Source organism: Candidatus Phycosocius spiralis (assembly GCF_030158815.1).
GTDB lineage: Bacteria > Pseudomonadota > Alphaproteobacteria > Caulobacterales > Aquidulcibacteraceae > Aquidulcibacter > Aquidulcibacter spiralis.
In genome coordinates this window covers 57672-115342 of record NZ_BPFZ01000008.1, presented here as the reverse complement: position 1 = coordinate 115342, position 57671 = coordinate 57672, and the positions used below count along the sequence as shown (strand labels likewise).

General features: G+C 52.7%; 52 protein-coding genes, 1 tRNA gene, 3 pseudogenes and 1 riboswitch (2 of these 57 cut by a window edge). Of the genes and pseudogenes, 33 read left to right on the top strand and 23 right to left on the bottom strand.

Features of this window, described 5'->3' with window-relative positions; translation table 11 throughout:
• On the bottom strand, positions 1-2370 hold part of the coding region annotated (locus tag PsB1_RS07655; protein WP_284360211.1) for an RHS repeat domain-containing protein (this coding region is incomplete at its 3' end). Its footprint begins 6431 nt before the window's first position; 2370 of 8801 annotated nt are visible.
• A gap of 160 nt (positions 2371-2530) precedes the next feature.
• Here PsB1_RS07655 and PsB1_RS07650 point away from each other — a divergent pair.
• From PsB1_RS07650 to PsB1_RS07620, 7 genes and pseudogenes are all read left to right on the top strand, one after another.
• Positions 2531-2759 (top strand): annotated as a pseudogene (locus PsB1_RS07650) (integrase core domain-containing protein); the annotation flags it as partial.
• A gap of 152 nt (positions 2760-2911) precedes the next feature.
• A pseudogene (locus PsB1_RS07645) lies at positions 2912-3039 on the top strand (integrase core domain-containing protein); the annotation flags it as partial.
• Positions 3040-3204: 165 nt separating this feature from the next.
• Positions 3205-3417: pseudogene (locus PsB1_RS07640) on the top strand (divergent PAP2 family protein); the annotation flags it as partial.
• Positions 3418-3561: 144 nt separating this feature from the next.
• Entirely contained in the window at positions 3562-4356 is a 795-nt protein-coding gene (locus PsB1_RS07635) for an RluA family pseudouridine synthase (protein WP_284360209.1), read from the top strand.
• Between the two features lie 7 nt (positions 4357-4363).
• Complete coding sequence (crcB, locus tag PsB1_RS07630) at positions 4364-4750, top strand: fluoride efflux transporter CrcB (RefSeq protein WP_284360206.1); 387 nt, start codon at positions 4364-4366, stop codon at positions 4748-4750.
• A 9-nt stretch (positions 4751-4759) separates the two neighbouring features.
• The gene (locus PsB1_RS07625) at positions 4760-5770 is read left to right on the top strand and encodes an RluA family pseudouridine synthase (RefSeq protein WP_284360205.1); all 1011 of its coding nucleotides are present in this window, start codon (positions 4760-4762) and stop codon (positions 5768-5770) included.
• Positions 5767-6480, top strand: coding sequence for an ATP12 family chaperone protein (locus PsB1_RS07620; protein ID WP_284360203.1), 714 nt, complete (start codon positions 5767-5769; stop codon positions 6478-6480). The genes PsB1_RS07625 and PsB1_RS07620 overlap by 4 nt, the downstream gene beginning before the upstream one ends.
• A gap of 8 nt (positions 6481-6488) precedes the next feature.
• On the opposite strand, the gene recG is transcribed toward PsB1_RS07620, so the two are convergent.
• Positions 6489-8570 (bottom strand): ATP-dependent DNA helicase RecG, encoded by a 2082-nt coding sequence (recG, locus tag PsB1_RS07615; protein WP_284360201.1) that lies wholly within the window; start codon positions 8568-8570, stop codon positions 6489-6491.
• Complete coding sequence (locus PsB1_RS07610; protein WP_284360199.1) at positions 8570-9466, bottom strand: acyl-CoA thioesterase; 897 nt, start codon at positions 9464-9466, stop codon at positions 8570-8572. Before PsB1_RS07610 ends, recG begins: the two co-directional genes overlap by 1 nt.
• 1262 nt (positions 9467-10728) lie before the next feature.
• On the opposite strand from PsB1_RS07610, the gene PsB1_RS07605 reads away from it, so the two are divergent.
• Complete coding sequence (locus PsB1_RS07605; RefSeq protein WP_284360197.1) at positions 10729-12399, top strand: DEAD/DEAH box helicase; 1671 nt, start codon at positions 10729-10731, stop codon at positions 12397-12399.
• A gap of 85 nt (positions 12400-12484) precedes the next feature.
• Here the strand turns inward: PsB1_RS07605 and PsB1_RS07600 are convergent, their stop codons facing one another.
• The 3 genes from PsB1_RS07600 to PsB1_RS07590 all read right to left on the bottom strand — a co-directional run bounded on the left by PsB1_RS07600 (position 12485) and on the right by PsB1_RS07590 (position 14441).
• Positions 12485-12679, bottom strand: coding sequence for a hypothetical protein (locus PsB1_RS07600; protein ID WP_284360195.1), 195 nt, complete (start codon positions 12677-12679; stop codon positions 12485-12487).
• An 82-nt stretch (positions 12680-12761) separates the two neighbouring features.
• A complete protein-coding gene (locus PsB1_RS07595) occupies positions 12762-14144 on the bottom strand; it encodes an MATE family efflux transporter (RefSeq protein ID WP_284360192.1) in 1383 nt (460 codons plus the stop codon).
• A gap of 3 nt (positions 14145-14147) precedes the next feature.
• Entirely contained in the window at positions 14148-14441 is a 294-nt protein-coding gene (locus PsB1_RS07590) for a hypothetical protein (RefSeq protein ID WP_284360190.1), read from the bottom strand.
• A 109-nt stretch (positions 14442-14550) separates the two neighbouring features.
• Here PsB1_RS07590 and rnhB point away from each other — a divergent pair, with 109 nt between their 5' ends.
• Together rnhB and PsB1_RS07580 are read left to right on the top strand one after the other, a co-directional pair.
• Positions 14551-15186: a ribonuclease HII gene (gene rnhB / locus PsB1_RS07585; protein ID WP_284360189.1), complete on the top strand. Its 636-nt coding sequence runs from the start codon at positions 14551-14553 to the stop codon at positions 15184-15186.
• A gap of 107 nt (positions 15187-15293) precedes the next feature.
• Positions 15294-16376, top strand: a complete 1083-nt coding sequence (locus tag PsB1_RS07580; protein WP_284360188.1) for a site-specific DNA-methyltransferase — start codon at positions 15294-15296, stop codon at positions 16374-16376.
• A 40-nt stretch (positions 16377-16416) separates the two neighbouring features.
• Here PsB1_RS07580 and PsB1_RS07575 read toward each other — a convergent pair whose 3' ends face one another.
• The gene (locus tag PsB1_RS07575) at positions 16417-17523 is read right to left on the bottom strand and encodes an A/G-specific adenine glycosylase (RefSeq protein ID WP_284360187.1); all 1107 of its coding nucleotides are present in this window, start codon (positions 17521-17523) and stop codon (positions 16417-16419) included.
• Between the two features lie 78 nt (positions 17524-17601).
• Between PsB1_RS07575 and PsB1_RS07570 the strand changes: the two genes are divergently transcribed.
• The 9 genes from PsB1_RS07570 to PsB1_RS07530 all read left to right on the top strand — a co-directional run bounded on the left by PsB1_RS07570 (position 17602) and on the right by PsB1_RS07530 (position 25990).
• Positions 17602-18144: a DciA family protein gene (locus tag PsB1_RS07570; RefSeq protein ID WP_284360186.1), complete on the top strand. Its 543-nt coding sequence runs from the start codon at positions 17602-17604 to the stop codon at positions 18142-18144.
• Positions 18145-18177: 33 nt separating this feature from the next.
• Positions 18178-18855 carry a DsbA family protein gene (locus tag PsB1_RS07565; RefSeq protein WP_284360185.1) on the top strand — a complete coding sequence of 226 codons (678 nt, stop codon included), beginning with the start codon at positions 18178-18180 and terminating at the stop codon, positions 18853-18855.
• A 116-nt stretch (positions 18856-18971) separates the two neighbouring features.
• Positions 18972-19646: a DsbA family protein gene (locus PsB1_RS07560; protein ID WP_284360184.1), complete on the top strand. Its 675-nt coding sequence runs from the start codon at positions 18972-18974 to the stop codon at positions 19644-19646.
• On the top strand, positions 19643-23095 hold the full coding sequence (locus tag PsB1_RS07555; protein WP_284360183.1) for a chromosome segregation SMC family protein: 3453 nt from the start codon (positions 19643-19645) through the stop codon (positions 23093-23095). Before PsB1_RS07560 ends, PsB1_RS07555 begins: the two co-directional genes overlap by 4 nt.
• Before the next feature lie 401 nt (positions 23096-23496).
• Positions 23497-23856 carry an AtpZ/AtpI family protein gene (locus PsB1_RS07550; RefSeq protein ID WP_284360182.1) on the top strand — a complete coding sequence of 120 codons (360 nt, stop codon included), beginning with the start codon at positions 23497-23499 and terminating at the stop codon, positions 23854-23856.
• A 17-nt stretch (positions 23857-23873) separates the two neighbouring features.
• Complete coding sequence (locus PsB1_RS07545) at positions 23874-24629, top strand: F0F1 ATP synthase subunit A (RefSeq protein ID WP_284360181.1); 756 nt, start codon at positions 23874-23876, stop codon at positions 24627-24629.
• A gap of 43 nt (positions 24630-24672) precedes the next feature.
• Positions 24673-24900, top strand: coding sequence for a F0F1 ATP synthase subunit C (locus tag PsB1_RS07540; RefSeq protein ID WP_085340465.1), 228 nt, complete (start codon positions 24673-24675; stop codon positions 24898-24900).
• A gap of 47 nt (positions 24901-24947) precedes the next feature.
• Positions 24948-25499: a F0F1 ATP synthase subunit B family protein gene (locus tag PsB1_RS07535; protein ID WP_284360176.1), complete on the top strand. Its 552-nt coding sequence runs from the start codon at positions 24948-24950 to the stop codon at positions 25497-25499.
• A complete protein-coding gene (locus PsB1_RS07530; RefSeq protein ID WP_284360175.1) occupies positions 25499-25990 on the top strand; it encodes a F0F1 ATP synthase subunit B family protein in 492 nt (163 codons plus the stop codon). The genes PsB1_RS07535 and PsB1_RS07530 overlap by 1 nt, the downstream gene beginning before the upstream one ends.
• 61 nt (positions 25991-26051) lie before the next feature.
• Here the strand turns inward: PsB1_RS07530 and gcvPB are convergent, their stop codons facing one another.
• Genes gcvPB through gcvT form a run of 5 tightly spaced genes read right to left on the bottom strand, consistent with a single transcriptional unit; the run spans position 26052 to position 31057 of the window.
• Positions 26052-27623, bottom strand: a complete 1572-nt coding sequence (gcvPB, locus tag PsB1_RS07525) for an aminomethyl-transferring glycine dehydrogenase subunit GcvPB (RefSeq protein WP_284360174.1) — start codon at positions 27621-27623, stop codon at positions 26052-26054.
• A 2-nt stretch (positions 27624-27625) separates the two neighbouring features.
• On the bottom strand, positions 27626-28969 hold the full coding sequence (gene gcvPA / locus PsB1_RS07520) for an aminomethyl-transferring glycine dehydrogenase subunit GcvPA (protein ID WP_284360172.1): 1344 nt from the start codon (positions 28967-28969) through the stop codon (positions 27626-27628).
• Positions 28969-29517 (bottom strand): FMN-binding negative transcriptional regulator, encoded by a 549-nt coding sequence (locus PsB1_RS07515; RefSeq protein WP_284360171.1) that lies wholly within the window; start codon positions 29515-29517, stop codon positions 28969-28971. Before PsB1_RS07515 ends, gcvPA begins: the two co-directional genes overlap by 1 nt.
• A gap of 4 nt (positions 29518-29521) precedes the next feature.
• Complete coding sequence (gene gcvH / locus PsB1_RS07510) at positions 29522-29893, bottom strand: glycine cleavage system protein GcvH (RefSeq protein WP_284360169.1); 372 nt, start codon at positions 29891-29893, stop codon at positions 29522-29524.
• 3 nt (positions 29894-29896) lie between these two features.
• Positions 29897-31057: a glycine cleavage system aminomethyltransferase GcvT gene (gene gcvT, locus PsB1_RS07505; RefSeq protein ID WP_284360168.1), complete on the bottom strand. Its 1161-nt coding sequence runs from the start codon at positions 31055-31057 to the stop codon at positions 29897-29899.
• A 155-nt stretch (positions 31058-31212) separates the two neighbouring features.
• Positions 31213-31302: riboswitch (glycine riboswitch) on the bottom strand.
• Between the two features lie 717 nt (positions 31303-32019).
• Here gcvT and PsB1_RS07500 point away from each other — a divergent pair.
• From PsB1_RS07500 to PsB1_RS07490, 3 genes are read left to right on the top strand one after another with little or no spacing between them, the layout of a single operon-like run.
• On the top strand, positions 32020-32976 hold the full coding sequence (locus PsB1_RS07500) for an SPFH domain-containing protein (RefSeq protein ID WP_284360166.1): 957 nt from the start codon (positions 32020-32022) through the stop codon (positions 32974-32976).
• A 3-nt stretch (positions 32977-32979) separates the two neighbouring features.
• Entirely contained in the window at positions 32980-33447 is a 468-nt protein-coding gene (locus PsB1_RS07495) for an NfeD family protein (protein WP_284360165.1), read from the top strand.
• A gap of 39 nt (positions 33448-33486) precedes the next feature.
• Positions 33487-34128 (top strand): carbonic anhydrase, encoded by a 642-nt coding sequence (locus PsB1_RS07490; protein WP_284360164.1) that lies wholly within the window; start codon positions 33487-33489, stop codon positions 34126-34128.
• On the opposite strand, the gene PsB1_RS07485 is transcribed toward PsB1_RS07490, so the two are convergent.
• Both PsB1_RS07485 and PsB1_RS07480 read right to left on the bottom strand, forming a co-directional pair.
• A complete protein-coding gene (locus PsB1_RS07485) occupies positions 34125-35120 on the bottom strand; it encodes a sodium-dependent bicarbonate transport family permease (RefSeq protein ID WP_284360163.1) in 996 nt (331 codons plus the stop codon). The genes PsB1_RS07490 and PsB1_RS07485 overlap by 4 nt on opposite strands.
• Before the next feature lie 104 nt (positions 35121-35224).
• On the bottom strand, positions 35225-36004 hold the full coding sequence (locus tag PsB1_RS07480; RefSeq protein ID WP_284360162.1) for an SIMPL domain-containing protein: 780 nt from the start codon (positions 36002-36004) through the stop codon (positions 35225-35227).
• Positions 36005-36175: 171 nt separating this feature from the next.
• On the opposite strand from PsB1_RS07480, the gene PsB1_RS07475 reads away from it, so the two are divergent.
• Positions 36176-36251, top strand: a tRNA-Ile gene (locus PsB1_RS07475).
• A 134-nt stretch (positions 36252-36385) separates the two neighbouring features.
• Entirely contained in the window at positions 36386-36622 is a 237-nt protein-coding gene (locus tag PsB1_RS07470) for a GIY-YIG nuclease family protein (RefSeq protein WP_284360161.1), read from the top strand.
• Positions 36623-37031: 409 nt separating this feature from the next.
• On the opposite strand, the gene PsB1_RS07465 is transcribed toward PsB1_RS07470, so the two are convergent.
• From PsB1_RS07465 to PsB1_RS07455, 3 genes are read right to left on the bottom strand one after another with little or no spacing between them, the layout of a single operon-like run.
• Positions 37032-38198, bottom strand: a complete 1167-nt coding sequence (locus tag PsB1_RS07465; RefSeq protein ID WP_284360160.1) for an acyl-CoA dehydrogenase family protein — start codon at positions 38196-38198, stop codon at positions 37032-37034.
• A 1-nt stretch (position 38199) separates the two neighbouring features.
• Positions 38200-39006, bottom strand: a complete 807-nt coding sequence (locus tag PsB1_RS07460; RefSeq protein WP_284360159.1) for an enoyl-CoA hydratase/isomerase family protein — start codon at positions 39004-39006, stop codon at positions 38200-38202.
• Between the two features lie 20 nt (positions 39007-39026).
• Positions 39027-40037: an MDR family NADP-dependent oxidoreductase gene (locus tag PsB1_RS07455; RefSeq protein WP_284360158.1), complete on the bottom strand. Its 1011-nt coding sequence runs from the start codon at positions 40035-40037 to the stop codon at positions 39027-39029.
• 136 nt (positions 40038-40173) lie between these two features.
• On the opposite strand from PsB1_RS07455, the gene PsB1_RS07450 reads away from it, so the two are divergent.
• Positions 40174-41742, top strand: a complete 1569-nt coding sequence (locus PsB1_RS07450; RefSeq protein WP_284360156.1) for an acetolactate synthase large subunit — start codon at positions 40174-40176, stop codon at positions 41740-41742.
• A gap of 11 nt (positions 41743-41753) precedes the next feature.
• Here the strand turns inward: PsB1_RS07450 and PsB1_RS07445 are convergent, their stop codons facing one another.
• Together PsB1_RS07445 and PsB1_RS07440 are read right to left on the bottom strand one after the other, a co-directional pair.
• Positions 41754-43286: an acyl-CoA carboxylase subunit beta gene (locus PsB1_RS07445; protein ID WP_284360154.1), complete on the bottom strand. Its 1533-nt coding sequence runs from the start codon at positions 43284-43286 to the stop codon at positions 41754-41756.
• Positions 43287-43388: 102 nt separating this feature from the next.
• Positions 43389-43976, bottom strand: coding sequence for a glutathione S-transferase family protein (locus PsB1_RS07440; protein ID WP_284360153.1), 588 nt, complete (start codon positions 43974-43976; stop codon positions 43389-43391).
• A 191-nt stretch (positions 43977-44167) separates the two neighbouring features.
• Between PsB1_RS07440 and PsB1_RS07435 the strand changes: the two genes are divergently transcribed.
• The 3 genes from PsB1_RS07435 (at position 44168) to PsB1_RS07425 (ending at position 47655) form a co-directional block, all read left to right on the top strand.
• Positions 44168-45313, top strand: a complete 1146-nt coding sequence (locus PsB1_RS07435) for a beta-ketoacyl-ACP synthase III (RefSeq protein WP_284360150.1) — start codon at positions 44168-44170, stop codon at positions 45311-45313.
• A 121-nt stretch (positions 45314-45434) separates the two neighbouring features.
• Positions 45435-45755 carry a hypothetical protein gene (locus PsB1_RS07430; RefSeq protein WP_284360147.1) on the top strand — a complete coding sequence of 107 codons (321 nt, stop codon included), beginning with the start codon at positions 45435-45437 and terminating at the stop codon, positions 45753-45755.
• Positions 45756-45834: 79 nt separating this feature from the next.
• Positions 45835-47655 carry an AMP-binding protein gene (locus PsB1_RS07425; protein ID WP_284360146.1) on the top strand — a complete coding sequence of 607 codons (1821 nt, stop codon included), beginning with the start codon at positions 45835-45837 and terminating at the stop codon, positions 47653-47655.
• A gap of 533 nt (positions 47656-48188) precedes the next feature.
• On the opposite strand, the gene PsB1_RS07420 is transcribed toward PsB1_RS07425, so the two are convergent.
• The 4 genes from PsB1_RS07420 to PsB1_RS07405 all read right to left on the bottom strand — a co-directional run bounded on the left by PsB1_RS07420 (position 48189) and on the right by PsB1_RS07405 (position 54822).
• Complete coding sequence (locus PsB1_RS07420) at positions 48189-48722, bottom strand: DUF2541 family protein (protein ID WP_284360145.1); 534 nt, start codon at positions 48720-48722, stop codon at positions 48189-48191.
• A 210-nt stretch (positions 48723-48932) separates the two neighbouring features.
• A complete protein-coding gene (gene ppdK / locus PsB1_RS07415) occupies positions 48933-51593 on the bottom strand; it encodes a pyruvate, phosphate dikinase (protein WP_284360143.1) in 2661 nt (886 codons plus the stop codon).
• Positions 51594-51748: 155 nt separating this feature from the next.
• The gene (glyS, locus tag PsB1_RS07410; protein WP_284360142.1) at positions 51749-53878 is read right to left on the bottom strand and encodes a glycine--tRNA ligase subunit beta; all 2130 of its coding nucleotides are present in this window, start codon (positions 53876-53878) and stop codon (positions 51749-51751) included.
• Between the two features lie 2 nt (positions 53879-53880).
• Entirely contained in the window at positions 53881-54822 is a 942-nt protein-coding gene (locus PsB1_RS07405) for a glycine--tRNA ligase subunit alpha (protein ID WP_284360141.1), read from the bottom strand.
• A 387-nt stretch (positions 54823-55209) separates the two neighbouring features.
• Here PsB1_RS07405 and PsB1_RS07400 point away from each other — a divergent pair, with 387 nt between their 5' ends.
• From PsB1_RS07400 to PsB1_RS07380, 5 genes are all read left to right on the top strand, one after another.
• Complete coding sequence (locus PsB1_RS07400) at positions 55210-56502, top strand: diguanylate cyclase domain-containing protein (protein WP_284360140.1); 1293 nt, start codon at positions 55210-55212, stop codon at positions 56500-56502.
• Between the two features lie 58 nt (positions 56503-56560).
• Positions 56561-57046, top strand: coding sequence for a Holliday junction resolvase RuvX (ruvX, locus tag PsB1_RS07395; RefSeq protein ID WP_284360138.1), 486 nt, complete (start codon positions 56561-56563; stop codon positions 57044-57046).
• A 67-nt stretch (positions 57047-57113) separates the two neighbouring features.
• Positions 57114-57254 (top strand): hypothetical protein, encoded by a 141-nt coding sequence (locus PsB1_RS07390; protein ID WP_284360136.1) that lies wholly within the window; start codon positions 57114-57116, stop codon positions 57252-57254.
• Positions 57255-57257: 3 nt separating this feature from the next.
• Positions 57258-57521 carry a hypothetical protein gene (locus PsB1_RS07385; protein ID WP_284360134.1) on the top strand — a complete coding sequence of 88 codons (264 nt, stop codon included), beginning with the start codon at positions 57258-57260 and terminating at the stop codon, positions 57519-57521.
• A 3-nt stretch (positions 57522-57524) separates the two neighbouring features.
• A protein-coding gene (locus tag PsB1_RS07380; RefSeq protein WP_284360217.1) for an AEC family transporter crosses the window boundary here: on the top strand, positions 57525-57671 show its beginning. 312 nt of this gene lie beyond the right edge of the window; the window shows 147 of its 459 coding nt (coding positions 1-147); the start codon lies at positions 57525-57527; its stop codon lies beyond the right edge, outside the window.

Below are 57671 nucleotides of genomic sequence, written 5' to 3'. Positions count from 1 at the left end.
GCTGCGGGTTATACGATCACGTGTAGTACCGCCTAGTGTGTCAGAGGGCGGCACAACAACCGAGGTAGGCAGATTAAGTTTAAAACTATCAATTTGGGATTGGCTCAACCTATTGTAATATTCAATTGTCGAAACCAAACGGCCTGCACCATCATAGCTATAGGTTGTTGTAGAACCGTCACCTAAAATCGTTTGCGTAATTCGCCCAGCGGAATCATAAATTTGCCACTTCCACGTATCAACCCCAATCCACCAAGGATTCATTCTTGGTATGATAGCTTTAAAATCTACTTCCGCATTGGGATCTTTAATCTCAGCCGTAACCGCGGTAGGCTGATCGTATTGAACCGTAGCAGCCACGCGCCCAGCCGCATCATAGCGATACTCTGTAACCTGTCCATCTTGATTAATATCAGCAATCTTGCGACCCAATTTGTCATATAAGAAATAGGTCGTACGATCTGACGCATCTTTCATGGACCGCAGCTGACCATTACGATCATATTTAAGTTCTGACGTGCCGCTAGTTGTGTAAGAGCCGGCACCCGTCTCGGCAATCAATTCGCCAGCTTTATTAAAAGTTTTGGTAGTCACATAACCTGATGCAGTCGATACAATGGTCTGGGTTGCAGCATCATTATAAACAATAGAAGTTGTCGCATTAGCTTGATCTTGGCTAGCTACCAGCCGACCAAGACCATCATAATAAAAATACTCCCAGTTTTCGCCGACGTTTCGCCGGAAGCGCATCTGACCACTTTGATCAAAATAAGCGTATTTCTGAGTAGAGCCCTCGTTTAAAAGATTCCCATCACCATATCGAGTGGTCAAAAAACTATTGCCGCGCGCGTCATAATTGTAAGTTGTAACCGAACTCCCAGCCCAATCTCCACTACCGGCAGCATTGACACTAGACCACCATGCATTCATCTGTGCCTCAGTTAGGAGGTCTGTGCCCACAGGATAAAGGGCGTTGAGGAAGGCAGCCTCAACACTCTTTGTTCCATCCGCATTATAGTTATACCGAGTTACCCGTCCTTGCGCACTGACGGTATAGACCAGATGATTTTCCCCATCATAGACATAGCGCGTGGTCAGGGTGGCGGTTGGTCCTGTACCTGTGGACCCAGTTGTAGTCTCTACAACTAAACTATTCTTGCTATTATAAACACGTTCCGTGACCCTGCCCGTGGGATCGATCAATCGGACCACATTGCCTAGGCTATCATATTGATACTGGGTGACACCTCCAGCTGTATCGATGACACGGGTGACATTGCCATCGCGGTCATATTCAAACAAAACAGACTGTGATGCCGAACCAAGTTGGGCCGGGGGGGTTGTGATTCTTGTCAATTGCCCGGCAGCATCGGTAAACAAACTTGTAACATTGTTACGTGGATCGGTGATGTCGGTACGCCCAGCACTATAGGCGATATTGGTAATACGCCTTTCACCTTGCGCATTAACCAACTGAGTGATCTGTATAACGCGATTTTGATTGTCATAGCTAAACTGAATAGAAGATCCATCTGTCTGTCCGATTGAACTGATCAACCTTGATGCACCATAATATTGATAGGTCGTGACATAGGTCTTGCCATCGCTGATGCTATTGTCTTCTGGCGTTAGATCAACGGTCACGGTGCTAAGGCGATTGGAACTGTCATAGCCATAGCGCACACGAGTTAGAAATTTGGCACCTCCATGATAAAGGTCTCTATAGCCTGTTGTGAGTTGGATAATGTTGTTACCTGACCATTTATATTCAATATATTCCCCATTGTCAGTTGTAATCCTGCTTAATTTTGTGCCTGAATAAGTGAAGGTGAGTGAATTACCATCGGTGTCTAATTGTCTTGCAATTCGCCACTCTGACCCAAAAGGATTATAGACTTCTCGAAGTTGGCTGGTACCATCGGTCCAAACCCAAAGTTTCCCATAATTAAGGATTTTATCATGGGCACCTGAGCCATCGGTTGCCCAGTAAGCAAGCCCACCTCCCTGTCTGCGTTCATAAGTATAGGTGATCTCCGTACCGTCTGCGGATACGCGTTTAATTGTGCTTCCTATTTGATTTATCGCCCCGGTAAGGCCATACAGCCTCCGATCAGTGCCCATACGCCATTGGTCGCCATTCTCGTCTAAAGCGCCCCTACTATTGTATGTACGACTTATGACCCCATCAGGCCCGCGACCTATTAAAAACTCATCCTGCCTTGAAATGAGCAAATTTCCGTTGGCGGCATTAAGGCTAACTTGATCTCCACTTCGACCTTGAGAAGCAGTCCCAAACATCCCAAGTCCGCCCAAGGACGCGCCCGAACCACGCTCAAATCCAGCACCCAATCCAGTGAATATGTTTACCATGCCAGTCGCTCCTGCAGGCACGCATCCTCGTCCATACGACCCTGCATTGTAGTAATCGGACGAAAATCGATTTAGTTAAGCGATATGCTGCATTTTTAATTGACTGGTCCCAATGACCCAGCTCCTTAACTCCACCATTGGTCTGAAGACCAAGGCGGGCGGGACAGAGTTTGTGTCTCGCGCCATGCTGAAGTGGCAAAATGTTCGGGCGTCAGCAGGCATTACATCGCCCCAGGCAAGCCTCAACAGAATGGCTTTGGCCCCGAGCTTCAACGGCAAGCTCCGCGACAAGTTGTTGAACGAAGAAGTGTTCGACAGCTTGGGCCATGCAAAACGGGCCCTCAGTCTTTGGCGACACGACTTCAAAAATGTGCGGCCCCACAGTGGAATCGGCGGGCCTGCGCCCGCTACGCGCCATTGGTTCTCGCAATTTGTAAGCATCGCTCTCGGTGCGCTTCCCAAACAGCAAACTTGGCGGTATCAACAAACAGGACTCTCATAAAGAACGAGGGACCATCGGGGCTCAGGTCAAGGCGAGCGCGGTGTCGAGTGGCACTATTTCGCGCCGGGCAAACCCACCCAAAACGCCTTTGTCGAAGTTTTAACGGGCGTTTTCGTGATGAATGCCTCAACGAAGAGTTGTTCTCGTCCATTGCCGACGCCCGCGCCAGACGATCCAGACCCGCCTAGCCTGAGCTAAGCAAAAACTCCACTCAGCGGGCCTTGACCACCAACCACAAACCAGAAAGAAAGGCGAACAGATCCTCCGAATAAATGGCCCGGATCAGGTGGCAGAGCACGCTCAAGGTGTGGGTCTGACACCCCGCCTTCGGTTTCGCGATTACACTGGCGTTTATTGTGATGCTGGATGCCAATAGCCTGCGCCGGAAGGTGGGCAAGCATGCGGTAGCCATCAACAAGTTAGCGGCGGGGGCATCTGACTATCAGGCACTGCGCGAACGCATGGGCCACACCCGATTGGAAATTGCGGCTGGCATAATTGTTGGTATTGCGGTTGCTGGCGTTGTGATGTTCATTTTGTCTTGATACTTGCTTTATCGGTGCCATAAAGTGCCATAATAAACCTTGCCTTGCCGCACTTAACCCCTCATCACTCCATAACCAAGCGCTTTGACTATCGATACTCTTAGTCAAAACCAAGATAAATCAGTAGGTCACACTACACCCAAGATGGCCAAACCAGTCCGCCAGCGGCGCGCGCGCAAACCACCGCGACAGCTAACCCCACAACACCAAAATTGGATCAGATCCCTTTTGATCTATGAAGACAGCGCCCTTTTGGCTTTCAACAAGCCATCGGGCCTTGCGGTTCAAGGTGGGTCGGGCATCGCTATCGACTTTGATTTTTTATTGGGCGCTTTTGCCAACCGTAAAGGGCACCGACCAAAACTAGTGCATCGGCTGGACCGCGAAACTTCTGGCCTCCTGATTGTTGCGAAAACCAGCCCGGCTGCGGCGCATCTGTCCGCTCAATTTGCAAGCCGCAGCCTTTCAAAGCGCTATCTGGCTCTGGTCGCGGGGGAGGTCGCTGAGACGAGGGGCGAAATCGCGCTGCCGCTTGTGAAGATCAATTCGGGCGGTTTGGACCTAATGCGCCCTGCCCGTGAAAATGATCAAGACCCCCAAGCTGCCCGGACCGACTATCGCGTATTGGCGAAAAGCGTGGCCGCTAGCCTGATTGAAGCGGCTCCCCACACAGGGCGCATGCACCAGATCCGGGTGCATATGGCAGCGTTTGGCCATGCTATTTTAGGCGATACAAAATATGGCGGCCTGATGGTGGCTGGCGGGAAGCCTTGTCCGCGTTTGATGTTGCACGCTTTTGCGCTTGATTTCACGCACCCTGATACGGGCGCCCCTATGCATTTAAGTGTCGCGCCGCCTTCTGATTTGATCGAGATGGCCCAGCATCTGGGACTGGATTTAGAACAGGGGCTTGTGCAAAGCCTAAGCAAGCTTGCATAAAGGGGGCATGGTACAAGCTCTTTTGGTTTTTTTGGGAGGTGGATTGGGCGCATTGGCGCGCTGGACTTTTGGCCATGTTGTGAGCCGCCAGCTAGGATCAGATTGGCCTTGGGCGACTTTCGGTGTGAATATCATAGGCAGCTTTGCCATGGGTGTGGTTATGGGTTTTGTACTGAAAAATGGCATGATTACCCCATCGGCGGAGAATTGGCGGCTCTTCTTAGCCACAGGCATTTTAGGCGGCTTTACGACCTTTTCGGCCTTTTCTTTTGAAAGCGCGCACATGATTGAGGCTGGGAATTGGCTCCATGCTGGCCTTTATAGCCTGACTTCGGTTGGTCTATCGGTGGGCGCTCTGTTTGCAGGCATAGTACTTGCCCGCCTGAACGGCTAAGACCGTCAAATGAGTTCCCCCATTACCCTCCCCGTTCGCGAAACCGATGGGCAAGTGCGCCTAGATCGGTTCTTGCGCCGTAAATTTACCACGCTGACCCAAGGTCGGATCGAGCAAATGATCCGCAAAGGCCAGATCCGCATTGATGGCACACGTGCCAAAAAGGCTGGCGATCGCCTCAGCCCCGGCATGGACGTCCATGTGCCCCAAGAGATTGTGATCCCCGAGAAAAAAGATGATGGGATCATTCGCGTTCGCTTAAAGCCAGAGGATGAACAATGGCTGCGTGATATGGTGATCCATGAAGATGGGGATGTCATCGTGCTCAACAAGCCACCAGGCATCGCCGTTCAAGGTGGTACGGGCACCACCCAGCACCTTGATAAGATGATGGAGATTTTCAGCACCGACGATCATGGCAAGCCACGGCTCTGCCACCGTTTGGACAAGGATACCTCCGGCGTTTTGGTGTTTGGACGCAATCCTGCCGCGACCGCTTTTTTGTCCAAGGCTTTTGCCGGACGCAAAACCACCAAAGTCTATTGGGCCGTGTGCTTGGGTACGCCCCACCCCTTGTCCGGCGAGGTGCGCGGCTGGATGATTAAAGCGGGCAGCTCCAAAAACCCCGATCACGAATTGATGCGCCGCGCGCCCCATGGTGAACCAGGTGCGGTTTTTGCCATTACCGACTATCATGTGATCTCAAACGCTGGGACCAAAGCTTCGTGGGTCGCGCTGAAGCCGATCACTGGGCGCACCCATCAACTGCGCTTTCATATGGCCGAAATGGGCTATGCCATTGCGGGCGACCCTAAATATACCTGCGACCGTGAGCCGATTGGTGGGCTTAGCGAACAATTGCACCTGCATGCCCGCGCGATCCGCATTCCCCATCCCAAAGGCGGGATCCTCAGCGTCACGGCCGATCTGCCGCCCCATATGGTCAAGGCCTTTGACGCTTTAGGGTTTGAGATTTTTGAGGGGCGCGACCCCTTTGAGCATTTTCGAGTAGATGCATGAATGGGGTCATCGGGCCGAAACGCTTTTATAAAGAAGCCAGCGTCGCCTCCCATGCGATGGGTTTTGCCGTCACTCTTGATGGCCGCATCCCCAAAACGCCCGCGAAAAATCACCTGATCTTGCCCAACGCGAACGCGGCCCGATTGGTCGCATCAGAATGGGCGATGCAAGGCGATAGCATCGATCCGGCCAGCATGCCTGTGACCCGCCTTATCAATGTCGCGCTAGATCATGGCGCAACATCGCGCGACGCCATGGTGGATCAAGTGGTCAAGCATGCTGGCACCGATCTTGTCTGCTACCGCGCACCCACGCCTGATAGTTTGATCCAAGCCCAAGCGGCAGCTTGGGACCCGCTACTCGATTGGGCAAAGCAGCATTTTGAGGTTGAACTTGTGACCACCACAAGTGCTTTGGCCATTCACCAATCCCCATTAGCGCTAGAACGCGTGGCGCGCGCGGCACGAGCCTTGGATGATTTACGCCTGACCGCTTTAGCCTTTGCCAATGGCTTGGCGGGGTCTGCGATTGTTGCTTTAGCCTTGGTGCATGGCCAATTGAGCGGCGAAGATGCTTTCAAGGCCATCCGAATTGAAGAAGATTGGCAGGCACAACGTTGGGGCAAAGATCCTGACGAAGAAAAAGTCGCGCAAGCCAGACGGCTTGATCTGATCGCGGTAGAAGCGCTGGTAAAGGCCTTAGGAGCTTAGTTTAACCCTCACCCCGTACCCAAAAACACCTCAGGGTCCACTTGGTCAAAGAGATGGAGCGCCACACGGGTGGCCTTACCGCGCGGGCTTATCAGGCCCGGATCAGCCTCAACCAAAACCCGCGCATCGCGCTGGGCAATCGCCAAAAGATCGGCATGCAAGGCAGCATCGGCCAACTTAAACGCTGGGATACCTGATTGCCGCAAGCCCAAGAGATCGCCGCCGCCGCGCAGCTTAAAATCCTCCTCCGCAATGGCAAATCCATCCTCGGTCTCACGCAATTTAGCGATCCGGCGCGCACCTAAATCGGTTAAGGGATTGGCATAAAGCAATAAGCAATGGCCGGTCTTATCGCCGCGCCCGACCCGTCCACGCAATTGATGTAATTGGGCCAGACCAAAGCGCTCGGCATGCTCAATCACCATAACGCTGGCTTCAGGCACATCGACACCCACTTCAATCACGGTGGTGGCGACAAGAATTTTTGCGAGGCCAGAGCGGAAATCATCCATCGCTGCATCTTTTTCGCTCACACTCATTCGGCCATGGATCAGGCGCACACTATGGCCAAAGTGGGCAGAAAGATCACCAAATCGTTCGGTGGCAGCGGAAACATCCAGCTTTTCGCTCTCCTCCACCAAAGGGCAGACCCAAAACACCCGGTCATCCTTTTCAATGGCCCGGCGCGCGGCCTCCACCACTTCATCGAAGCGCTCTAGCGACAAAGCCACCGTCTTTATGGGCGCACGGCCCGGTGGCTTCTCGTCTAAACGGCTGACATCTAAATCACCATAGACCGCCATTGCCAGAGTGCGCGGGATCGGGGTCGCACTCATCGCCAAAACATGGGGCGCAAAGCCTTTATCAATCAAGCGGCGACGGTCCGCGACGCCAAAGCGATGCTGTTCATCCACCACCACAAGACCTAATTCATGAAATGCGACGCCTTGTTGAAACAGGGCTTGGGTGCCGCATATTGCGTGGATGGAGCCATTGGCCAAACCTTCTAGCACAGTGCGCTTATGGGCGACCTTATCCTTGCCGGTCAGGATTTCCAGTCGCAGGCCAATTTGGGCCATCAGGGGTGCTAAGCCTTGATAATGCTGGCGCGCCAAAATCTCAGTCGGTGCCATCAAAGCCGACTGCATCCCCGCCTCTGCGGTGCGCGCCATCGACCAGGCTGCAACCAAGGTCTTGCCCGACCCGACATCGCCTTGCAGTAAGCGCAACATCGGCGTTGAGGCCGCCATATCGGTGCCGATCTCTTCAAATGCCCGCAGCTGCGCCCTGGTCGGCTGATAGGGTAAGGCCTTGAGCAAAGCATCGGTGTAAATATGACTGGGTACAATCGCACGACCCGGTGTGCGCCGCCGCGCTGCACCCGATAGTTGGAGCGCCACTTGACGGGCAAATAACTCATCATACGCCAAGCGACGCCGGGCCGGGGCGCAGGGCGATATATCTTCCTCCCCCTGGGGTGCATGGGCGCGCTCAAGTGCGCCACCAAAGTCCAACCAGTCTTCGCGGGCAAGCAAGTTGGGGTCGAGCCATTCGGGCAAGCCTTGTGCCTTTTGTGCGGCACCCGCGCAAATCCGTGCCAAGGTGCGGTGTGCTAAGCCCGCGACGCTGCGGTAAATGGGTTCAAACACGATGGCGAGGTCGGGATCTTCGGGGTTTAAGATCCGCGATGGATGGATCATTTGCCGCTCGCCAAAGCGCTCGCTGATTTCGCCAGAAACCACGCGTATGGCCCCTTCGGGCAAGCGCTCAGTTAGATATCGCGTGTTGGGCTTAAAAAACAAAAGCGTCAAAAAACCCGTGTCGTCAGAAAGCTGAACCTTATAGGGCCGCCCGGCACCCCCCGCTTGATGGCGCTCTACGCGCGCTTCAATCGTACATAGTCGCCCGATCTCGGCTTCCCCGATCGTCGGGCGATAGCGTCGATCAACTAAGCCCGAGGGCAGATGAAAAGCGAGATCGCGCACCATCTCCCCGCCCGCCGCTTTGGCTGCCAAGGGAGCAATCTTAGGCCCCACGCCCGTAAGGCTTGAGAGGGGCGTAAACAAAGCAAACAGGCATTCAGGGCGCATCAGGCACCCCCTTTAGCCCTCATGACACGGATCAAGCCTTCTTGGGCAACACTGGCGACCAAGCGGCCGTCGCGGGTGAAAATCTTACCCCGGTTCATTCCCCGCCCGCGCCCGGCCCACGGGCTATCGGTGCTATAAAGTAGCCATTCGTCGGCGCGAAACTCATCATGAAGCCAGACGGCATGGTCCAAGCTTGCGGTCATGAGTTCGCCGCGCATCCAGCTCAAGCCATGCGGGCGCGCGCACGTGCCCAAAAGCTGCATATCGGTCGCATAGGCCAAGATCGCACGGTGTAACTGGGGATCTTCACCAATCGGTGCCACCGCCCGAAACCAGGCATTTTGCACAGGTGGCAATTTCTCGCCCTTGAGCCATGCTAGAGGCTCTGGAGAACGAAACTCAATTGGACGTGGAGCTAAAAAGAACTCGTGGTATTTTTCTGGAACCAGATCAATAGCTTTTTGCCGCAAGGAATAATCAGATGGCAAATCGTCCGGATCAGGTATGTCAGGCATGGTGTCTTGATGCGAAAGCCCTGGCTCCAGCTTATGAAAGGAAGCCGCCATATTCAGGATGGGAACCCCTAGTTGCTGAGCGATCACCCGCCTAGTGGAGAAGCTGCCACCATCATAATCGCGCATGACGCGGTAGACCACCGGGAAATCTTCACTGCCTGGGCGCATGAAATAGGCGTGCAGTGAGTGGGGTATACGGTCAAGCTCGGTCGATTTGCTTGCCGCCATCAAAGCTTGCGCAATTACTTGTCCACCAAACACACGCCCACTGCCTCCACCTTTGCGTGGCCCTCGATATAGGTCTGTGTCTAGCGTCTCAACATCCAACAAGGTGGACAAAGCGCGGATTAGTTCTTCGGGGGTGGGATGGGTGTTTTGCATGTCCCTTTGTTAAGACACTTGGCGGCAGGGGGGAAGTTTGCTGGTACATCTTTTGCTGTGCGCGTGCATCTCCGTCTGCCCGACATAGAGGTCACCTGAAAGGCCGGATGGAGGATTTCCCCTCTCCTGCTGGGAGTGGGGTTGGGGTGAGGGCGCCGATCACATTCCAAGCTTAGACGATGCTATGGCGATTTTTCCATGGCGCGCTTCAAAGCGCTTTGGGTCATGCGCCTGCACCCAAGCCCCTCACCCCCGCCCCGCTCCCAGAGGGAGAAGGTGACCGCCTCAAGATCAACGGCTTGGGACGAACATCTCGCTCGCAAACTATAGGGACCCTGACTTTTAGTAGTACATTAATTGAAAATAACTCTATTTCAGGCGTACAAGGGTGGCCATGAACTTCTCTGAACATTTAGATAAGTGGCAAACACTCTATTCTGGCGTGCTGGCAGTCGGAGCCGCCAGTGTGGGGGCGTTTCTACTCTGAAACCAAACAGCCCAAACTACGGAAAGCATCTTAGATCAGCGTATCCGTGGGTTGGATAAAGTAGGAACTTTGGCGCAATTTGAGTTAAGCAATTTTATTGAGCAATAGAAGATTTTGCAAAGGAGATTATAGTTTTCTCGAACACCAAAAACCGCCTGATCGCATTTCATGGTCGGGATGGCCAACTTCTACCTTGGTCGCCCTAGCTAACATTCAATTACATAACGAACCCTTCAAACGAGCGCAATTTGCAAAGTTGTTTAAAAACATGCAATTGCTTCAAGTTAGACTTTTTAACGGGTAGTTGAAGCAGGCGATATCGAGGCAAATATTCGCCACTATTGGCTCCAAATTGCAAGTATGTTGGCGAAAGTTAAGGGTGCTATTTCTATCTTGTTTGTCTTTTGTCGATTTCAACGCCACCGTCTCGAAAATTTCGATAAGTCGCTATCCGAAATTGAAGGAGCATTTTATTCTTGGCGCTTTGAGCTGACTGGGAATCCTGATGATCCAATGTCAGATATTTCCATTGTACGTCGATGGCGAGATCGCAAACTCGACAAGCGCAAACCAATCCCATGGCACGCCCGCCCGAAACCAAAAAGGTTCTGAGCGATCACCTATCAGACGCGTTTCCCCGCCAGCGTCCCCGCGTCCTTCATTGACTTTGGCACCAGTTCGCCCCACTTAAAGATTGGAATATTTCATCCAGGGGGATGATGGGTAAGTCGCGCCAAGTTAGGCGCCGCGCCGTTAAACTTAGTGAGACAAATGAATGACCGATACGAACGGGACCGGTGACACCGGCCCGATTGGTGTAACGCCAAATGATGTAACCTTCGCCGATTTGGGCTTTGCGCCACCCCTTCTCTCCGCCATCGCGGAATCCGGCTATACCAAACCAACTCCTATACAGTGGAAGGCCATACCCCAAGTCCTCGCTGGGCGTGATGTCTTAGGCATTGCCCAAACCGGCACAGGCAAGACGGCCTCCTTTGTACTGCCGATGATTGAGCGTTTGGCCCAAGGCCGGGCGCGGGCACGTATGCCGCGCACTTTGATCCTAGAGCCGACACGCGAATTAGCAGATCAAGTCGCTGAGAACTTTCGAAAATATGGCAAGAACCATAAGCTCACCATGGCGCTTTTGATTGGCGGGGTCTCCTTTGGTGATCAAGATGTGCTTTTGACTAAGGGCGTTGATGTTCTGATCGCGACACCAGGGCGCCTGCTGGATCATTTTGAGCGCGGCAAATTATTGCTGACCGGTGTCAATATGCTGGTCATTGATGAGGCCGACCGCATGCTCGACATGGGGTTCATCCCTGATATTGAGCGGATCGTGAAGCTCACGCCATTTACGCGGCAAACATTGTTTTTCTCGGCCACTATGCCACCTGAAATCAAGCGCTTAACCGAGCAATTCCTGCAAGCCCCGGTCAAGGTAGAAGTGGCGCGTCAATCCCAAGCTGCGGCCACCATTACCCAACGCCTGCTTAAAAGCCCATCGTCAGACCCTAAAACCAAGCGAATCGTGTTGCGCGCGGCTATTCAATCGGCTTTGCCGACCATGAAAAATTCAATTGTGTTTTGTAACCGCAAAACCGATGTTGATATCGTGGCTAAATCTTTGAAAGTTTATGGCTTTGATGCAGCACCCATCCATGGCGACTTGCAACAAAGTCAACGCATGGCGACCTTGGAGCGGTTTCGCAACAATGAGCTTCAAATCCTTGTGGCTTCCGATGTGGCTGCGCGTGGCCTTGATATACCAGCTGTCAGCCATGTATTTAACTTTGATGTGCCACGTCACGCTGAAGACTATGTGCATCGCATTGGGCGCACCGGGCGCGCGGGGCGCTCAGGCGAAGCCTTCATGATTGTCACCCCTGGCGATACAAAGGCGCTCGATGGCGTACAAAACTTGATCAAATCCAAGATTGATTTTGCTGAACTCGACGGCTTGCCCGATGAAAACATGCAAGAGCCAAGTCCTACAAAAGCTAAGCCCAGTCGCGCCAAAAAAACGCGAAATCATAAACAAGCCGCACCAGCTGAGCTTGATCCAGCCCCGACACTGAACGATACCCCATTTGAAAGCACTCAAAAAGAGCGCGCTAAAAATCGGCGCAATCTGCGCCGTACCAACCCAGAATCGCGCGTGCAATCACACCTGACCGATCCTTTGGCCATTATCGATCTTGGCGAAGAAATCAATCCAGATCGTAGTCTCGAACTCTTAGGAGTAAGCAGACATACGTCATTGGGATCGAACCACCGGCTCTACGCACAGCCAAACAGTGACACCAACCGCGAACTTAGGCCAAACCGCGGTGGTCGCACTCGCTATCGACGCGAAGATGATGAGCAAAACGTTTTGGCCTTTGGTGAGGATGTACCAGCCTTCATGAGCATTGCGATACCCCATTTGGCTAAACCTGATTAAACTGAAAGCGTTTGCGTAGGGAGGAAGCATTCCCCCTTATGACTGCCAAAAGATGAAAACGGGATCTGAACAAAACCAAGCTTGGTCAGCGACGCAAAACCCAGCCAATGACCACGCCAGCGAGGATTGATGCTCCTTCATACACCGACCAATGAAGGGCTGCACCCTGGTTCCAAAAGGTAAAAAACACGATAGGCAGCAATGCGACCAATGACCCCAAAAGGCCTAAAAAGACAGTGGCACCCACTTTACGTATGGGCTTGGTTTCAAAGCTACGCACCCTTGCCTCCCGTCATGTCTTCAAGCCTTACATGCATGTACTTTCATCACAAAATTGTGGCGAGACAAGCCCCTAATCGTGCTTAATTGGTCTTTGTCCTAGATAAAGATGACGGTGGGACTTGAAGAGACCCGATGCTACCCATATTGGCCAATCTAAGCAGTAAAATACCTGCAGACGCTAAACTGGCTACCGCAATGGCTTCAACCAAGCCTAGAGCGCCCCGTCCAAGAATGAGGCAGAAAAACCAGCCAAGCGGTGCCATCACCAACACATAAGAGACTAAATGGCTGAATGTCGGAAACCAAGGCCGTCCAAGTGCGCGCAGCGCTTGGGCCGCAACAACTTGGAGAAAATCAGGCACAGCCATTAACCAGACCAATGCAACCAGGCCAGCCGTATAGGTCAAAAAGACCGGATCCTTTGTAAAGGCGCTGGCGATCGGGGTAGCCCAAACCAAGGTGACGATCGCAAACAAGGTAGCATAGGCCCCAGATAGCCCCAACCCCATCCAAGCAACCTTCTTTGCCCCGGCCAAGTCGCCAGCACCGCGCACATTGGACACAATCACTGCAGTGGCCGAAGCAATGCCCATCGCGGGCATAAACCCAATCGACATCATATTGAGTACAACCGTAAAGGCACCCACTTGTACAACGCCCGCGATACCAGCGATGATGGTCAAAATGTTGAAGGAGCCAGCCTCCAAAATACCGCTGCCAGCGGCCGCCATTCCAATCGAAACCTGTTCGCGTGCTTCGCCGGGTTGGGCTTTGGTTGAAAAGTTCAAAAATCCAAACTGATCAGAATCCCCCATATTCAGGAGCCAGATGGTAGCGCCTATGGCTAAAAACACCCGCGCCCCTAACGTCGCCCAAGCCGCGCCATCGGCCCCCATCATGGGCACAAGCTTTAAACCTAAAACCAGATTGACGACATTGGCACCCACCATCAACAACAAAGCCACCCGTGGCCGCGATAGAGCCTCCAAAGTCTTGGAGCAGGTCAGATAAATCGCATTGGGAAGAAGGCTCAGGCCCAAAATCGCTGTACAACTGGCCGCTCCTTTCGCAAGCGCTTCTTGCTGGCCCAAATGGGTTAGCGTCCATAGGGCGCCAAAATGAAGCATGATTGCCAAAAGAAACCCAACCACCAGTGCCGTCACAATGCCGCGCCGCCAAATTAAACCGATGGCTTGATATCGATTTTCGCCGTGCCGGCGGGCCGCTAAAACCTGCACGCCGACCAAGAGGCCAATCGTTGCCACAAGGGCGGTACCATTCAAGCTCCAAGCTAAAGCGAGCTCTGCCAATTCGGTTGCCGAATGACGGCCCACCAAAATGGTGTCTACTAGTCCCATCAGCATCACCAGCACATTGGAGCCAGCAACGGGTGCTGCGAGTAAAATCAGTCGCTTCAGCAGCCCTCTTTGCAGCTCAGCCGCCGCATTTGGGGCAGAAGTCATGATTTATCGGCGTCCTGACACCATTTTGGAACGCGCCCACAAGCGGCATGCTTCTGCAACCTCGAAGGCCGAGCGAATTTGCGCTTCACCCGGCATTTGCGGGTCAATGTGGGTGGCAGCGTCCACGGCTTGTTTAAAGGCGATTTCAGCTGCCCCGATCTGGCCAGAGCGCAGATAGGCCCAAGCCTCAACCAGGGATGGCGCAATGGGATCGCGTGCTAAAAGCGTGAAAAACGGCTCATCGGTTTCTGCCTTTGAATAGGCATCAAACTGGCTTGGCTCAATCTTACTGCTCATCTTCTCACCTTATGAATGGACCGACTTTAACAAGCCACCCCAGATATGAAAGAGGGAAGTTCTGTCGCACATGAGATTATTCCAGCGAATCCCGCTTACTTATGCAGTAATGTCAAACGCTTCCCAACCAGATTTTTCGCATGAGGCATTTCATGCCAAGCGCCTCAACATCCCCCAAACCAGCATTTGCGGGGTCGATGAAGCTGGGCGTGGCCCATGGGCAGGCCCGGTTGTGGCGGCTGCAGTGATCTTGGACCCCAAACGCATCCCTAAGGGCATCGGCGATTCCAAGCAATTAAGCACATTAAAGCGCGAAGCGCTCTATCAACCAATCCTCGACCAAGCGATCGATTTTAGGATTGGGATCGTTGAGGCCGATGAAATTGACGCCATTAATATTCTCGCCGCGACACATAAGGCCATGGCGCAAGCCGTGGTGGCCTTACACTCCTCCCCAAATCTCGCCCTTATCGATGGCAATCGGGCACCTAACCTGCCCTGCCCGACCCAATGCATCATCGGCGGGGATGGCTTGTCTCTCTCAATTGCAGCCGCGTCCATCCTCGCAAAGGTTACGCGCGATCGCATAATGGCGAAAGCCGATAGCATCTATCCTGGCTACGGCTTTGGCGACCATAAAGGCTATGGCACCAAGGCCCACCGCACAGCCCTCGACCGGCTCGGCCCCTGCAAGCTGCACCGCTTAAGCATTAAGCCGCTCAAGGGCTTTAATGAAACATATTAAACAGATTCTACAGCCCTAATGCAGAAAAATTGATACCCCGATTCGTTTCGTGAATCCTTTATTAACCCACATGGATTCAACTGCCTCTGCAAATTTAGGGGCGAGTTATGTCATCCAATTTTAACAACCGCATTTTGATCGGTGATTGCATTGAGCTGATGAAGTCTTTGCCCGAAGGGTCTGTTGATCTGATTTTTGCAGACCCCCCCTATAACCTTCAGCTTGGTGGGGACCTCATGCGGCCTGACCAGTCAAAGGTTGCAGGCGTGAATGATGATTGGGATAAATTCGCCGACTTTGCAGCCTATGATGTTTTTACCAAGGCCTGGCTTGCTGCAGCGCGACGCTGCTTATCGTCGACGGGAACCATCTGGGTTATTGGTTCTTATCACAACATTTTCAGGGTTGGTGCGACGCTTCAAGACTTGGGCTTTTGGATTTTAAATGATGTGATTTGGCGCAAAACTAATCCGATGCCTAACTTTAAGGGTACAAGGTTCCAAAATGCACATGAAACCATGATCTGGGCAACAAAATCAGCGGATCAAAAGCGCTATACCTTTAACTATGACGCGCTGAAAGTTCTCAATGATGATTTACAAATGCGCTCAGATTGGTCCATTCCAATCTGTTCCGGCGGTGAACGCCTCAAAGATAGCGCCGGCAAGAAAATCCACCCGACCCAAAAACCAGAAGCCTTATTACACCGTATTTTGATGGCAGCCAGTAAGCCTGGTGACCTGGTGCTTGACCCCTTCTTTGGTTCAGGCACCACGGGGGCGGTTGCTAAAGCGCTTGGTCGACGCTGGATTGGGATGGAGCGCGATAAAGGCTATGCTACGGCGGCAGAGCAGCGCATCGCGAACGTTGAGCCTGGGCATCGCGACCATTTGGAAGGAATGAAATCCAAGAAAGAAGAAGTGCGCGTGCCTTTTGGGACCATTGTTGAGCAAGGGCTGTTACGTGCAGGGGATGCGATCTACTCACCACGCGGCGACGTGGCAGCGCGTGTGCGCGCCGATGGCTCCATCATGGCTGGAGAAATGGTGGGCTCCATTCATCGTGTGGGCGCCCAGATTCAACGAGCTCCTGCTTGTAATGGATGGACATATTGGCATTTGCGCACTGACGCGGGCCTGGTTCCCATTGATACGTTGCGGCGTGAAATGCGCGCGCGTATGGCAGCCTAATCCAGCCTCCCTCTGATTGTTTGTTGCTCGTAGTGATAAGCTAAACTTGATCCAATCCAATCGATTGCGCCGCTAGGATGCTGCGCCCCGCAACAATGATTTTGTGCATCAAGCTTGGTAAGGCAGCACCAGCCAATGCGTCCAATCCAAGGCGCTGATAACCCACCACTGGCAAGCTCTTTGGACTATAAGCGGAAAAAACACGCACACGTAAGGCAAAATGGGTAAAAACATGATCGATATATCCCCCATCCAGCCAAGTTACACCCTTGGGTAAATCAACTGGACCCAAACACGGATCAGAAGATGGATCATCACCCCAAGAGGTGCTGGGCACTTCCAACATCCCCCCCAACAAACCTGAGTGTGCCCGTTTGGTGACCAAGACACCATCAGGATCAATATGGACCCAGGAAGTACCATAGCGCGTAGGCTTTTTCTTGTTAACTTGTTTTTTGGGAAACTCTCCCTGCCGACTTTGTTTGGATGCACCACATGATGACTGCCACGGACATAAGTTGCACGCTGGCGTGCGCGGGGTACAAATGGTCGCACCCAGGTCCATCAGTGCTTGAGCAAAATCGCCAGGCCTATGGGTGCTCATCCAAGCTTGTGCCTCATGCCAAAAGATGGGCTTTGCAGCAGGCAAGATGGCTTCAATCAGCCATAAACGTGACAAAACCCGCTCTACATTGCCATCGACGGGAACTACAGGTTGATCAAAGGCTATGGCAGCAATAGCAGCTGCTGTGTAAGGTCCGATTCCTTGAATCTTTTGTAAGGTTTGCGGTTGGGTTGGAACCCCCCCACGGGCTAGGATGTCTTTTGCCGCCGCATGAAGATGGTGCGCGCGACGATAATAGCCAAGACCAGCCCAAAGTGCCAAGACGTCATCCAATGGGGCCTTCGCCAGATCCTGAACCGTTGGAAAGCGGTTGATAAAGGCGACATAATAAGTTTTTACTGTCGCAACACCTGTTTGCTGCAACATGATTTCAGAGAGCCAAACGGCATATGGATCAGGACGCTGCCCCTTCAAGCCCTGCGCCGGTGGTAGGCGCCACGGTAAATCGCGCGCCGATCGGTCATACCAAGCCAGTAATTGCTCTCGCAATTGTGTGATCTTTTTGGACTTATAATGTGCCATACGCCATGGGCGTTAGAGTTATTTGTGGGTATACATCAAGTGCTCGCGCAAACAAAGGCGATGGACTAAACACTCTCAATGGCCAATGACCCGCCCAACCAGCTCGAAGACGAACGTTTTGATCCCCAGATCGAAGCTGCAGCAACAACGTGGCTGAGCCAGCGTCGCGGCAAACCCGTTAGGAGTGGCCCAACGCCCTTGGCCAAGCTCATGACAACGCTTATTCCCCTTGAAGAGCGTAAAGCAGGCTTGAGTGTCTGCAACCTTCAACAACGCTGGGGCGAGATTGTAGGTGAGACATTGGCCAGTATTTGCCAACCCGAAAAGATCAAGGGGGAGACCTTGGTTTTAAAAGTCGCCCCCGCTGCCGCACCCTTGTTAACGATGCGAAGCGCAGAAATCATTGGCTTGGTCCGTTTAGCTGGTGGGGGTAGGATAAAAAAATTGACCTTGGTGCGCGCCCCTCTCAAATCGACCAATCATTCAGCACCTCTGCGTACAATGCGACCATTAGATGCCAGTGCGCAGCGAAAACTGGATGAGCAGCTTGATCAAGTCACCCAACCAAGCTTGAAAGCAGCCTTATCGCGTTTGGCACAGGCCACTTCAGATATCGACTAACCATAGAACGAATGCCCTTTAGGAGAACGCAGAATGTCTTATCAGTTTCCAAGCCAAGGCCTAATATCCAAAATCCTAGTCCTTGGTACCCTTCTATTGGCCAGTGCCTGTGGACCCACGGCCAACAATGAGGGTGGTAAAGCCGCCAGCACATTTGAAACTGCCACCGATTTTCCAATTGGATCCAAAGACGCCAAAGTTGTGATGATTGAATATGCTTCCATCACCTGCCCACATTGTGCGAACTTCCATCTAAATGTTCTGCCAACCATTAAGGAAAACTATATCGCGCCGGGCAAAGTTCGTTATGTGTTTCGTGAGTTTCCAACCCCACCCATTGAACTAGCGATGGCTGGTCACTTAATCGCACGCTGTGCAGGTGGGGAGAAGCGCAATCAAGTGATTGATACTTTGATGCGCCAACAAGGCGATTTAGTGTCTCAGGCACAAGGACCAACAGGAGCTAAACAAGCCTTCCTCAATGTTGCTTTGTCCTTTGGCATGAATGAAAGTCAGTTTGACGCCTGTATGAAAAACGAAGAACAGCTTAAGACCCTTGTTGAAGTGCGTGATGGCGGCATTGCAGCAGGTGTGACTGGTACACCAACCCTTTTCATCAATGGTGTGATGTTTGAGGCCCCAATCGGGCGGGAAATCACAGCAGAGGATGTTGGCAAAGCTCTAGATGGTGCACTCGCGAAGGCGAAATAAAGGCAATTCAATTGACGATTGTGCCCAACTTGGCTCTCTCCCCGCGCATAGTTGATCATCATTCATCTCATGCGCGGCCTTGGGCTGGCTGGCTTCTATGTCAGATCAGTTTTGTGATGATTGTGCTTTCTTGCCCTGTCATGGCGGGTAACGCATCTGAGACAACACTGGCGCAAGCCACACAAACCATATCTAAGTCCATGAATTCAGACTGGAGCTTAGGATCACCAACTGCCAGGGTTAGCTTGATCGAATACGGTTCCTTGACTTGCGGGCATTGCGCGCAGCTTAACAATGAGGTTCTGCCAAGCATCAAAGCAAACTATATCGACACGGGTCGACTACGCTATGTGTTCCGACCCTTCCCAACCGCTCCCATGCCCTTATCCCTTGCACTACACGCTCTAACCCGCTGTTCGGGTCCAAGAGCCTATTACAAACTGGCAGATGCCTTTTTTCGCCGCCAGAACGAAATTTTTGCCGCGGCACAAGGGGAAACGGGTGCCAAGGCGACCGTGTTTGCAATAAGCGAAGACTTCGGTGGGCTCAGCTTCGCGCAATCAGAAGCCTGCTTAAAAGATGAAGCCGTAAAAAAATGGATTATGGTGCATGTGGAACAAGGCCAAGAAATCGGTCTTACCGGTACACCTACGCTTTTCCTTGAGTCCGCCAAAGGCCGAACCAAGCTAGATTTTCCTTACGATGTCGCCACACTCAGCACCGCCATTGATCGGGCGCTTTTGGCGATTGGCACTTCCTCCGCTAAGCCCATCAAAGGCAAAAAGAGATGAAGGTTACCGATTTGCGCGTAACGGGGTTCAAATCCTTTGTTGACCCTGTGCATCTCAAAATTGAACCGGGTTTAACGGGCATAGTTGGCCCCAATGGCTGTGGGAAATCTAATATATTAGAATCCCTACGCTGGGTCATGGGTGCGACTTCTGCGCGTGCTTTACGCGGCGGTGAAATGGACGATGTCATCTTTGCAGGGACCGACAAACGACCAGCCCGCGACATAGCAGAAGTTCTCATTACCTTGGACAATCGCGAGGGTCGCGCACCTGCTCCCTTTAACCTTGATCCCATATTGGAAGTATCAAGACGGTTGCGCCGTGCGGCAGGCTCTACCTTTAAGATCAATGGCAAGGAAGTGCGCGCCCGCGACGTACAATTATTGTTCGCCGATGCTTCAACAGGGGCTAACTCTCCTGCCCTAGTGCGGCAAAACCAAGTGAGCGAACTGATCAATGCCAAACCCGAAAATCGGCGACGGATTTTGGAAGAGGCTGCGGGCATTTCGGGTCTGTACACGCGTCGCCATGAGGCTGAACTGAAGCTACGCAGCGCGCAAGCTAATCTAGAACGCTTGGACGATGTGATCCAAGCGATGCAGGACCAATTGACGTCCTTGCGCCGACAAAGCAGGCAAGCTGAAAAATACCGTGCGATTGCTGAAGAAATCCGCACCCTTGAGAGTTTTTTGTTTGCCCAGCGTTTACGCGAATCCCAAACCGCCTTTGAAGAAGCCCAAGCCACACAATTCACAGCCGAGCAAGAACTGGCAGACGCCACCTTGCGGGCCAATGAAGCGGCGCAAGCTGCAGAGAATTCTGACCACAACATCCATCAATTGCGCGAAGAGCAGGCCATTGCAGAAGCTGTGTTACGCCGACTGGATGGTCAAAACATTGCCTGTGAGCGCGATTTACAGGTCGCCAAAGAGGCGCTTCGCTTAGCCAAAAGTGACATTGAACGCATCGATGCGGACAAATCGCGTGAGCAGGCTTTATTTGAAGACGCCAAGCAAAATATCGCCCAAACTCAAGAGACACTCGCACAATTACCAGATCCCAGCGCACTCGAACAGGCTATACACGCAGCACAAAGGGTGGCCACAGAGGCCAGCACCCAGTTTGAGGCAGCGCAATTGGCGCTAACCGAAACAATCTCTCAACGGGCACAAGCTGTTGCTGAACGCACTGCGCAAATCAAAGCGTGTGAGGATGCCAAGGGACAAGAACAAAGACGCTTGGCGGCTTTGGCCCTGGCACAAGAAGAATTAGACCGACAAAACCGCGCGCTACCAGATACTGGTCAACTCACGATTGCCCGCCACGAAGCCCAAGCCATCGCCCAGGCAGCCCAAGATGCTGGCGCTCAAGCGGATCAAAGCGAGAAAGAAGCCGAAGCTGGTGGTGTGATTGAGAATGAGCGGCGCGAAACGGCACGTTTGGCCCAAAACCAGCTTGATCTAGTGCTCGCTGAAATCAAGGCCCTAAACGCCACAGCCCCAAAGTCAATGACACAAAGTTGGGCAAAAGTTCTCCATGACGTACGACCAAAAGCGGGTTATGAACGCGCCGTCGCTGCGGCATTTGGCGATGAATTACAAGCAGCCTTAGATCCCAAGGCACCCGCCGCTTGGCTGGGTCAAACCGTGCGAAGTTTTAACTGGCCGGCCCCTATTCGCCCCCTCGACGAAGGGATAGAGGCGATCCCCGAAGCTTTGCGCGCGCGCCTACAAGCCACAGGCTTAGTTGATGACATTAGTTTTGAGGAGGACTTAAATTTACCAACGGGTGGCCGGGTTGTGACCATGGCAGGCGATATGCGGCGGTGGGACGGTTTTGTCCGCCGAAAAGACGCTGTCGCCTCCGCTGCCGGAGAATTGGAGCAACGCACTAGATTGGAAGCGCTTCAAAGGCAACTTCCAACACTACAAGAACAAGCGCAAGCCGCTGCGAAAGCTGCCGCAGAAGCGCATGCCCAGGCCGACCATTTGCGTGCTTTGGCGCGCCAAGCCCGCGTGGAAGCGCCGCGCGCCTATGCGGCGGTGTCTCAAGCCCGCGAACGTGTTACTCGATTGGAAGCTGAATTGGCTCGCGCTATGGCAGGTGTGGAGCAAGCCCAAGCCCGATGCAGCGCCGCACGAATAGAATTAGAGCAAGCCCAAATGTTACGCACAGTGGCCGAAGAGCTTCTAGCCGCCTTGCCGCAAGAGGGTGAAAGCCACGACGTAGATGCTGTGCAACATCAGGAGCTGGCTGCCCGGGCTAAAGTCAATCAAGCCAATCATGATCTCAACCAGCTATTAGCGCAAAACCAAGCCCGCTCAAGCCTCGAACAAAATCTGAAACGCGATTTACAGTCTTGGACTTCTCGGTTAGCAGCAGCACAAGACCGTTTGACCGCCCTCGACAATGCTAAAGCTCAAGCACTTGCGCGCGAAGAAGCTGCCGCGCGAACCCCTTTTGAGGTCGAAAAGCGCCAAGCTGAGCTTTTAAGGCAATTGCCCGCTGCCCAAGCACGAAAATCTAAAGCAGATGACGCCTTAGCTCAATCAGAAGCTACCATTAAATCGCTACGGGAACTGGATCGTCAAGCCCAAAACGCTTTGTCGATTTGTCGAGAAGCGCGCGCTGCCGCGGTCATTCGCACCGAAACCGCTATTGAGCGTCTGAAAGAATTGGGCGATGAAATCCGCCGGACCTTACAAATCGATCCGAATGAATGTGAAAAACGCGCCCGTGCCGCAATGGGCGATATGTTTGAGACCATAGGTATCGATGCAACCGAAGCGCGGTTGGCAAAGCTCCACTATGACCGCGATGCTTTGGGCGGTGTCAATCTGCGGGCGGACGAAGAGGCGCAAGAGCAAGATGCCAGAATGTCTGCCTTGATCGCTGATAAGCAAGATTTAACTTCAGCCATTGCGAAGCTACGCGATGGCGTTGATCAGATCAACCTAGAGGGAAAAGAGCGCCTAGCCACAGCATTTGAAGCGGTCCAATCACATTTCCAAGTCCTGTTTGAAGCGCTGTTTGATGGTGGCACCGCGCATTTAAGCTTAACCCAAAGTGACGATCCTTTGGGCGGTGGCCTTGAAGTCTATGCCTGCCCACCTGGCAAAAAATTGCAAAGTTTGACCCTAATGAGCGGGGGTGAGCAAGCGCTGACAGCTTCAGCACTGATTTTTGCTGTATTCTTGTCCAACCCTGCCCCAATTTGCGTGCTTGACGAGGTGGATGCGCCTTTGGATGATTCCAATGTAGATCGCTATTGCCGATTGCTAGAAGAAATGCGTCAACGCACCCAAACCCGTTTTATTGTGATCACCCATCACCCAATTACGATGGCGCGCATGGACCGTTTGTTTGGGGTAACGATGGCAGAACGTGGGGTATCCCAACTGGTAAGCGTAGACTTAAGACGCGCTGAGGCGTTAATTGGCGCGCAATAGGGTCAAATGTTCTTCTTACGATCAACATTGTTTCAAAGGGGGTCGCATTCTAGATGCCTGTTTCCAAGATCGTTCAAACTTGTTTGATCACTATCCATCCTAGCCAGGGGTTCTAAACTTTCTCAACCGAGATAAGAGTTATATTCTAGGCTTTATAGAATTGGAGGTTACAGCGCTCAATAAGCGACACCAAGCCCATGAAAGGCTCTAAGGGGCGCAATGGGATCGATACCAATCCTCAATTTAGGATCATGACACTGCGAAAACTACCAAATCATCATCAAAAACAGCTTCATAGATGCACATCAACTTGGGTTGACTTGGCACGAGGGCACCTCTAGTTTCCGCCCGCGTCGAGAAGGAGGCAGTTTCGCATCCCTGCTTGCGCGAACGGCTGGTTCATGGCTGACCCAAGACACCCTCATGGCTCTGAAGCCCTTGATGAGTTGGCCAAGCGTTTGGCCGCTTTAGATCAGGAGCGGCAGCGATTGGTACCTGAGGTCAACATGGACCGCTCTGCTATGTCTTTAGGGCTTCGGCTGGCATCAGAATTTGCCTCGGCAATCCTGGTTGGTGGGCTTTTGGGATATGGTATCGATTACGGGATAAAGACTTCGCCTTGGGCCCTTATCATTGGTCTGGCGCTTGGCTTTGTTACCGGAACCTTGAATTTAATACGGGCCTCTCGTCAAATGACAAAGGCCCATCATGTTGATCCCCAAGCATCCGGCTTGAAGGACGACCTAGATGAAGACGTGTGAAGCAGGAGACAAGTGGCGTGGCCAGCGATCCGATGCACCAGTTCCATATCGCCCCTATGATCCCCATGGAAATTGGCGGCTATGATGTATCGTTTACCAATGCCAGCCTGTTCCTGTTGCTTGGTGCGGCTATCCCTGCGGCCTTTATGTTGGCCAGTTCTGCTAAAGCGGCCTTAGTGCCCGGTCGTATGCAAACCTTGGGCGAGACCGCCTATGGCTTTGTCTATAATATGCTTTACAGCTCAGCCGGGGCTGATGGCGTTAAGAAGTTTTTTCCGCTGGTTTTAAGTTTGTTTTTATTCATCTTTACGGTAAATATGGTTGGGCTTTTTGCCTATCATTTTACACCAACCAGTCAGATCATCGTCACAGCTATGATGGCTTTATTGGTGTTTTTCACGGTGATCATCGTGGGATTTGCTAAAAATGGCTTGGGCTTTTTAAAGCTGTTTGTTCCCTCGGGTATTCCGTGGCCACTTTATCTGATTGTGACCCCGATTGAGATCATCTCGTTTTTCTCGCGTCCGCTATCGCACGCTGTGCGTCTTTGGGCGAATATCTTGGCCGGTCACATTTTGGTCAAGGTATTCGCAGGTTTTGTGCCAATGATGGCTGAAACCGGTGCGATTGGTGCCATCGGGGCCATATTGCCTTTTGTGATGACAGTTGCCCTCTATGCGCTAGAAACCCTCGTTGCATTTCTACAGGCCTATGTCTTTACGATGTTGACCTGTATCTACCTCAATGACGCGCTGCACGCAGCCGATCACTGATCCATCATTTCGTTTCGTCCCTTACCTTTCAGGAGAATTCATCATGGACGCAGAAGCCGCAAAATACATTGGTGCAGGTTTAGCTTGCTTGGGTATGTTGGGTGCCGCAATCGGCGTTGGCAACATCTTCGGCAGCTTTTTGGAAGGCGCAATGCGCAACCCGTCAGCTGCACAAGGACAGTTTGGTAATTTGATTTTTGGTTTTGCCGTGACCGAAGCGCTCGGAATTTTTTCGTTATTGATCGCGATCCTATTGTTGTTTGTGGTCTGATCGGATTATTCATCTGAACTTCTTCCACAACCCGGAGTGGTTTGACGATGGCTGGCGAAACTCAGACAGTTGAAGCAGTAGGTCAAGCAGGCAAACATGCAAGCGGTGGTTTCCCACCGTTTGATGCGAGCCTTTTTTCTTCCCAGATCTTTTGGTTCTGGCTTGCCTTTGGCGCGCTCTATGTGGTGCTGGCGGCTTTAGTCATCCCACGCATCGCCAAAACCTTGGCGGCGCGCAAAAACGCCATTGAAGGTGATCTAAAAGCGGCTGCAGACCAGACCGCTGCTGCTCAACTTGCACGCCTTGAAGCTGACAAGGCCCAGGCCGAGGCCCGGGCGCAGGCCCGTAAAACAGTTGAAGCCGCCCGCCAAGCCCAAGAAGCAGCCGCAGCGAAAGCTGAGGCTGCTGCCACCAAAAAGGCCAATATCAAAGTCGCCAAAGCTGAAGAGAAGATCCAGGCGTCTCGCGATGCGGCCTTGGCAAGCGTCAACGAAACTATCGGTGAATTGGCAGGTGCGATCGTGGAACGCGTTTCCGGGATCAAGCCAAGTGCCAAGGCGCTCGACACGGCGGTTAAGTCCGTCACAGGGACACCATAATGGCAGTTGAATTTGATGCGACCCTCGTCGCCGCCCTTGGATTTGCAACCTTCATTGGTGGCATGATTTATCTCAAGGTCCCTAGCATGTTGACCAAGGCATTGGACGATCAATCAGCCAAAATCTCAAAAGAATTGGCCGAAGCCAAGCGCCTGCGCGAAGAAGCCCAAGCTCTCTATCAATCCTATCAGGCCCAACAGGCCCAAGCGGCTAAGAATGCAGCTGCCATCATCGCCAAAGCAGAAGAAGATGCGGTGCGCTTGAAGGCAGAAGCTGAAGCAGCTTTGGACAAGACGATCAAGGCACGTGCCAAGCAAGCAGAAGAACGCATAGCGCGCGCCGAACAGGCCGCTCTGAGCGAAGTTCGCTCTGCCGCTTCTCTAGCGGCAATCAAAGTAGCAGAAACCGTCATGAAATCCAGCTTAAAGGGCAAGGCTGGTGAAACCTTGGTTGCAAACGGGATTGCCACGATTGAAGCGAAGTTCAATTGAGATAAATCCATTATTGATTGGTATAGCGCGGTGCGTAGTGCCCCATGTCGTGTCATCTGATCTATTCGGCCGCAATCTGTGCCGGGGTAATCGGTGCTGCCCATTTTAAGATCGGCTTACGCGCAGCGCGCGTTTCATCCAACCTTTTAACCGGTGCATGATAGGGTGCGCCAGTAAAGCGCGCCGTATCGCCAGACTTGGCGGCTAGGGCAAGGCCTGACATTGAGGCAATGAAGGCATCTAAGCTCGCCTTGCTTTCGCTTTCTGTCGGCTCAATCAGCATCGCCCCATGCACAACAAGTGGAAAATACATGGTCATGGGGTGATAGCCTTCATCAATCATCGCTTTGGCAAAATCGAGGGTTGAGACGCCAGTTCCCTCAAGCCATGCATCGTCAAACAAGGCTTCATGCATACACACCCCGTCAAAGGCCACACTCATATGGTCTTTAAGGCAGGCTTGCACATAATTGGCGTTTAAAACCGCATCTTCCGAAGCTTGCTTGATGCCGTCCGCCCCATGACTCAACATATAGGTGAGTGCGCGGCTATACATGCCCATTTGGCCATGAAAAGCGACCATGCGGCCAAAGGGCTGGCCGTCGCTATCGTCTTCATGCTCGACCAAGTCAAGCTTGCCGTCTGCCAATTTAATGACATAGGGCACGGGCGCGAATGGCGCTAAGGCGTCAGAAAGCACGGTGGGGCCAGAACCTGGTCCACCGCCGCCATGAGGCGTCGAAAAGGTCTTGTGCAAATTAATATGCATCGCATCAACGCCGAGGTCGCCTGGACGTACACGCCCAGCAATTGCGTTAAAATTCGCGCCGTCACAATAAAAATACCCCCCACTGCCATGGATCAGATCGGCAATGGTACGAATATCGCGCTCAAACAAGCCACAAGTATTGGGATTGGTCAGCATAATGCCGGCCACATCCTCACCCAGCTTGGTTTTAAGATCATCTAGATCTACCCGGCCATCCTTGGCAGCTTTAATCTCATCAACGACAAAGCCGCATTGCACGGCCGTAGCTGGATTGGTGCCATGCGCGCTTTCAGGAACCAATACCCGGCGACGATGGCTTTGGCCTGCGGCGTCCAAGGCAGCATGGATTGCCAACATCCCGCATAATTCGCCATGTGCCCCGGCCTTGGGGGACAAGGCCACGCCCTTCATCCCAGTTAAGGTGATCAACCAATGGGATAATTGCTCCATCACGCCTAATGCCCCCTGCACGGTTGAAACAGGCTGAAGTGGATGGACATCTGCAAAGCCTGGTAAGCGCGCCATTTTTTCGTTTAAGCGCGCATTGTGCTTCATGGTGCAAGATCCCAAGGGAAACATACCAAGATCAATGGCATAATTGCGCTGGCTCAGGCGAACATAATGGCGCATGGCTTCTGGCTCCGACAAGCCAGGATTACCTGTAGAGGTCTGGCGCGCCAATCCGCTCAAACGTGCCTTTAGGCCCTTGGTGGGCGGCAAATCAACGCCTGTTCGCTCAATCGAACCTGTTTCAAAGATCAATGACGTCGGCTGCAATAGCCCGCGCGCACCAGAAAAAGTGGTTGGGGCTGCGGCCTCATGAGCAATTGGGGCTGAGGGACGGCCAACATTATTCATAGCCATGACTATATTACCTTCTTGAGCGTATCGGTAAGGGTTGCAATGTCCTTTGCCGTAGTGGTCTCGGTCGCTGCGATCAGCAGCATATTGTCGAAGCCAGGTTCCGGGCGCAGACGAGAATAAGGCACGCCGCCCAACACATTCTGCGCAGCCATAGCCTCAACCGCCTGCGCAGCATTACTGGGCAAGCGCACAGCAAATTCATTGAAGAAATTTGGGCTCACCAACTCAACACCCTTGATCGACGAAACCGCGTCCGCTGTTTCGCAAGCAGCTTCATGGTTCAATTGTGCCAAATGCTTCAGGCCCTTATCGCCCAAAAGAGTCATGTGGATGGTGAAGGCCAGCGCACAAAGACCTGAATTGGTACAAATATTGCTGGTCGCCTTGTCGCGGCGGATGTGCTGCTCACGCGTTGATAGGGTCAAAACAAAGCCACGATTACCGTCGGCATCCACGGTCTCACCAGCCAATCGACCGGGCATTTGGCGCATGTATTTTTCTTTGGTCGCAAATAAGCCAACGTAAGGCCCGCCAAAGTTAAGGCTGTTTCCAATCGACTGGCCTTCACCAACTACAATATCGGCACCCATTTCGCCCGGTGGCTTAATCAGACCAAACGCAACAGCCTCCGTAAACACCGCTATCAGCAAAGCGCCCTTGGCCTGAACCGCTTTTGCAAGCTCCGTAAAGTCGGTCAAAGTGCCAAACACGTTCGGGCATTGCACCACGACACAGGCGGTTGTGTCATCCACGCTTTGAAGGACCGCCGCCTCATCATTGACCGCAATCGGCAGGCCGGCAATTTCTAGGCCCGAATGCTTGGCCAAGGTGCGCGCCGCACGGCGGTAATGGGGGTGCAAACCACCAGAAAACACAATTTTGGTTCGCTTGGTCACCCGCGCGGCCATGACAACTGCTTCGGCACAGGCGGTAGAGCCGTCATACATGGAAGCATTGGCGACATCACAGGCCAATAGACCTGCAACCTGGCTTTGAAACTCAAACAAGGTTTGAACGGTGCCTTGCGCCATCTCTGGCTGATAGGGCGTATAAGTGGTCAAAAACTCTGAACGCTGGATCAGATGATCCACCGTGGCCGGAACATGGTGGCGATAGGCCCCTGCTCCGCAAAAGAACGGCACACTGCCCGCAGAGATACTGGCGTCGGATAATTCTTGCATCCAACGCTCTACCTCAAGCTCACCTTGCGCCAAAGGAAGACCATGAATGGGCCCGTCCAGGCGAGCCAGTTCTGGTACATCAACAAACAAATCCTCAACCGAACTAACACCGACCTTTGCCAGCATCTGTTCACGATCTTGGGTGGAATGTGGTAAATAGCGCATCAGGGCTTCTGACTTTCTTTTGGCGTTTCAAGGAATAGGAGCTGGTGGGACGTTTGCGATGAGGCAGCATATCCCGCCAATACAGAAAGATCGTCCGCCAGTGACTTGTCTTGGTTGATTTTGCGTTTGGCTGTCACAATGGAAACTCGTAGGTTCAAACCAATGAAGCCACACTCTAGCCAGTAGATGTTATCTATCGGCGCATCATCTATGGACCAAGGTGTTGGGGAAGCTGCCTCCATGTCCCTGGTAGCCGGTTCGAAATAGGCGAGCATGGCTTTTGGATCGGTTTTAAGGTTCAAAAACCCCCGTACTTCTGCTTCCAGATAGGCCCAAGTCGGCACGACTTCGCCATGGACGTGCTTGGTTGAATAAGGCGAAGGGCTGATATCAGCATCGGGATCACGAAACACTGCCACACAATGCCTACCTGCACCGGGAACCGCTTCATGAAACGGATTTGTGTGCACGACATTTTCGTTCCGCTCATAGGTGGCTCTTTCTAAGTTCTTACTTACAACCAATGGAACATGCGCAGCTACAAACATCAGATCATAAGCCTGCTATGTATTGATCATAGGCTGCGCGATCCATCATTTCATCGACTTCGCCAGGATCGGTTAGTTTGAGCTTGGTAAACCAACCAGATGTTTCGGCCGCTTCATTGACACCTTCTGGAGCCTCGACCAAAGCCTCATTTACATCAAAGACTTCCCCTGAAACTGGGGCATAGACATCAGATGCTGCCTTCACACTCTCAACCACGGCGATTTCATCGCCTTGAGAGACGATACGCCCGATTTTTGGTAATTCCACAAACACCACATCACCCAATTGCTCCGCCGCATAGGCTGTTATGCCACAGGTTGCAATATTTCCTTCAACGCGCACCCATTCATGATCTTTGGTATATTTGGTGGTCATTTTTCAGCCTTTCCGATAATATTTATGGGGAACAAAGGGCAGTGCGGTCACGGTCCAGCGACGCGGCTGATCGCGCACAATCAGGTCAAGCTCCGTGCCTATTGTGCTGGAGCCAATCTCAACATAGCCCATAGCAATTGGGCTGCCGACGGTTGGGCCAAATCCGCCCGAAGTAACATGTCCAACTTGTCTTCCTGAAAGGTTATGGATCGGTGTCCCATCGCGGGCTGGGGCTTTATCACGGGGAACAAGGCCAACGCGCTTTCGGCTGGGTTTATGAGATAATTCTGAAAGAATGCGGGCGGAACCTGGAAAACTTCCCTGCTCGCGGCGTCGCTTTTGAATGGTCCAAGCAAGACCCGCTTCAATCGGACTGATGGTTTCATCGAGATCATGGCCATAGAGGCAAAGACCTGCTTCCAAGCGCAAACTATCGCGCGCACCAAGGCCGATTGCTTTCACATGCTGGTTAGCCAAAAGGGCCGTAACAAAAGCTTCAGCTTTACAGGCAGAAACCAATACCTCAAAGCCATCCTCGCCCGTGTAGCCCGAGCGCGACACCACAACCGGACCAAACGGGCTATTGCTTTCCATCAATTCCATAAAGCCCAGATTTTTCGGGCCTGCACCAAGGATATCGATCACCTCAATTGCCTTTGGACCCTGCACGGCGATCAAAGCGTCATTGTCGAGCCTGTGCAATGTGGCTTTCCCGAGCGTGGCATCGACAAGGCGTTTAAAGTCTTGCTCCTTTGACCCTGCATTGACGACAAAATAGAGGCTGCCTTGACGCGCCGGGTCTGCTGGGCGTCCGACAAAGAGGTCATCTAAGACCCCGCCATCGTCGTTCAATAAAGTGGTATAGCGCAATTGACCAGGCGCAAGGCCCGCCACATCGCAAGGCACAAGTGCTTCAACCAAAGCCGAAATGGCCAGATGCGCGCGCTCACCCGTTATGGTCTCATCGGCTAAACTTAAAAAAGCCGGACCCATGTGAGAAACATCGAACAACCCGCAATTATTGCGCGTCCACACATGCTCTTTCATCACCCCTTCAATGAACTGGACGGGCATGAAATAGCCGGCGAACGCCACCATGCGCGCACCCATCTTTTGCCAGATATGGCTTAATGGGGTGGTCAATAAGGGTGACGCATCTTGCATTCAAAAGCTCCGACAGGTCCGCGCAAGCCAAAAGGATTGGCCTTTGTTTGCGCCCCAGCTGTCTAAAGCCTGAGAGTTTTCACACTGTCACGCTATCGTGGCAGGGCCTGCTCCTTCGGCGGTTGAGCGATAGGCTCAACACTCTCCAGCATCTTGGTGTGGCTGCGGTCCTTTTGCCTGAGAGTTTCCGGGGCGGTTGCTCCTTCGGCGCGGTCGTGTGGGATCGTCTCTCCCGCAGTCACTTCATAAGCTTGCGCCAACATCATCCGATCGCGACGCATTGAATCCAATTGCCCGCGCACGCCTGCCACGTCAACTGGTTTGCGTATCTTCTGGCCATTCATTGACAGGCTTTTGCAGCACGGGTGTTACAAGCCCGATCATTGCCCAGTACATAAGCAAGCAATGAACTTTGAGCCCGGTCGTACCGGGTCGCCTAATTTAAACCCAGAATAAAAAATTTAAACGCAAAAGCCGCCCGGGTTACCCCAAGCGGCTTGCCCTCAACAAGTTGAGCGCGACGATTGCCAAGTAAAAGAAACAGTTTTCACCGAACTTATCGAAGTAATAATTAGAATTAGACTCTGTTGACCCCACCTCGTGAAAGGCGTTTTCTTCTTCTGTCGCCTTGCTAATTATCCTTCTCTACTCGCTATCGTGTAAAAGAGATTACTCCGCATTTGGAATTTGACAAGGATTATTTTGATATTTGATTCAATAAATAATTATGTAAATTCCAAAGCTTGCAACTTATCCACAGATAATCCCCGATTTTATCCACAAAAAAGCGGCCCGTGCTTTAAATCGCTTTGTCCCATCCACATATGTATCACGTTGGGGTGTGAGGCATGTCTTTGGTTGCAATTGAGCTATTGCATCTTATGCGGCTTGTTCACCTCTCTGTGACGTGCAATTTGCAGTATAGCCTTTAAGCTGGGCTTCGACTTTGGGGAGAGTGAAGCATGGAATTTTTGATTTTCGCCGCAGCCTTGGTCATCATGGCCATTGTATTTATTACCACATTTGTGAAAATCGTCCCGCAAGGCCGACAATACACACTGGAGCGCTTCGGCCGCTATACCCGAACACTGAGCCCTGGCATTCATTTCATTACCCCCATTATGGATCAGATTGGCCAGAAATTGTCGATGATGGAAAGCGTCTTGGATGTGCCGCGCCAAGAAGTGATCACACGTGACAACGTTATGGTACGCTGCGACGCAGTTGTGTTTACCCAAGTTTATGATGCAGCAAAGGCTGCTTATGAGGTTGAAGACTTGCGTCTGGCGATCACCAATCTTTCCTTGACCAACTTGCGCACTGTCATCGGCTCGATGGAGTTGGATGAAGTGCTTTCCCAGCGTGACACCATCAATGCGCGGCTTTTGCAAACCATTGATTCAGCAACAAATCCTTGGGGGGTTAAAGTAGTTCGTATTGAAATCAAGGACTTGTCCCCCCCTTCCGATCTCAATGAGGCCATGGCTAAACAGATGAAGGCTGAGCGGGAACGCCGCGCTGAGATCACACAAGCCGAAGGCGAAAAAGCTGCCGCTATTTTGCGTGCTGAAGGCCATAAGCAGGCCGTTATTCTGGAAGCGGAGGGCCGAAAGGAGTCCGCGTTCCGCGATGCTGAAGGGCGCGAGCGCGCCGCCCAAGCCGAAGCCACCGCGACGCGTATGGTGTCAGAAGCGATTGCAGCGGGCGACGTCAACGCGCTCAATTATTTCTTAGGCCAATCCTATGTTGAAGCATTCGCCAAGCTCGCCTCTTCGCCCCAGCAGCGCACAGTGATTGTCCCAACAGAGCTTAGCGCGATTGCGTCAGCGATTGAGGGGGTTAAGCAGCTCACTATGTCTGGTACCGCAACCCAAAAACAAAATGCGCCCCTTAGCAGTGTTCCAATTACGAAAGGCTAAAGGATGGATAGTTTCATTGCAGCTTGGCCGGGTTTTGGACCTTTGTCGTGGTTGGCCTTGGGGGCGATTTTATTGGCCGTTGAGCTTCTAACCGGCACGGCCTATCTATTATGGATGGCAGCAGCGGCAGCCCTCACGGCGGCCCTCACCGCCATTTTTCCAGAGCTCGGCATCGCCTTTCAATTGGTGGCTTTTGCCTGTCTAGCGATGTCAACAATGGTACTCGGTCGGCGCTTTTTTAGTCCGATGGTGACCCCATCCCAAAGTCCTGGCCTCAATTTACCGATCCTACGCCATCTAGGCCAAACGGCAGTCAGCGTTACCCCATTTGTGGGCGGCGAGGGCCGTGTGCGCATTGGCGATACCGAATGGGCGGCGAAAACCGATGATCAATCCAGCCCGAAGGAAGGGGCTATTGTCGTGGTCACTGGGGTCGAAGGTGCGATCATGCACGTGAAGGCTGTCGATTGAGCCTTTCCCACGCGGGACTTTAGCGGCTATGGGTGGGGGATGGATAGACTTTTAGAGGGCTATAGCCGTTTTCGTCGGGACGCCTGGCCCCACCAACGTGAATTGTATGAGCAACTCGCCGATGGCCAAACCCCGCGCTTATTGGTGATCGCCTGCTCTGACTCGCGCGCTGATCCCAGTCAGATTTTCGATGTCGCACCGGGGGAATTATTCGTGGTGCGTAATGTCGCAGCCTTGGTGCCCCCATGTGAGCAAGGCGAAGGCCTCCACGGCACTTCGGCTGCCATTGAGTTTGGGGTTCAGGCTTTGGGTGTGCAGACCATTCTTGTGATGGGTCACGCCCGTTGTGGGGGTGTAAAAGCAGCGATTGAGCGAGGTCGATGGGGCAGCAAAGCCAGTCAGGACAGTCAGAATATGCGCTTTGTCAATCAATGGATTGACATACTCGTCCCTTGTGTCGTGGCCCTTGGGACCGATGAGATAGAACCATGTGAACGCGCCTGTGTGGAGCTTTCTTTAGCTAATTTGATGAGCTTTCCCTTCGTCGCTCAAAAAGTCAAAGATGGCATCTTAACCTTGGAAGGTGCACGCTTTGATATCGCGACCGGCGGCCTTGATCTTTATAATGCGCAGCGCGGCTGGGTACGGGCGGACGCGAGTTCGGCAAAGCCAGTCGCTTAAGGCAGTAAGCTCGCCATCGTCGGCCAGCCCCCAATCATGACAGAGACCGCAAAATAGGCTGGGATCCCGACAATGATGTTAAAGGGTAAAGTGATGGAGATGGCGGTCGTTAAGTAAAGCCCTTCATTGGCTTCGGGCATCGCCATGCGCACCGCTGCAGGGGCCGCAATATAAGATGCGCTGGCGGCCATGGTTGCAAAAATCGCGGTACCACCCACAGACAAGCCAGCAAAATGACCCACCATCAAGCCAATCGCGCCAAATAAGATCGGCATGGTGATACCAAAAGCCAACATGAAGGGCACAGGAGCTTGCGACTCGCGCAACCGCGTGAGGGCTACAACCCCTAATTCCAATAAGAAGAATGCCAAAACACCCTGGAAAGGCGTGATAAAAACGGTTGAAACCGCTTCAATCCCCTTGGCATCGGTCAACATACCAACCAAGAGCCCCCCGCCCATCAACATCACGCTTTTGCTGGTGATCGCCTCGCGCAGTACGTGACTGACACTGATGGCGCGGTTTTCAGACATGGTACGCGCCAAAATGATGCCAATGATAATGCCCGGCACCTCAAGGACGATCAAAAGAGCCGTCAAATAGCCTTCAAATTTAATGCCACTCAAGGTCGCAAAATTGAGAGCCGCCATAAAGGTCACCGCACTGACAGAGCCAAAATGAGCGGCCATCGCCCCCGAATCCACTATGCTTTGGCGGCCCAGATTGCGGGCACAAAAGAAGGCCAAAACTGGTGTCAGCAGGCCCATAAAGATCGTCGCCATCAAAGGCCCAAGCATCGAGGCATCTGCCGAATGATCAAGCGCAATCCCCCCCTTCAGGCCTATCGAAAACAAGAGGTACATCGAAATCGTCTCATGCACCTGTGGGGGTACACGCAAATCACTCTTCACCCACGCAGCAAAAACCCCAAGCGCAAAACAAATAACGGCCGGGGAAAGCAAATTAGCTGCGACCAGATCCATATTCATCATAGGCACCGATTATAGCGACTAAGCACGCTAATCAAGCGGTGAACCCAATCACTTATTCTAGCGTGCTTGTGATCGTGACCTAAGTATCATTGCGGTGAACGCGATTACTTCTCGAGCTCAATTTGCACCGTGAGTTCAATCGATTGGCTTACTTCGCCTGGTGCAACCGGAGTTACTGGACTTGAATCTGCAAAAGCCGCCCGCGACATGACTTTGGTCACCCCAATCGGTGTTATGCCGCCACCTTCTTCTTGGATGGTAACAATCCTTTTTACGCGTAAACCTGCAGCCTTGGCATAGAGATCAGCACGGCGAAACGCTGTGGCCATCGCTTCACCCCGTGCAAGGTTGAGGACTGATTCCGCATTTTCAAGGCCAAAATTTGGCCCAGATATCTCATTGATGCCAAGGCCGATAAGCGTATCCAAAACTGGCCCAATTTGATCAAGATTGCGCACTTTAATCACGACTTGATTGGATACCTGATACCCAATGATACGTGGCCTTGTACTGGGAACCGTTTCATATTGGGGATAAAGTTGGATACCCGATGTCTGAATATCCTTGTCTGTCAAGCCTGCGGCCTTCAAAGCATTCAAGGCCGCTGCCATTTTCTGGGCATTGTCGGCCATGGCAGCTTTTGCCGTTTTGGCCAAAGTCACCACACCCGCGCTTAAGGTAGCCATATCGGGCGCTTTTTTCTGTTCCGCGCTAACACTAAAGCTCAAAATTGTGCTGGTAGGGGGTGGGACCATTGACAAAGGATGCATCATTGGCGGCGGGGGCATAACTTGTGGAGCTTGTGCGTTGGCCCTCATGGGCATCCAACCCAATAAGGCAAATCCAAAGGCCAATAATATGGATTGGCGAACTAATTGGCGCATTTTCATCTCCTCTACCCTTCTCAGCTTCTCGTGTTTTAGGTGAGTATCGATTGGGATTCCAGATAAATCTAGGCACAAAAACGACCAATCTGTGTCCATCTGCCAACAAAGCTTTTGCCCAACAGCAAAAACCGCTATCTCCCGCCTCCCGCAGATGGTTAGCCATGGCACGGGTCGTTAGCTCAATGGTTAGAGCCGGCCGCTCATAACGGTCTGGTTGTAGGTTCGAGTCCTACACGACCCACCAGCCTTCGCTCTTCGAGCTACGGCTCGGCGAGCCGGAGGGCGAAGAGCGAAGGCTGCCGCGGCGTAGTTCGAAGAACGAAGCCGGGCTCATCTAGACGCTTAAGGGATTTACCTTTTTCAAGCATGGAGTTGAATGTGAAATATGTTTACATCCTCGAGAGTCTGGACGGCCAACAACATTATACTGGAATAACCGCCGACCTTAAGGCTCGTCTCTCCAAGCATAATGCGGGCGAAGTGACACACACTGCCAAATTCAGACCGTGGCAGATAAAATCCTATTTTGCTTTCAACGACGAAGCCAAAGCTTGGGCTTTTGAGAAATATCTGAAAACCGCTTCAGGCAGGGCGTTCGCTAAGAAGCGATTATAACCCACCAGCCTTCGCTCTTCGAGCTACGGCTCGGCGAGCCGGAGGGCGAAGAGCGAAGGCTGCCGCGGCGTAGTTCGAAGAACGAAGCCGGGCTGATTACTTTACCCTCGACTTGAATGTTGCCTTTTTATAAAGGTCAAAAGAGACTTAGAAGCGCTTTTGGTGCCTAATTTGGCACAAAACCGCTTTACAAGCGTGACCGGGCGTTTTGTCGCGTCAAGTCCAGATTTCCCCGAAAAATCATCTGGGGAAATCTGCCGCTGCGCGGCGCGAAGCGGACTTGACCCGTCAAAATCGCCCACGAACAATTGAGTTAGGCCTTTGAGGTAGGCAAGGCCTGCACCAAAGGCCGTCCCAGACACATAAATCTTGGCCTTCAAAACCCGGGTACGGGGTTGTATCTCCCATCTTACCCCTTCATCCCCCACAACCCAGCCAAATTATTTTTCTGCATATCGCTCGACCCGCCAACAATGCGCATACCGAGAAGATCGCGAACGTGGCGTTCCATGTCGAAGGCGTCGGAGAGGGCATAGGCACCCAGTACCCGCTGGCAGATCAGGGCGATTTCAGCTGCTGTATCGGCAACAAATAGCTTGGCCATGCTCGATTCAATGGCGAAGCGTCGGTTTTCACTGGCCAGCCACGCGGCATGATAGAGCATATGGCGGCAAGCTTCGAGTTTGGTGCGCGCCTCCACCAAAGCGTGGCGAATGGCCTGATGACCAGAGATGACCTTGCCAAACTGCACCCGCTCTTGCGCGTATGTCCAGGCTTCTTCGACGGCGGCTTGTGCGATGCCAAAAGTGACAGCGGTGATTTCAAGTTTTTCCACGTCGAGCGCGCGGCCAGCCAGCATGCCCCAGCCCTTACCCCATTTTTCAAGCCCGCCCACAATGTTGGACACGGAGATGCGAGCATTATCAAAATAGACGTCGCTGGAAAGCGTATAGCGTAGATTGACGTGCTCAATGGGTTGCAATGTCACACCCGGCGTGTTTTTCGGGATTAAGACAAAGGCAAGGTTCTTGCGCTTCTCTTCGCTTTCTGTGCGGATTAGGCAATAGATGTAATCGGCAAAATCGGCACCCGTGCACCAGCGCTTGGCCCCATTGATCACAACCTCATCGCCCTCAATCACACCGCGCGTAGTGACGGCCGATAAATCGCCGCCCACGTCGGGTTCAGATAGGCCATAGCAGAACATCAGCTCACCCTTGGCCAAAGCGGGCAAATAGGCCGCTTTTTGAGCATCAGTGCCGTTTTCAGACAAATTCATGCCGCCATAAAAGGCGCAATGGATGAAGGGTCCAGCTAGAAACGCCCCTGCCCGGCATAATTCTTCAATGACGGCTATGGCCGCATAAACATCCTGACCAAGCCCGCCATAAGCCTCGTCCACCGTCAAACCACATATGCCCATAGCGGCCAGTTCGGCAAAAACGTCACGCGGCCACGTGTGGGTCTTGTCCCAAAGGTGACGCTTCTCACGCGGGGCTTTGGCTTCGACAAATCGGCGCAATTGATGGCGCAATTCGGTGATGTGATCGGGTTCAGGGGTAAAGCTTTCTGCCATACTATTCCCCCGATAAGTTCATAGGCCGCTTTTCCTTAAACGCTGCCACGGCTTCGGCGCGATCTTGTGTCATATTCGACATGGTCTCGTAGGCAATGGCCGCATCCATGGTCAGATTGGCGGTTTGGCGCAGCTGTTGGTTCATGACAACCTTGGTCCAGCGCACCGCCCAACGTGGATTGGACAAGATTTTTGCTGCCAGCTCGGCGACTTTGGCGTCGAGCCCTTCGCGCGGTACAGCATGATTGATCAAGCCGATGCGCGCAGCTTCTGCCCCACTGATCATATCCCCGGTTAGCAACATTTCTTTAGCGCGCGCCATGCCGATTAACGCCGGCCAAATCACGGCACCTCCATCACCTGCCACCAAGCCGACTTTGACATGGGGATCGCCAATCTTGGCATTGTCCTCGGCAATGATAACGTCGCACATCAAAGCAATCGTCGCGCCAAGGCCGGCGGCGGCACCATTGAGCCGACAGATCATGGGCTTTTCAAGTTCAAGTAAAGACAACACGATGCGCTTGGCATCAGGGGCAATCGCGCGAAAGCTGGCCGGGTTTTTGATTTGCTCTTCAAACCAGTCAAAGTCGCCCCCGGCGCAAAACACATCGCCTTTTCCGGTCAGGACGATCAAATCACTATCGGGGTCGCGCTGGCAATCGGTGAATACCCGCGCCAAATCCTCATGCATGGCTTCATCAACGCCATTGACCCGATTGGTGCCAGCGATTTTAACGACCAGCACGCGCGGGCCATAGCCTTGATTATAGGCAAATTCGATGCGGCTATAGTCATTAAACTCCATGCGCTCTTGCGTCCTTCCGCTTATAGCCGTGCCAGCCGACGCCCAAATTCTGCGCCAGGTTGAAACAAGGCACAAAAGGCAGCGGGTAGGCTTTCTACCCCATCACTGATGACTTCTTTCAGCTTCAACTGGCCTGATTGCAGCATAGCAGCGGCTTCTGCTTGGGCGGCGGGAAAGGCGCGTAAATCATCAAACACCACCAGCCCCTCCATCTTAAGCCTATGGGTGATAAAACGATCCGTATTTGTGATGCCAGGGCGCTGCGATAAGGGCACCGAATAATCGGCCACCTGACCCGATACTACGATGCGGCCAAAGGGGCGCATAAGGCGGAGGATCGAATTGATCATCGCATTGCCAACATTATCAAACAATATATCGACCCCCTCGGGCATCGCCTGCGCCAATTCTTCCAAAAAATGGGGGGAGTTATAGTCAATTACCGCATCAAAGCCCGCTTCGCTTTTGAGCCAATCAGATTTCGCGCCAGCACTGGCCACGCCCACCACTTGGGACGCGCCCCACGCTCTTGCCAATTGCCCCGCCGTTGCCCCAACGGGCCCCGCAGCAGAGGTTACAAGAACCCGGTCGCCTGCTTTGATCTGGCCAATGCGGGTGAGGCCAAACCATGCGGTCATGCCGGGCACGCCCAACACCCCAATCCACGCCGATAGCGGCACATCTAAATCGGGCAATTTGGCGCAATAGCCGCGACCATTTGAAATGGCTTGGTTGGCCCAGCCAGAGCCTAAAGTCACCAATTGGCCTACTGGATAATCCGGATGCAGGCTTTCCATCACATGGCCCACCCCAAATCCGTCAATTGGATCGCCGATTTTTAAAGCGCCCGCATAGGAATCACTGCCCGATAAGCGCGAACGCGTTCCAGGATCGGCCGAGACAAAGCGATTGGCGACCCGAAACTGGCCCTCCTTCAAAGCTGGGGGATCGACATGCTCCAGGCGAAAATCTTCTGGGCTTGGTTTTCCTGAGATGAAACGGGCGAGTGTGATGCGGCTAATCTGGGTCATGCTACTACATTGGCGCGCAACGAACGCGTTGTCAGCCCAAAAAGTGCTTAATCCCTGTATGCCATCTGTTTTGTCACCGTGACAGCGACCGCGCCGTCGGGCAATGAGGACAAAAGACAAGGCAGAGACCCCCAGCATGACCGATCTTAATCCCAGTCCAACCGGTGCCGATCTCTTAGTCTCCACATTAGCCGATTATGGCGTGCGCGCTTGTTTTGCGAACCCCGGTACCAGTGAAATGCATTTGGTTCAGGCGCTCGACCGTGAACCGCGCATCCGTTCGTTGCTTTGTTTGTTTGAAGGGGTGGCCACTGGGGCCAGTGACGGTTTTGCGCGTATGGCAGGCCTTCCGGCGATGACCTTGCTGCATTTGGGGCCAGGCTATGCCAATGGCGCGGCCAATATCCATAATGGCCGACGCGCGTTTTCGCCTATGATCCATGTGGTTGGCGATCATGCCACCTATCACCGTAGCTTAGATGCGCCCCTTTCGTCTGACATTGAAACGCTCGTTAAACCCAATTCGACTTGGGTTGGTGTGGTTGAGGCCGCGCGCGATGCTGGTAGCCTGGCCACCACTGCCTTTGAACACGCCATAGGCCCGCCGGGTGGGCCTGTTACGCTTATCCTGCCGGCAGACAGCGCGTGGAGTGAAGCGCCTGCTAAATCCGATGCTGCCCCCAAACCTATCGCCCAAATCGCGTTAGTGGACCCGGCCCAAATTGAGGCGGTGGCCGATGCCATCCAACTCGCGATCAAACCCGTTCTGCTGGTCAATGGCCCGGCCCTTTATGATGAAGCCGCCTTGAACCAAATGGCCCGGCTGAAGGCGGCGGGTGTGCGTATCTTGTGCGATACCTTTGTCGGTAGGCTTTCGCGCGGTGCAGGCCGATTTGCACCTGATCGCATGGCCTATTTCGCTGAGGCCGCCATGGCGGATTTAGAAGGCGTTGACCTGATGATCTTGGCAGGCACCGATGTGCCCTGCGCGTTTTTTGCCTATCCCGGTAAGCCTAGCATTTTAGTGCCCGAGTGTTGCACAACTCTAACCCTGTCCAAACGTCATGAGGATACATCCGAAGCCATCGCCGCCCTTGCCGATGCGCTAAACGCGCCCGAAGTCCCAAAACATCCAACCCGCACCATCCTGCCCAAGCCAGTCGGAAAAATCACGCCCTATAGCTGTGCGGCCTCCTTGGCGCGTCATATGCCGGATCATGCCATTATCTCAGATGATGCGGTTACCGCTGGCCTGCCCCATTTTATGGCAACCCAAACCAGTGCGCCCCATGATTGGTTGTTTTTAACAGGTGGCGCGATAGGGCAAGGCCTTCCCTTGGCAATTGGTGCGGCAATCGCTAGCCCAGAGCGTAAAGTCATCGCACTCAGTGGTGATGGTGCGGGCATGTATACGTTGCAAGCTCTATGGACCATGGCCCGTGAAAGCCTACCAATTGTAACGGTGATTTTTGCCAATCACTCCTATCGCATCTTGAACATTGAGATGGGCCGAACTGGTGCTGGTCAGCCTGGTCCCATAGCTCGCGCAATGCTATCCATCGATCAACCAAATCTTGATTGGGTAAAATTAGCGCAAGGACAAGGGGTTGAAGCGGTTTCTTGCGATACCGCCGAAGCCTTTGATCAGGCCCTGGAGCGCGCGATCAGCGCCAATGCACCAATCCTAATTGAAGCTCTGATGTAAGGCCAGTGCGGCTATAGCGGGATATTGTCGTGCTTCTTCCACGGGTTTTCTAGCTTCTTGTGCTTGAGGGCACGAAGCGCCTTGGCGATGCGCCGACGCGTGGAGTGCGGCATGATCACATCGTCAATATAGCCGCGTTGAGCTGCCACAAACGGATTGGCAAAGCGGTCTTGATATTCAGCCGTTCTGGCGGCAATCGCTTCTGGGTCTTTCATGTCGGCGCGGAAGATGATCTCAACCGCCCCTTTTGCCCCCATCACTGCAATCTCTGCGGTTGGCCACGCATAATTGATGTCGCCGCGTAAATGCTTGGAGCTCATCACATCATAGGCCCCGCCATAGGCTTTACGCGTTATGACCGTGACTTTGGGAACAGTGGCTTCTGCAAAGGCAAACAACAGCTTGGCCCCATGCTTAATCAGGCCGCCATATTCCTGCTTGGTGCCAGGCATGAAGCCTGGCACGTCAACAAAAGTCATAATCGGAATGTTGAAACAATCACAAAAGCGCACAAAGCGCGCGGCTTTACGGCTAGCGTCACTATCTAACACCCCGGCCAGACTGGTGGGTTGATTGGCGACCACGCCAATGGTTGAGCCTTCCATTCGGGCGAAAGCAGTGATGATATTTTTGCCAAAATCACGGCCAATCTCGAAATAATCGCCCTCATCGACAACTTTTTCGATTAATTCCTTCATATCATAAGGCTTGTTAGGATTGGCAGGCACCAAGCTATCAAGGCTCATATCCACCCGCTCAGCATCATCACCAGTTGGACGCACCGGAGGCTTTTCCCGATTGGACAGAGGCAGAAAATCAATCAGTCGGCGCATCTGAAATAAGGTGTCAAAATCATTGTCAAAGCTGCCGTCAATCACGCCAGACTTGGTGCTATGAACACTCGCCCCGCCTAATTCTTCGGCGGTGACCACTTCATTAGTCACGGTGCGGACCACATCAGGCCCTGTTACGAACATATAGCTCGTATCCTTCACCATGAAGATGAAGTCGGTCAAAGCAGGCGAATAAACATCGCCTCCCGCACATGGTCCCATGATCACACTGATTTGGGGGATCACACCAGAAGAGAGCACATTCTCCATAAAAATGTCGGCATAGCCAGCGAGTGAATCAACACCTTCTTGGATCCGCGCCCCACCAGCATCAAATAAGCCAATCACGGGTGCGCCATTGCGCGCGGCCATTTGTTGAACTTTGACGATTTTCCCAGCGTGGGTCAAAGATAAGGAACCGCCAAAAACGGTAAAATCTTTTGAAAAAACATAAACCAAGCGGCCATTGATCGTGCCTTGACCTGTAACCACGCCATCGCCTGGAATTTTTTGGTTTTCCATCCCAAACTCGGCGCAGCGATGCTCAACAAACATGTCAAACTCTTCAAAACTGCCTTCATCGAGCAGGATTTCAATGCGTTCGCGTGCGGTGAGTTTACCCTTGCCATGTTGGGCATCAACGCGTTTTTGCCCGCCCCCGGCATAGGCCATGTCGCGCTTGGCTTTCAGGGCTTCAAGAATGTCTTGCATGGATGGGTTCCAAGGATTTATCACGCTGCGGGTCGCGTGAGAGCTGGGGTATAGGGTTAGCGGGACAAAGCCATGATGACAAGTTTTCGCAGCGGTAAGGGCTCACAGTGGTGGCAATTCCAACAACGCCTCACATCGCGCGATCCAGGCAAGAACATCGCGAAAACGTCCAATTTCAAACCCGCCTTGATGGGAAAATCGCGTATAGGGCAAAAGCGCCAAATCAGCCAAAGAGAAGGCCTTGCCTACAAACCAGTCCCTGCCATGCAAATGCGCGTCCATTTGCCCAAGAATCACTTCTCCTCGCGGCAGAAGATTTGGGTCAATTGCATCTTCAGTCTGCCCCAATAAATGCACTTTTGCCCGCCGGACCGCAATGATGGGCTCATGGCTATATTGCTCCCAAAACATCCACTCATACATTTTAGCCCGGTCAAAGGCGTCTGCCGGTATCAGGGGCGACCCTTCGGCCAGATAAAGGATGATGGCATTGGACTGGGCGAGCGTGCGGCCATCCTTGAAACGGACCACGGGGACCTGACCAAGAGGATTGAGGGACAAAAACTCCGGCGTGGCCGTAGCGCCCGTAAGCGCCAAGACCTCATGCCACCGATAGGACAAGTTCAAATGCTGCGCAGCCCAGCGGACTTTCAAGCAATTGCCCGAGCGATCATCCCCAAAAATATCCATATTTTTCTCCATTTAACACAGTTTGAGCTATGGCTAACACAGCTTCCCATTAGTTTAACTCAAGAGTGCGCCTAAAGGGTGCAATTACACTTGGTCTGCCGCCCAGCCTCGACGGACAAAGCCGCACGGTCTAAGAAAGCCAAAGTATTCGCTCTTAAAGCAGAGCGGTATACTTATATCTTCAAGGGAATATGCTGGTGAGAGCCCACTATACACCTGTTATCTCCGCCACTGGTCTTTATACGCCGCCACATTCGATCACCAATGAAGAATTGGTCGCAAGCTTCAACCTTTATGTTGAACTCTATAACGCTGAGCATGCCGGTGCCATTGAAGCGGGCGAAGTTCTGGCGCTGACTCCCTCCTCGGTCGAATTCATTGAGAAAGCATCAGGCATCAAGGCGCGCTTTGTCGTGGATAAGGCCGGCATTTTGGATCCCGCCATCATGGCACCGCGTATTCCAGAACGACCCAACGATGAACTCTCCATCCTCGCAGAATTGGCAGTACGGGCGGCCCGTCAGGCGCTGGAGCAGGCAGGTCGCGATCCAGCCCAAGTCGATGCGGTTATTTGTGCCGCCTCAAACATGCAGCGCGCCTATCCAGCAATAGCGATTGAAGTCCAAGCAGCCTTGGGCTGCAACCCTGAAGGCTTTGCCTTTGATATGAATGTCGCCTGCTCCTCAGCAACCTTTGGTATTCAGACAGCGGCCGATTTTGTCCGCGCTGGTCATGCCAGCAGTGTCTTGGTGGTTAACCCTGAGATTTGTTCTGGGCATTTAAACTTCAAGGATCGCGATAGTCACTTCATCTTTGGTGATGTTGGCACCGCCGTATTGATCGAGGCCGAAGATAGGGTCGCAAATCAACCCCATTGGGAGATTTTGGGGACCAAACTCAAAACCCAATTTTCCAACAATATACGCAATAATTTCGGGTTTTTAAACCATACTGCCCCAGAAGGTATTGGGGCGAAAGATAAGCTCTTTGTCCAAGAGGGACGTAAAGTGTTCAAAGAAGTGGTACCCATGGTTGCGGCCTTGATCCTTGAGCATATGGAATCTCTAGGTCTTGAAGCCACCGATTTGCGCCGCCTATGGCTACATCAGGCCAATGCCAATATGAACCGCCTTATCGCAGGCAAAGTCTTGAGTCACGAAGCCAGCGAGGATGAAAGCCCAACCGTGCTTGATACTTATGCCAACACATCATCCGCTGGCTCCATCATTGCTTTTCACAAGAATTGCGACGATTTAAAATCCGGTGACACGGGCCTGATCTGCTCTTTCGGAGCGGGTTATTCGGCGGGATCGGTTTTTGTGCGCAAAGTGGGCTAGATTAAGCCCTTAGGTGCAATCGCACTTCGGCAAGCGAATGTTACAAGAGTTTCACTCGACCTTTTTAACAGCGCTGTTTATTAATTCCTCAATGCAACCCATGCTGGGGAACGTAGCCGCCATGTTGATCTTTACACTTTTAGTATCTGGGGTTTTCAACGCAGCTTCAATCCCAACCGTTGAGGTGGATTTGACGCCAAACAGCGAACCTAGCCCTGCCAAACAATTTTATCAACGCCAGTTTGAGCATTCCCCTGATACGCGCTCTTTTATGGTCATCATCCCAGAACCCAAAAAAACTTTCACACGCCAAAGTCGTAGCGCTCCCAAATGGCTCGAACCCAATGGTGGCTGGGTGTCACGAAAAGACATGAACCGCCCATTCGCGATAAGGCCACTGCGTGAGGGTCATGTAAAGCCCGCTAAAACCTCCGAAAAATAGGCTGTCCAAAGCTAGCAATTAGAAATCGATGCAGTCTATCCCCTGTGCAAAGCGGAATAGACTGGTTTAATCTCTACCCATGCGTCTTGCCCCTTATGTGACTTCGGCCCGTGTGAATTGCCTCCGCCGCGCTGATGGAAGCCTCATTCTAACCAACCCCCATCCCTTGCGACCGGCCTTTGCCAATGTCGTTGAACCTTTGGCCCATTGGGCGGATCATCAGCCCCAAAGGGTATGGCTAGCAGGCTTTGAGGGTGGCGCTTGGCGAACATTAAACTTTAGGGACGGTTGGCGGATGGTTAGCGCCTTAGCCGCCGGACTCTATAGCACTTTCCCGCGTGGCAGCGTTATCGCTGTCGCATCAGGCAATTCTATAAGCCACGCCCTTCTGACCTATGCAGCCCCCTTGGCTGGCCTTGCGATCGCCCCTATTACCCCAGCCTATGCTATCAAAGCCCGCGATCCACGCCGCTTGCATGAAGCGCTTCAAACACTGGGTGCGCAGGCTGTCTTTATGGAGAGTCATCACTTTGCCACACCAGCCCTTTGGGCCGAAGAAATAGGCGTGCGGGTCCTCTCCCCCGGCGATGGATTTGGCACCTATGATGAATTGAGTTTAGACAAATTGTTTGGTGATCCAGACGACGCCCCAGCTTGGCAGGATTTAGACCCCCAAGATGCGTGCAAATACCTTCTAACTTCTGGCTCTACCGGCACCCCCAAAGCCGTCACCGTTACGCACCAAAATCTGGCGATGAATGCCGCCCAGATACGCTCAACCTTTGACCCCGACCTTGAAGCTCAGATTTGGCCAGATGGGATTATGATGGCCAATCACTTGCCATGGAGCCATTCTTTAGGCGGCAATGCGGTTTTGCATATGCTCCTTCACGCTGGCGGCAGTTTGTGGATTGATCCGGGAACGCCGACCGCGCAAGGTCTGGACGCCAGTATCGCCACCATCAAGCATGTTAAGCCCAATTATCACCTCACCGTTCCTTTGGGCTGGTCGCTATTGGCCAGTGCTCTTGAGCGCGATGAAGAACTTGCAAGCGCCTTATTCTCGCGATTGGTGATCATGCAATATGGCGGCGCGGCGCTGACCCAAGATGTCTACCGGCGTTTGCAAGAAGTGGCACTAAGGATCACGGGCGAAGAAATTACGCTCGCCGCAGGTTATGGTGCAACTGAAACTGCACCCACTGTCTGTAATGTCCATTGGCCCAATGATGTGATGGGCTTGGTCGGTTTGCCTGTGCCGGGGTTAGAGCTTAAATTGGTACCCCATGGCACAAAATGGGAAGCCCGCGTGCGCGGCCCCGGTATCACACCAGGCTATTTGAATGCGCCGGACAAAACCAAGGACGTCTTTGACGAGGAAGCATTTTACAAGCTTGGCGATGCTTTGGCCTTTGTAGACCCGCTTCAGCCCCATTTGGGCCTGGTCTTTGACGGGCGCTTGTCGGAAGAGTTTAAATTGGCCAATGGCAGCTTTGTCCCTGCAGGCTTGGTCAGGCCTGCTTTGGTGCAAGCCTCCAAAGGTCTGTTCAGCGATGTTGTCATCTGTGGTGAAGGGCAAAAAGAAGTTTCGGCCTTAGCATTTGTCAATCTTGATAAAGCCCGCGCCTTATCAGGCCTAGAGGATGATCTTCCGAGTTTGATTTGGCATGCCACTGTCCGATCTAGCGCCAAAAAAGCTATGATTGATGCGGGAAAAGGCCAACCCCAAACCCGCCGGGTGACAAAACTCATCCTCTTGTCCACTCCGCCTAGTTTAGAAGTGGGCGAAATCACCGATAAGGGCTATTTGAATCAAGCCCGCTGCCGTGCCTGTCGAGCGAACTCTGTTGCCGCACTTTACAGCCCCAGTTTTGATCATGAAAGAATTGAAATTGAGTAAGCAATCTTTTTTGAACTGGCCCTTTCTATTCAGACTTGATTTTCTGTTGTTTTGAAAAATGCATCAAAATGTCCTTGGTCTCCCTAGCTGTGTAGCCATGGCGACCAATTAGAGCCAGTTGCAAGGTCCCTTGGGCCATTGGTATAGGCTTGGTTCTCTTGCCCTCGACTGCTTTGTGTTGAGGCTGAACGCTCAAAGACTGTTGCAAACATTTTTTCCGAAGCTTTTTGACTGTGGCCGCTATGGTTGTGGTCTTGCTTGGCAGAGTGACCTCATACAGGTTCGGGGGCGAAGGACCAGTCAAAATTTGTCAGTCTTTAGTGCGAAGCGTTTGCGTCCAAACTGCGCACCACCACAATGTCCCAGACCTTATGTATTATTATATACGCGCAGAGCCCATGTAGGCCAAACCAACACCTCAATGGATCTGTTCGAAAAAAGCCAACTCAGTCCTAGTCCAAGACGGAAGTCTGAAAGGGATAGACCAGAAATTGAACTAGCAATCTAAGATCAGCAAGTTTGGCCAGTTGATATCAAGTGCGCGCCCATACCTGTACCATTGATCTTTGGCCGGCAAGAGGTGGGGTCTTGTACCAAAAGACAATTCGGCTGATTAATCGCTTTTCACCAGGCAGGTTGATGATGCGTGTCGCACCACCCCGTTCAATCCATTGACGTACATTGATCTCTCGCGAGCCTCCGTTGCGAAAATGGATCTGCACGTTAAAAAACTCCATCGGTGCATTCAAAACCCTGATCCGAATGGCACTATAAGCGCGATCTGCCCGCACATAAAGCGCGTCTCGATCCAATGTACGCTGCGCCTGCATCTGGCCGATCATGCGCCATCGCTGATTAGGTGAACCACCAATGCGAAAGCCATCATCATCATCGAAGGTCAGCGCTTTGGCCGAATTTGATGATAAAACGCAATAGCCGCACAGGATAACAAGGGCTGATTGCACGATCCCGCGTCGTTGTGGCTCGACCAAACCGGCATGAGCTTCATTCTCAGACAAAGATGATTGGCTTTCCAAAGCTTCACCCGCTTCGATCTTATTAACCATTCATTCCTCCACTCGTCTGAATTGTCGTGCTTGTATGTCTGGTAAAGCAAGAAATAGGTTAGACGTCTATAGCTATCGTTTAAAACCTAATCCATTCACTCATATCATAGAACAGATTGGGGTGATCGCTGGGGAAAGCTTTCAGAACCCCCCTTCAGGCCGCGATAAGCCTGCTTCCAAGCTGAACGTGCGCACTTCCATGGGTCGTACCTAACTACTCAAAGCCGCTTGCGCTGCGGCTAGACGGGCAATGGGGACGCGGTAGGGCGAGCAGGACACATAATCTAAACCCGATTTCTCGCAGAAATGGATCGAGGCAGGATCCCCGCCATGTTCGCCGCAAATGCCAAGTTTTAGATTAGGATTGGTGGCCTGGCCCCGGTCGCGTGCGATCTTGATAAGATCGCCAACTCCGCTTTGATCCAGCGTCACAAATGGATCTTTTTCAAAAATCCCTTGCTCGACATAAGCGCCCATAAAGCGGCTGGAATCATCTCGGCTGATGCCCAACGTAGTTTGTGTGAGATCATTGGTGCCAAAAGAGAAAAAATCTGCTTGGCGGGCAATTTCGTCGGCTTTTAGCGCTGCGCGTGGCAGCTCAATCATGGTTCCCACTTGGTAAGCGATGGTGACGCCTACTTTTGCCATCACTTCGCGCCCGATAGCATCAACCCGATCCTTGAGAATTTGCAGCTCTTTTTCCGTGGCAATAAGCGGGATCATGATTTCAGGTACTGGAGCTTGACCACTGGCTTTGGCGACTTGGATGGCGGCTTCAAATATCGCGCGCGCCTGCATGTCATAAATTTCAGGAAATGTAATGCCAAGCCGGCAACCACGATGACCCAACATGGGGTTTACTTCGTGCAGTTCCTTGGCCCGCTCTAAAAGTTTCGCTTTATCCAGCCCCGTTGCAGCCGCCACAGCCTCCACATCCTCCAAGGAATGGGGCAAGAATTCATGCAAAGGTGGGTCCAGCAGGCGGATGGTGCAAGGTAGACCCACCATGATGGTGAAAATCTCGACAAAATCTTGCCGTTGCATCGGTAAAATCTTGGCCAAGGCCGAAACCCGGCCCTGCGTTGTTTCTGATAAGATCATTTCGCGTACAGCGGCAATCCGGTTGGCATCAAAAAACATATGCTCCGTCCGACATAAACCAATGCCTTCCGCGCCAAATTCGCGCGCGGTGCGTACGTCCAAGGGCGTTTCGGCGTTGGCGCGTACTTTTAAGCGGCGCACCTGATCGGCCCACACCATTAAGGCTGCAAAATCGCCAGATAATTCCGGTTGCTCCATCTCAACCGCGCCAAACAGCACTTCGCCTTTTGAGCCATCAACCGAAATCAGCTCGCCTTTTCTAATCACCCGACCACGGGCCTTAAAATGCCCTGCAGCTTCATCAATGCGAATATCACCTGCCCCTGAAACGCAAGGACGACCCATGCCGCGCGCCACAACAGCCGCATGACTGGTCATACCACCACGAGACGTCACAATCGCGCGGCTGGCGTGCATGCCGTGGATATCCTCAGGACTTGTTTCTTCGCGCACCAAAATGACCGACTTTCCGGCTTTTGCCATGAGCTCAGCTTCATCGGGATCAAACACAACTTCGCCGACCGCAGCACCGGGCGAGGCAGGCAAGCCCGACGCAATCAAATCACGCACGGCCCCCGGGGCAATCGTGGGGTGCAACAATTGGTCAAGGGCCATGGGATCGACGCGCATGATGGCTTCGTCTTGGGTAATCAGGCCTTCATCCACCATATCGACGGCGATTTTAAGCGCCGCCTTCGCTGTGCGTTTGCCATTACGGGTTTGCAGCATCCATAACTTGCCGCGCTCCACCGTGAATTCAATGTCTTGCATATCACGGTAATGGCCTTCCAATTGGCCATAGACTTCCACCAGCTGATTGAATACGTCGGGAAGCGCTTCTTGCAAAGAAAGGCCGCCTTCCCCCATGGATTCACGTTGCACCTTGGTGATGGATTTGGGCGTACGGATGCCCGCAACCACGTCTTCACCCTGTGCATTGATCAGATACTCGCCGTAAAACAAGCGCTCACCGGTCGAAGGATTGCGGGTAAACGCCACGCCCGTGGCCGAGGTTTCGCCCATATTGCCAAATACCATGGCTTGCACATTGACAGCCGTACCCCAGCTTTCAGGAATATCATGCATTTTGCGGTAAAAATGCGCACGATCATTCTTCCAAGAGCGAAACACCGCCCCAATCGCACCCCAAAGCTGATCATTTACGTCTTGTGGGAAGGGCTTGCCATATGCGGCAACAACCCCATCTTGATAGGCACGCACAATGGCTTCCCAATCGCCCGCTTCCAAGTCGGTATCGATGGTGAAGTCATGGACTTCTTTGTAGCTCTCCAAAATGTCCTCAAACATGTGGTGATCAAGTTCCAACACCACATGGGAATACATTTGAATGAAGCGGCGGTAGCTATCGAAGGCAAAGCGGCGGTTACCCGATTGGGTGGCGAGACCCTCAACCGTCACATCATTGAGACCAAGGTTTAAAACTGTGTCCATCATGCCCGGCATGGAGGCGCGCGCACCAGAGCGGACAGAGACCAATAGTGGATTTGCTTCGTCGCCAAATCCTCTGCCGACACTTTGCTCAATTTGGGCCAAAGCAACGCGGACTTGGTCGGCTAAGCCCTCTGGGTATTTTTGCCCTAAAGCATAAAAGGCTGTGCAAACTTCTGTAGTGATCGTAAAGCCCGGTGGAACAGGCAACCCAATTTTATTCATTTCGGCAAGATTTGCACCTTTGCCGCCCAACAGATTTTTTAAGCTGGCATCGCCATCTGCCTGGCCTGCTCCGAAACTATAAACCAGTTTATTCATTCCATAGGTCCCTGACATGAAGGTGTTCAGCTGTGCTGTGTGCTTGGGCCCTTCTAAGCAAGACAAGTCAAGTATCAAGCCGTGGACTTGTGCTTAACGGGGGTTTCATGAACGGCGTGGCACGCCAGCCACAGCGTGGCGCCTACAGCCAAAAATCAGCCCGCAAGCTTTGAAAAATCAGCGATTTGTTCGCTCGTATTTTGCAAATCAACCAATAGAGCAAGCCGATTGAGCCTGATGGCTGGGTTAGGATCATTGATTAGCACGGTGTCAAAAAAAGCATCCACGGGTTGGCGCAAATTCGCAAGCGCCACCATCGCCGCATCATAATCATCAGCGCCAAGCGCTTTGGTTACCGCCGCTTTGGCGACTTCTAAGCCCTGATAAAGCCCCTGCTCTGCCTCAGCCGCCAACAACGCTGCATCGACCGCTACATCCTTTGACCATTCGGCCTTTTTCTCTTCCGCGCGTAAGATATTGGCCCCGCGTTTGAGGCCAGCAACGAGATTAGCCCCGTCTTCAGTCTTCAACACCTTGGCGAGTGCCGCGACGCGGGCAACGATTCGCACGATATCATCATCTGGAATAGCAAAAGCGGCTTCGAGCACATCGGGAGCAAAACCCTCGTCGCGAAGGGCTACGCGGAGGCGTTCGAGGATAAAGTCAAACAAACTATGGTTAGGCACCCAATGGGTGAGTTGAAAGTGGATGCAACGATCACGCAAAATCCGTATCACCCCCAGTGCCGCACGCCGCAGGGCGTAAGGATCGCCAGAACCAGTTGGCTTTTCCCCAATGGCAAAGAAGCCGGTCAAGCTGTCAAGCTTATCGGCCAAGGCCACTGCTATGGCGACGGGCTCTGACGGGACGCTGTCGGATGGGCCTACCGGCTTGTAATGATCGCGGATGGCGTCGGCGATGACTTGGTTGTTTGTGCTCCCCTGCGGCGCGGGGGAGCTGTCGACGGAGCCGACTGAGGGGGGCGTTCCCCCTCCACCCTGCTGCGCAGGGTCCCCCTCCCCCGTAGGACGGGAGAGGACAATCTCATTTAGCTGATAATACCGCCCCATCACCCCTTGAAGTTCAGGGAATTCGCCGACCATTTCGGTTGTGAGGTCAGCTTTCGCTAGTAAGGCCGCATGCTGGGCCTGCGCCACATCCGCGCCCACCAAAGGCGCGATTTCGCCAGCGAGTTCGATCATGCGGCGCACTTTATCGCCGACACTGCCCAGCTTCTCATGGAACACCAAGGTGTCGAGCTTCGGAACACGGCTCTCTAAGCTCACTTTTCGGTCCAAGTCCCAGAAATAGCGCGCGTCATTGAGCCGCGCGGCAAGAACGCGCGCATTACCCAGCGCAATCAGCTTGCCGCCATCGGTTGCTTTTACGTTGGAGACCACAATGAAATGCGGTGCAAGACCACCCGTTTTGGGGTCGCGAACTACGAAGTATTTTTGATTGACCCGCAGCGTCAGCCGAATAACTTCAGGTGGCAAATCCAAAAAGGATGGGTCCATATCGCCCAAGATTACATGGGGCTCATCCACCAAGCCGCATACTTCTTCCAGCAGGACTTCATCCTCAATCAGCTCAAGATTACGCGCTTGGCACAGGGTTTGGGCTTCGGCCTTGATCAAAGCTTTGCGGTGCTCACGGTCCAAGACCACATGGGCTTTGGCGAGCTGGTCTTGATAATCCTCAAAATTCTTGACCGCAAAGGGGCCCGTACCATGAAAGCGATGGCCTTCGCTGATCCGATCGGCCACAATGCCATCAATTGCACAAGGAACCACTTCGCCATCAAACACCGCTAAAATGCGGTGCAACGGCCGCACCCAACGCAAGCTACCCTCGCCCCAGCGCATGCTTTTAGGCCAAGGAAAATTGCGGATCAGATCAGGTATAATCTCAGTCAAGGCTTCAGCGGTCGCGCGGCCAAGCTTAACAAGGTCAGCAACGTAATAATCGCCCTTTTTGGGGTCAGACACCACACGTGCTTCGCTGATATTGGTTAGACCTGCCGCGCGTACAAAGCCTTCAATCGCGGGCAGCGGCGCATCAAGCTTTGGGCCTTTACGCTCTTCGCGCACATCGGCAGTGCGAACGGGCAAGCCCTCCACCACCGCGACCAAGCGGCGCGGCGCGCTAAAGCTGGCCATATCGGTGGGCAAAAAGCCCGCTTTGGACAAAGCGTCCATCAATAATTTCTTCAAATCCTCAGCCGCGCGCTTTTGCATACGGGCGGGGATTTCTTCACTGAAAAGCTCGAGCAGGAATTGGGGCATGACTAGTGGGCCACTTCCTGCGCAGGCGATTGGCTCTGCGCCCACAAAACCGCGCAACCCTTAGCTTGCTCGCGCACACGGGCGATATAGCTTTGCCGCTCGGTAGGGGACACCACGCCGCGCGCATCCAAGAGATTGAATAAATGGGAGCATTTGAGTGCCCAGTCAAAGGCGGGCAAGGCTAAATTCTTTTCGCGCAGATGCGTACACATCCGCTCTGCATCTTCAAACCAGCGCTTGAGCATCGCGGGATCGGATTCTTCAAAGTTAAACACCGATTGCTGGCGCTCATTTTCCAAAAACACATCGCCATAGCTCACACCTTGACCATTAAAATCAAGGTCATAGACGTTTTGTACGCCCTGCACATACATGGCCAAACGTTCTAATCCATAGGTCAGCTCACCAGACACGGGCTTACAATCGAGCCCGCCGACTTGTTGGAAATAAGTGAATTGGGACACTTCCATCCCGTCGCACCAAATCTCCCAGCCCAAGCCCCACGCCCCAACGGTTGGATTTTCCCAATCATCCTCCACAAATCGGATATCATGCAAAGTGGGATCGATGCCGATTTCATAAAGCGAATAGAGATAAAGCTCCTGAAGATTGGGCGGGTTTGGCTTCAAGATGACTTGATATTGATAATAATGGCCCAAGCGATTGGGGTTTTGCCCATAGCGCCCATCTTTTGGGCGCCGCGATGGTTGCACATAAGCGGCGCGCCATTCCTTTGGACCTAAAGCGCGCAACGTCGTGGCCGGGTGCAAGGTGCCTGCCCCCACTTCGGTGTCATAGGGCTGAAGAATCACGCAACCCTGCCGAGCCCAATAATCAGACAGGGTTAGGATGATATCCTGAAAGCTAGGCGCTTTGCCTGCCGCTAAAGCACGCGAGCACGCCGTTTCGTGCTGTTGCACCTTTGGAGTTAAGGATTCGGTCATGACACCTGATGCATAATGCCCAAGCTATCCCACACGCAACCAGTCTTGCCAATTTTAGCGCAGGATTGCGCCAATCATCTTAATCTCCGACCATCACTGGCACTTAAGATCGCATCAGTTTTATTGCGCGCACAACTTATATAGTGGCATCAAACTCTGCCAAAAGTTAGGCAAAATGTGCGCCCGTACCAGAAGCAGTGCAGGTAATCACGACGGGTTTCTCAATCATGGCGAAATGAGGTTCGCAAGAAAGGTGGGGTGAAAGTCAATTCCTTTTCCCTTTATAGTAGTGTACAGACGAAAAAGCTTGTTAAACCCTATGCAGGCTTATTGTGTTTACCTATTCTGGGCACTTATTTTGGGCACTCATCATCATTAAGGTATTTTATGGCAAAGCCAAATATTCTGGTATTAGCAGACGAAGATGCAAGTTTAGCGCTGGCACAAGCCGGCTTTGCTATTGCCGGCGATGATATGGAACGTCGCCAGACTGCCGCTATAGTCATTGATACACGTGGGGATCATGGCGCACGCGCAGGTGATTTGGTTCGATCCTTAAAGTCTGCCCTTGGCCCGCGAGCTGGCTTGTTTATGGCATGGAGCGATGGATCATCAGACTTTGAGACTCAAGCTTTTGACGGCGTTTTAGACGCTACGGCCACCCCCCATGCTTTATCCGCCCGACTGGGTTCAACTTTACGCATCGCAGTAATGGCTGATGAAGCTAAACTGCGATTTAATACCTTAGCCCGCTTCGGTGGGTCTGCTCTACCCCCTGTGATCAGCGCGAAGACTATTCCCCGTATCTTACTTTTTGGACAACCTGGACCGGATTTGTTACGATTCTCGGCGGTGTTGGTTGAGTTAGGAGCGGAGCATGTCGCGGCATTCACCTCTTTTACAGCTTTTGATTATCTCCATGATAGTGAGTTTGATGCAGTCGTGATCTTAGCTGGAGATGATCGTCAACTTGCATTGAGTTTTTGTGCGGCAATGCGGCGCAATGCCCGTATGTTCCACTTACCCTGCCTCATTTTGGGTTCACCCGATTTTGATAACCCAGATGAAGCGATTGAACTTGGGGCCACTGACTATGGGGTTGCAGGCGATAATGATGTGGCTGCCTGTGATCGCTTGCTTACCTATATTGATGAGAAACGCAGCCGCGATGCGCTTAATCTTGCCTTTGCAGCCGCACGTTCCCCCGCCGCCATAGAAGCCAGCACTGGCTTATATTCATCGGCTTTTTTTTCAGACCATTTAGAAAGCCTAACCCGGAGAGCACATGAAACGGACCGCCCTTTATCGGTCTGTGTGGCGCAAGTGGCGGTCAAAGCCCATGACGACATGCTCATTTCGGATCAAGCGATGGAGCGTCTTATCGCTCAGGCTGGCTCGATGCTCGCGCGTTTGGTGCGTACGGAAGATATTGCAGCCCGTCTGGATGGGTGCACCTTTGGCGTGGCCTTTCCGAGCTCGGACATGGAAGCCGCCACCATCGCAGCTACAAGGATCGCTGCTGTTCTAGAATGTACGGCCTTTGACGTACAAACCGATCACACAGGTTTGAACCACGATCACCCTGTGCAAGTGAGCTTAAGCATATCTTATGCCAGCCTCAACCTGAATGAGACTGCCTCAGATCTTCTGACCCGGGCCATCGAAGGCTTTAAGACTTGAACCGTATTCCACTTGATTCCATAGAGTATTTGTTGCATTCCATGATGCATGGCGGAACATGTCGATCCTAGCTTATGATTGTTTTCTGGCCGCTATACCTGAAAAAGGTCCGTTGATTGGTCTCGATCCTGGCACTAACACAATTGGGGTGGCGGTATCGGATCTGACGCGTCTAATTGCAAGCCCTGCAATGGGGTTGCGCCGCGCTAAAATGGCAACCGATGCAAAAGCGATCTTTGACCTCTATGATGATCGTGGTGCTTGTGGCTTGGTTATTGGCCACCCCCTCAATATGGATGGTTCACACGGCCCATCCGCACAATCGGCGCGAGCATTCGCCCGCAATTTAGTGGTCATTCGCGATGTACCCGTTTTAATGTGGGACGAACGTCTTTCGACAGCGGCGGTTCAGCGTCAGATGGTTGCGGCGGATATGACGCGCGCTAAACGTGCAAAAGCGGTGGATGCTGCTGCAGCGGCTTTTATTCTGCAAGGACTTTTGGACCGTCTCAAGACCACTGACCTCTATGGTGCATCTTCATAACTCCAAGCTCAAAACCATTTTGCCGGTGTTTTAGTGATTGGCTTGGGCTGTATAGCCAAGCGCTTGGGTGTCGGTAAATTCCTTTGGCTATACCTTACTGTATCCAGCCTTTTTGTTTCCAACCATTGTGGGTGCTGATTTTTCAGGCCCAGATACCAGCCAATTCTTATTCTGTCTTATAATCGGTTTTGTATTGGCAGGCCTTTGAGGTTTGAGTTTGCGCGTCTGGCTCAAAGACGACGGCCCCGCATTTACCAGCGTGTTTCAAAGCAGTGTTCGCTGGAATGGCTTTATTGTGCTGGCGTCCGCCTCAGCCCTTTATGGCGCGCAAGGACTGGCACTTGTGGTTCTTGCCTATGGTCCCATTGTGACCCTTGTGATTGTGATGATTGTGATGATTGTGATGCGTGTGTTTGTGTTGGCCAAATGGGCTGATAAAGATATCCTACCCACCCTAGGTCGCGGGTACGTTTAAGCGATCCGTAACCGGCTTGTGTTAGCCAGTATCATTTACCTAGCCGCTAATCTGATCCGATTTTCAAAGTTCATCTGGCCCTTGGCACCAGCCCTTGATCGGGTTGGGCATGCAGCGATGCCAATCGCATTGATCAGTGTAGTCGCAGCG

Coding starts and splice junctions, on each gene's coding strand:
- ruvX (WP_284360138.1), top strand. CDS start 56,561: ATGTCGATCCTAGCTTATGATTGTTTTCTGGCCGCTATACCTGAAAAA.
- PsB1_RS07420 (WP_284360145.1), bottom strand. CDS start 48,722: ATGGTTAATAAGATCGAAGCGGGTGAAGCTTTGGAAAGCCAATCATCT.
- PsB1_RS07530 (WP_284360175.1), top strand. CDS start 25,499: ATGGCAGTTGAATTTGATGCGACCCTCGTCGCCGCCCTTGGATTTGCA.
- PsB1_RS07595 (WP_284360192.1), bottom strand. CDS start 14,144: ATGACTTCTGCCCCAAATGCGGCGGCTGAGCTGCAAAGAGGGCTGCTG.
- gcvPB (WP_284360174.1), bottom strand. CDS start 27,623: ATGGCTATGAATAATGTTGGCCGTCCCTCAGCCCCAATTGCTCATGAG.
- PsB1_RS07575 (WP_284360187.1), bottom strand. CDS start 17,523: ATGGCACATTATAAGTCCAAAAAGATCACACAATTGCGAGAGCAATTA.
- recG (WP_284360201.1), bottom strand. CDS start 8,570: ATGCGCCCTGAATGCCTGTTTGCTTTGTTTACGCCCCTCTCAAGCCTT.
- ppdK (WP_284360143.1), bottom strand. CDS start 51,593: ATGAATAAACTGGTTTATAGTTTCGGAGCAGGCCAGGCAGATGGCGAT.
- PsB1_RS07570 (WP_284360186.1), top strand. CDS start 17,602: ATGGCCAATGACCCGCCCAACCAGCTCGAAGACGAACGTTTTGATCCC.
- PsB1_RS07460 (WP_284360159.1), bottom strand. CDS start 39,006: ATGGAGTTTAATGACTATAGCCGCATCGAATTTGCCTATAATCAAGGC.
- PsB1_RS07400 (WP_284360140.1), top strand. CDS start 55,210: ATGGCAAAGCCAAATATTCTGGTATTAGCAGACGAAGATGCAAGTTTA.
- PsB1_RS07550 (WP_284360182.1), top strand. CDS start 23,497: ATGGCTGACCCAAGACACCCTCATGGCTCTGAAGCCCTTGATGAGTTG.
- PsB1_RS07465 (WP_284360160.1), bottom strand. CDS start 38,198: ATGGCAGAAAGCTTTACCCCTGAACCCGATCACATCACCGAATTGCGC.
- crcB (WP_284360206.1), top strand. CDS start 4,364: ATGGTACAAGCTCTTTTGGTTTTTTTGGGAGGTGGATTGGGCGCATTG.
- gcvH (WP_284360169.1), bottom strand. CDS start 29,893: ATGACCACCAAATATACCAAAGATCATGAATGGGTGCGCGTTGAAGGA.
- PsB1_RS07625 (WP_284360205.1), top strand. CDS start 4,760: ATGAGTTCCCCCATTACCCTCCCCGTTCGCGAAACCGATGGGCAAGTG.
- PsB1_RS07480 (WP_284360162.1), bottom strand. CDS start 36,004: ATGCGCCAATTAGTTCGCCAATCCATATTATTGGCCTTTGGATTTGCC.
- PsB1_RS07450 (WP_284360156.1), top strand. CDS start 40,174: ATGACCGATCTTAATCCCAGTCCAACCGGTGCCGATCTCTTAGTCTCC.
- PsB1_RS07565 (WP_284360185.1), top strand. CDS start 18,178: ATGTCTTATCAGTTTCCAAGCCAAGGCCTAATATCCAAAATCCTAGTC.
- PsB1_RS07490 (WP_284360164.1), top strand. CDS start 33,487: ATGGATAGACTTTTAGAGGGCTATAGCCGTTTTCGTCGGGACGCCTGG.
- PsB1_RS07555 (WP_284360183.1), top strand. CDS start 19,643: ATGAAGGTTACCGATTTGCGCGTAACGGGGTTCAAATCCTTTGTTGAC.
- gcvT (WP_284360168.1), bottom strand. CDS start 31,057: ATGCAAGATGCGTCACCCTTATTGACCACCCCATTAAGCCATATCTGG.
- PsB1_RS07535 (WP_284360176.1), top strand. CDS start 24,948: ATGGCTGGCGAAACTCAGACAGTTGAAGCAGTAGGTCAAGCAGGCAAA.
- gcvPA (WP_284360172.1), bottom strand. CDS start 28,969: ATGCGCTATTTACCACATTCCACCCAAGATCGTGAACAGATGCTGGCA.
- PsB1_RS07495 (WP_284360165.1), top strand. CDS start 32,980: ATGGATAGTTTCATTGCAGCTTGGCCGGGTTTTGGACCTTTGTCGTGG.
- PsB1_RS07540 (WP_085340465.1), top strand. CDS start 24,673: ATGGACGCAGAAGCCGCAAAATACATTGGTGCAGGTTTAGCTTGCTTG.
- PsB1_RS07560 (WP_284360184.1), top strand. CDS start 18,972: ATGATTGTGCTTTCTTGCCCTGTCATGGCGGGTAACGCATCTGAGACA.
- rnhB (WP_284360189.1), top strand. CDS start 14,551: ATGTCAAACGCTTCCCAACCAGATTTTTCGCATGAGGCATTTCATGCC.
- PsB1_RS07580 (WP_284360188.1), top strand. CDS start 15,294: ATGTCATCCAATTTTAACAACCGCATTTTGATCGGTGATTGCATTGAG.
- glyS (WP_284360142.1), bottom strand. CDS start 53,878: ATGCCCCAATTCCTGCTCGAGCTTTTCAGTGAAGAAATCCCCGCCCGT.
- PsB1_RS07605 (WP_284360197.1), top strand. CDS start 10,729: ATGACCGATACGAACGGGACCGGTGACACCGGCCCGATTGGTGTAACG.
- PsB1_RS07445 (WP_284360154.1), bottom strand. CDS start 43,286: ATGCAAGACATTCTTGAAGCCCTGAAAGCCAAGCGCGACATGGCCTAT.
- PsB1_RS07455 (WP_284360158.1), bottom strand. CDS start 40,037: ATGACCCAGATTAGCCGCATCACACTCGCCCGTTTCATCTCAGGAAAA.
- PsB1_RS07610 (WP_284360199.1), bottom strand. CDS start 9,466: ATGCAAAACACCCATCCCACCCCCGAAGAACTAATCCGCGCTTTGTCC.
- PsB1_RS07485 (WP_284360163.1), bottom strand. CDS start 35,120: ATGATGAATATGGATCTGGTCGCAGCTAATTTGCTTTCCCCGGCCGTT.
- PsB1_RS07515 (WP_284360171.1), bottom strand. CDS start 29,517: ATGTTTGTAGCTGCGCATGTTCCATTGGTTGTAAGTAAGAACTTAGAA.
- PsB1_RS07430 (WP_284360147.1), top strand. CDS start 45,435: ATGTTGATCTTTACACTTTTAGTATCTGGGGTTTTCAACGCAGCTTCA.
- PsB1_RS07405 (WP_284360141.1), bottom strand. CDS start 54,822: ATGACCGAATCCTTAACTCCAAAGGTGCAACAGCACGAAACGGCGTGC.
- PsB1_RS07635 (WP_284360209.1), top strand. CDS start 3,562: ATGGCCAAACCAGTCCGCCAGCGGCGCGCGCGCAAACCACCGCGACAG.
- PsB1_RS07425 (WP_284360146.1), top strand. CDS start 45,835: ATGCGTCTTGCCCCTTATGTGACTTCGGCCCGTGTGAATTGCCTCCGC.
- PsB1_RS07590 (WP_284360190.1), bottom strand. CDS start 14,441: ATGAGCAGTAAGATTGAGCCAAGCCAGTTTGATGCCTATTCAAAGGCA.
- PsB1_RS07620 (WP_284360203.1), top strand. CDS start 5,767: ATGAATGGGGTCATCGGGCCGAAACGCTTTTATAAAGAAGCCAGCGTC.
- PsB1_RS07435 (WP_284360150.1), top strand. CDS start 44,168: ATGCTGGTGAGAGCCCACTATACACCTGTTATCTCCGCCACTGGTCTT.
- PsB1_RS07440 (WP_284360153.1), bottom strand. CDS start 43,976: ATGGATATTTTTGGGGATGATCGCTCGGGCAATTGCTTGAAAGTCCGC.
- PsB1_RS07500 (WP_284360166.1), top strand. CDS start 32,020: ATGGAATTTTTGATTTTCGCCGCAGCCTTGGTCATCATGGCCATTGTA.